Origin of the sequence: Cobetia sp. MMG027 (assembly GCF_027947415.1) — a bacterium.
Classification (GTDB): domain Bacteria; phylum Pseudomonadota; class Gammaproteobacteria; order Pseudomonadales; family Halomonadaceae; genus Cobetia; species Cobetia marina.
This window is the reverse complement of the sequence record NZ_JAQJIO010000014.1, coordinates 1-56,885: the sequence shown is the minus strand read 5'-3', so window position 1 is coordinate 56,885 and position 56,885 is coordinate 1. Positions and strand designations below refer to the sequence as shown.

General features: G+C 60.5%; 51 protein-coding genes and 1 pseudogene (1 of these 52 running past the window's edge). 26 read left to right on the top strand and 26 right to left on the bottom strand.

What is annotated here, in order from left to right:
- From urtB to zigA, 13 genes are all read left to right on the top strand, one after another.
- Positions 1 to 1,415, top strand: the 3' portion of a protein-coding gene (gene urtB / locus PJK54_RS16945) for an urea ABC transporter permease subunit UrtB (protein ID WP_442870691.1). It extends 238 nt beyond the left edge of the window; only the last 1,415 of its 1,653 coding nucleotides appear in the window; the start codon falls outside the window, past its left edge; the stop codon is at positions 1,413 to 1,415.
- Between the two features lie 3 nt (positions 1,416 to 1,418).
- Positions 1,419 to 2,588: an urea ABC transporter permease subunit UrtC gene (gene urtC / locus PJK54_RS16940; RefSeq protein WP_271303422.1), complete on the top strand. Its 1,170-nt coding sequence runs from the start codon at positions 1,419 to 1,421 to the stop codon at positions 2,586 to 2,588.
- Positions 2,585 to 3,412: an urea ABC transporter ATP-binding protein UrtD gene (gene urtD, locus PJK54_RS16935; protein ID WP_271303421.1), complete on the top strand. Its 828-nt coding sequence runs from the start codon at positions 2,585 to 2,587 to the stop codon at positions 3,410 to 3,412. Before urtC ends, urtD begins: the two co-directional genes overlap by 4 nt.
- Positions 3,413 to 3,504: 92 nt before the next feature.
- Positions 3,505 to 4,257, top strand: a complete 753-nt coding sequence (gene urtE, locus PJK54_RS16930; protein WP_200020000.1) for an urea ABC transporter ATP-binding subunit UrtE — start codon at positions 3,505 to 3,507, stop codon at positions 4,255 to 4,257.
- 11 nt (positions 4,258 to 4,268) lie between these two features.
- The gene (locus PJK54_RS16925) at positions 4,269 to 5,165 is read left to right on the top strand and encodes an urease accessory protein UreD (protein WP_271303420.1); all 897 of its coding nucleotides are present in this window, start codon (positions 4,269 to 4,271) and stop codon (positions 5,163 to 5,165) included.
- Positions 5,166 to 5,207: 42 nt separating this feature from the next.
- The gene (ureA, locus tag PJK54_RS16920) at positions 5,208 to 5,510 is read left to right on the top strand and encodes an urease subunit gamma (RefSeq protein ID WP_024952521.1); all 303 of its coding nucleotides are present in this window, start codon (positions 5,208 to 5,210) and stop codon (positions 5,508 to 5,510) included.
- Positions 5,511 to 5,521: 11 nt separating this feature from the next.
- Positions 5,522 to 5,851 carry an urease subunit beta gene (locus PJK54_RS16915; protein WP_054556303.1) on the top strand — a complete coding sequence of 110 codons (330 nt, stop codon included), beginning with the start codon at positions 5,522 to 5,524 and terminating at the stop codon, positions 5,849 to 5,851.
- A 102-nt stretch (positions 5,852 to 5,953) separates the two neighbouring features.
- Positions 5,954 to 7,657 carry an urease subunit alpha gene (ureC, locus tag PJK54_RS16910; RefSeq protein WP_141391992.1) on the top strand — a complete coding sequence of 568 codons (1,704 nt, stop codon included), beginning with the start codon at positions 5,954 to 5,956 and terminating at the stop codon, positions 7,655 to 7,657.
- A 61-nt stretch (positions 7,658 to 7,718) separates the two neighbouring features.
- The gene (locus PJK54_RS16905; protein ID WP_271303419.1) at positions 7,719 to 8,342 is read left to right on the top strand and encodes an urease accessory protein UreE; all 624 of its coding nucleotides are present in this window, start codon (positions 7,719 to 7,721) and stop codon (positions 8,340 to 8,342) included.
- Complete coding sequence (locus tag PJK54_RS16900; protein ID WP_271303418.1) at positions 8,332 to 9,033, top strand: urease accessory protein UreF; 702 nt, start codon at positions 8,332 to 8,334, stop codon at positions 9,031 to 9,033. Before PJK54_RS16905 ends, PJK54_RS16900 begins: the two co-directional genes overlap by 11 nt.
- An 81-nt stretch (positions 9,034 to 9,114) precedes the next feature.
- The gene (gene ureG, locus PJK54_RS16895; RefSeq protein WP_054556181.1) at positions 9,115 to 9,753 is read left to right on the top strand and encodes an urease accessory protein UreG; all 639 of its coding nucleotides are present in this window, start codon (positions 9,115 to 9,117) and stop codon (positions 9,751 to 9,753) included.
- Between the two features lie 104 nt (positions 9,754 to 9,857).
- The gene (locus PJK54_RS16890; protein ID WP_271303417.1) at positions 9,858 to 10,442 is read left to right on the top strand and encodes a HupE/UreJ family protein; all 585 of its coding nucleotides are present in this window, start codon (positions 9,858 to 9,860) and stop codon (positions 10,440 to 10,442) included.
- Between the two features lie 287 nt (positions 10,443 to 10,729).
- Positions 10,730 to 11,998: a zinc metallochaperone GTPase ZigA gene (gene zigA, locus PJK54_RS16885; RefSeq protein ID WP_271303416.1), complete on the top strand. Its 1,269-nt coding sequence runs from the start codon at positions 10,730 to 10,732 to the stop codon at positions 11,996 to 11,998.
- Positions 11,999 to 12,176: 178 nt separating this feature from the next.
- Here zigA and PJK54_RS16880 read toward each other — a convergent pair whose 3' ends face one another.
- Positions 12,177 to 13,076, bottom strand: a complete 900-nt coding sequence (locus tag PJK54_RS16880) for an EamA family transporter (RefSeq protein ID WP_271303415.1) — start codon at positions 13,074 to 13,076, stop codon at positions 12,177 to 12,179.
- A 103-nt stretch (positions 13,077 to 13,179) separates the two neighbouring features.
- On the opposite strand from PJK54_RS16880, the gene PJK54_RS16875 reads away from it, so the two are divergent.
- Entirely contained in the window at positions 13,180 to 13,665 is a 486-nt protein-coding gene (locus tag PJK54_RS16875) for a MarR family winged helix-turn-helix transcriptional regulator (protein WP_271303414.1), read from the top strand.
- 45 nt (positions 13,666 to 13,710) lie between these two features.
- Here the strand turns inward: PJK54_RS16875 and PJK54_RS16870 are convergent, their stop codons facing one another.
- Together PJK54_RS16870 and PJK54_RS16865 are read right to left on the bottom strand one after the other, a co-directional pair.
- A complete protein-coding gene (locus PJK54_RS16870) occupies positions 13,711 to 14,550 on the bottom strand; it encodes a metal ABC transporter permease (protein ID WP_271303413.1) in 840 nt (279 codons plus the stop codon).
- Positions 14,550 to 15,362, bottom strand: coding sequence for an ATP-binding cassette domain-containing protein (locus PJK54_RS16865; protein ID WP_271303412.1), 813 nt, complete (start codon positions 15,360 to 15,362; stop codon positions 14,550 to 14,552). The genes PJK54_RS16870 and PJK54_RS16865 overlap by 1 nt, the downstream gene beginning before the upstream one ends.
- 132 nt (positions 15,363 to 15,494) lie before the next feature.
- Between PJK54_RS16865 and PJK54_RS16860 the strand changes: the two genes are divergently transcribed.
- The 7 genes from PJK54_RS16860 to PJK54_RS16830 all read left to right on the top strand — a co-directional run bounded on the left by PJK54_RS16860 (position 15,495) and on the right by PJK54_RS16830 (position 23,145).
- Positions 15,495 to 16,568 (top strand): zinc ABC transporter substrate-binding protein, encoded by a 1,074-nt coding sequence (locus tag PJK54_RS16860; protein ID WP_271303411.1) that lies wholly within the window; start codon positions 15,495 to 15,497, stop codon positions 16,566 to 16,568.
- Between the two features lie 92 nt (positions 16,569 to 16,660).
- Positions 16,661 to 17,089, top strand: coding sequence for a DUF4440 domain-containing protein (locus tag PJK54_RS16855; protein ID WP_136938543.1), 429 nt, complete (start codon positions 16,661 to 16,663; stop codon positions 17,087 to 17,089).
- Positions 17,090 to 17,229: 140 nt separating this feature from the next.
- The gene (gene folE2 / locus PJK54_RS16850) at positions 17,230 to 18,129 is read left to right on the top strand and encodes a GTP cyclohydrolase FolE2 (RefSeq protein ID WP_271303410.1); all 900 of its coding nucleotides are present in this window, start codon (positions 17,230 to 17,232) and stop codon (positions 18,127 to 18,129) included.
- A 414-nt stretch (positions 18,130 to 18,543) separates the two neighbouring features.
- A complete protein-coding gene (locus tag PJK54_RS16845) occupies positions 18,544 to 19,518 on the top strand; it encodes a TRAP transporter substrate-binding protein (protein ID WP_200017207.1) in 975 nt (324 codons plus the stop codon).
- Between the two features lie 3 nt (positions 19,519 to 19,521).
- Positions 19,522 to 20,151: a TRAP transporter small permease gene (locus tag PJK54_RS16840; protein ID WP_144727211.1), complete on the top strand. Its 630-nt coding sequence runs from the start codon at positions 19,522 to 19,524 to the stop codon at positions 20,149 to 20,151.
- Complete coding sequence (locus PJK54_RS16835; protein WP_084208291.1) at positions 20,148 to 21,431, top strand: TRAP transporter large permease; 1,284 nt, start codon at positions 20,148 to 20,150, stop codon at positions 21,429 to 21,431. The genes PJK54_RS16840 and PJK54_RS16835 overlap by 4 nt, the downstream gene beginning before the upstream one ends.
- A 382-nt stretch (positions 21,432 to 21,813) precedes the next feature.
- Positions 21,814 to 23,145, top strand: a complete 1,332-nt coding sequence (locus tag PJK54_RS16830; protein WP_271303425.1) for an O-antigen ligase family protein — start codon at positions 21,814 to 21,816, stop codon at positions 23,143 to 23,145.
- Between the two features lie 255 nt (positions 23,146 to 23,400).
- On the opposite strand, the gene PJK54_RS16825 is transcribed toward PJK54_RS16830, so the two are convergent.
- The 12 genes from PJK54_RS16825 to PJK54_RS16770 all read right to left on the bottom strand — a co-directional run bounded on the left by PJK54_RS16825 (position 23,401) and on the right by PJK54_RS16770 (position 36,989).
- On the bottom strand, positions 23,401 to 24,987 hold the full coding sequence (locus tag PJK54_RS16825) for an aldehyde dehydrogenase (NADP(+)) (protein WP_271303409.1): 1,587 nt from the start codon (positions 24,985 to 24,987) through the stop codon (positions 23,401 to 23,403).
- Positions 24,984 to 25,982: an amidohydrolase family protein gene (locus tag PJK54_RS16820; protein WP_271303408.1), complete on the bottom strand. Its 999-nt coding sequence runs from the start codon at positions 25,980 to 25,982 to the stop codon at positions 24,984 to 24,986. The genes PJK54_RS16825 and PJK54_RS16820 overlap by 4 nt, the downstream gene beginning before the upstream one ends.
- A 43-nt stretch (positions 25,983 to 26,025) precedes the next feature.
- Positions 26,026 to 26,961, bottom strand: a complete 936-nt coding sequence (locus PJK54_RS16815) for a YncE family protein (protein WP_271303407.1) — start codon at positions 26,959 to 26,961, stop codon at positions 26,026 to 26,028.
- 118 nt (positions 26,962 to 27,079) lie between these two features.
- Positions 27,080 to 28,126, bottom strand: a complete 1,047-nt coding sequence (locus PJK54_RS16810) for a TRAP transporter substrate-binding protein (RefSeq protein WP_271303406.1) — start codon at positions 28,124 to 28,126, stop codon at positions 27,080 to 27,082.
- 95 nt (positions 28,127 to 28,221) lie between these two features.
- Positions 28,222 to 29,502, bottom strand: a complete 1,281-nt coding sequence (locus PJK54_RS16805; protein WP_084208304.1) for a TRAP transporter large permease subunit — start codon at positions 29,500 to 29,502, stop codon at positions 28,222 to 28,224.
- A complete protein-coding gene (locus tag PJK54_RS16800) occupies positions 29,499 to 30,149 on the bottom strand; it encodes a TRAP transporter small permease (RefSeq protein WP_271303405.1) in 651 nt (216 codons plus the stop codon). The genes PJK54_RS16805 and PJK54_RS16800 overlap by 4 nt, the downstream gene beginning before the upstream one ends.
- A gap of 158 nt (positions 30,150 to 30,307) precedes the next feature.
- Positions 30,308 to 31,351 carry a DctP family TRAP transporter solute-binding subunit gene (locus PJK54_RS16795; RefSeq protein WP_271303404.1) on the bottom strand — a complete coding sequence of 348 codons (1,044 nt, stop codon included), beginning with the start codon at positions 31,349 to 31,351 and terminating at the stop codon, positions 30,308 to 30,310.
- A gap of 111 nt (positions 31,352 to 31,462) precedes the next feature.
- Positions 31,463 to 32,476 carry an amidohydrolase family protein gene (locus tag PJK54_RS16790; RefSeq protein ID WP_271303403.1) on the bottom strand — a complete coding sequence of 338 codons (1,014 nt, stop codon included), beginning with the start codon at positions 32,474 to 32,476 and terminating at the stop codon, positions 31,463 to 31,465.
- A gap of 38 nt (positions 32,477 to 32,514) precedes the next feature.
- On the bottom strand, positions 32,515 to 33,513 hold the full coding sequence (locus tag PJK54_RS16785) for a TRAP transporter substrate-binding protein (protein WP_271303402.1): 999 nt from the start codon (positions 33,511 to 33,513) through the stop codon (positions 32,515 to 32,517).
- Between the two features lie 197 nt (positions 33,514 to 33,710).
- The gene (gene araD1 / locus PJK54_RS16780) at positions 33,711 to 34,718 is read right to left on the bottom strand and encodes an AraD1 family protein (protein ID WP_271303401.1); all 1,008 of its coding nucleotides are present in this window, start codon (positions 34,716 to 34,718) and stop codon (positions 33,711 to 33,713) included.
- A 10-nt stretch (positions 34,719 to 34,728) separates the two neighbouring features.
- Entirely contained in the window at positions 34,729 to 35,901 is a 1,173-nt protein-coding gene (locus PJK54_RS16775; protein ID WP_271303400.1) for an L-rhamnonate dehydratase, read from the bottom strand.
- 59 nt (positions 35,902 to 35,960) lie between these two features.
- Entirely contained in the window at positions 35,961 to 36,989 is a 1,029-nt protein-coding gene (locus tag PJK54_RS16770) for a 4-hydroxythreonine-4-phosphate dehydrogenase PdxA (protein ID WP_271303399.1), read from the bottom strand.
- A 319-nt stretch (positions 36,990 to 37,308) separates the two neighbouring features.
- Between PJK54_RS16770 and PJK54_RS16765 the strand changes: the two genes are divergently transcribed.
- Positions 37,309 to 38,037 carry a FadR/GntR family transcriptional regulator gene (locus PJK54_RS16765; RefSeq protein ID WP_077373794.1) on the top strand — a complete coding sequence of 243 codons (729 nt, stop codon included), beginning with the start codon at positions 37,309 to 37,311 and terminating at the stop codon, positions 38,035 to 38,037.
- Positions 38,038 to 38,281: 244 nt separating this feature from the next.
- Here the strand turns inward: PJK54_RS16765 and PJK54_RS16760 are convergent, their stop codons facing one another.
- The 6 genes from PJK54_RS16760 to PJK54_RS16735 all read right to left on the bottom strand — a co-directional run bounded on the left by PJK54_RS16760 (position 38,282) and on the right by PJK54_RS16735 (position 43,578).
- Positions 38,282 to 38,947 carry a GntR family transcriptional regulator gene (locus PJK54_RS16760; protein WP_166018296.1) on the bottom strand — a complete coding sequence of 222 codons (666 nt, stop codon included), beginning with the start codon at positions 38,945 to 38,947 and terminating at the stop codon, positions 38,282 to 38,284.
- 174 nt (positions 38,948 to 39,121) lie between these two features.
- A complete protein-coding gene (locus PJK54_RS16755; protein ID WP_271303398.1) occupies positions 39,122 to 40,270 on the bottom strand; it encodes a mandelate racemase/muconate lactonizing enzyme family protein in 1,149 nt (382 codons plus the stop codon).
- Positions 40,271 to 40,317: 47 nt separating this feature from the next.
- Positions 40,318 to 40,959, bottom strand: coding sequence for a 2-dehydro-3-deoxy-6-phosphogalactonate aldolase (locus PJK54_RS16750; protein WP_271303397.1), 642 nt, complete (start codon positions 40,957 to 40,959; stop codon positions 40,318 to 40,320).
- Positions 40,953 to 41,873, bottom strand: coding sequence for a 2-dehydro-3-deoxygalactonokinase (locus tag PJK54_RS16745; protein ID WP_271303396.1), 921 nt, complete (start codon positions 41,871 to 41,873; stop codon positions 40,953 to 40,955). The genes PJK54_RS16750 and PJK54_RS16745 overlap by 7 nt, the downstream gene beginning before the upstream one ends.
- Before the next feature lies 1 nt (position 41,874).
- The gene (locus PJK54_RS16740; protein ID WP_271303395.1) at positions 41,875 to 42,546 is read right to left on the bottom strand and encodes an RraA family protein; all 672 of its coding nucleotides are present in this window, start codon (positions 42,544 to 42,546) and stop codon (positions 41,875 to 41,877) included.
- 42 nt (positions 42,547 to 42,588) lie between these two features.
- On the bottom strand, positions 42,589 to 43,578 hold the full coding sequence (locus PJK54_RS16735) for a C-terminal binding protein (RefSeq protein ID WP_271303394.1): 990 nt from the start codon (positions 43,576 to 43,578) through the stop codon (positions 42,589 to 42,591).
- Between the two features lie 436 nt (positions 43,579 to 44,014).
- On the opposite strand from PJK54_RS16735, the gene PJK54_RS16730 reads away from it, so the two are divergent.
- The 3 genes from PJK54_RS16730 (at position 44,015) to PJK54_RS16720 (ending at position 46,864) form a co-directional block, all read left to right on the top strand.
- Positions 44,015 to 45,001 carry a TRAP transporter substrate-binding protein gene (locus PJK54_RS16730; protein WP_271303393.1) on the top strand — a complete coding sequence of 329 codons (987 nt, stop codon included), beginning with the start codon at positions 44,015 to 44,017 and terminating at the stop codon, positions 44,999 to 45,001.
- Between the two features lie 94 nt (positions 45,002 to 45,095).
- Positions 45,096 to 45,587, top strand: a complete 492-nt coding sequence (locus tag PJK54_RS16725) for a TRAP transporter small permease (protein ID WP_271303392.1) — start codon at positions 45,096 to 45,098, stop codon at positions 45,585 to 45,587.
- The gene (locus tag PJK54_RS16720; RefSeq protein ID WP_271303391.1) at positions 45,584 to 46,864 is read left to right on the top strand and encodes a TRAP transporter large permease; all 1,281 of its coding nucleotides are present in this window, start codon (positions 45,584 to 45,586) and stop codon (positions 46,862 to 46,864) included. The genes PJK54_RS16725 and PJK54_RS16720 overlap by 4 nt, the downstream gene beginning before the upstream one ends.
- 266 nt (positions 46,865 to 47,130) lie before the next feature.
- Here the strand turns inward: PJK54_RS16720 and PJK54_RS16715 are convergent, their stop codons facing one another.
- The 5 genes and pseudogenes from PJK54_RS16715 to PJK54_RS17900 all read right to left on the bottom strand — a co-directional run bounded on the left by PJK54_RS16715 (position 47,131) and on the right by PJK54_RS17900 (position 53,373).
- Positions 47,131 to 47,757: a helix-turn-helix domain-containing protein gene (locus PJK54_RS16715; protein WP_136938521.1), complete on the bottom strand. Its 627-nt coding sequence runs from the start codon at positions 47,755 to 47,757 to the stop codon at positions 47,131 to 47,133.
- Between the two features lie 281 nt (positions 47,758 to 48,038).
- On the bottom strand, positions 48,039 to 48,419 hold the full coding sequence (locus tag PJK54_RS16710) for a nuclear transport factor 2 family protein (protein ID WP_157109445.1): 381 nt from the start codon (positions 48,417 to 48,419) through the stop codon (positions 48,039 to 48,041).
- A 134-nt stretch (positions 48,420 to 48,553) separates the two neighbouring features.
- The gene (locus tag PJK54_RS16705; RefSeq protein ID WP_271303390.1) at positions 48,554 to 49,930 is read right to left on the bottom strand and encodes an NAD(P)/FAD-dependent oxidoreductase; all 1,377 of its coding nucleotides are present in this window, start codon (positions 49,928 to 49,930) and stop codon (positions 48,554 to 48,556) included.
- Positions 49,931 to 50,056: 126 nt separating this feature from the next.
- Entirely contained in the window at positions 50,057 to 51,838 is a 1,782-nt protein-coding gene (locus tag PJK54_RS16700; RefSeq protein WP_271303389.1) for a BCCT family transporter, read from the bottom strand.
- A 567-nt stretch (positions 51,839 to 52,405) separates the two neighbouring features.
- Positions 52,406 to 53,373: pseudogene (locus tag PJK54_RS17900) on the bottom strand (IS30 family transposase).
- A 621-nt stretch (positions 53,374 to 53,994) separates the two neighbouring features.
- Here PJK54_RS17900 and PJK54_RS16690 point away from each other — a divergent pair.
- The coding region (locus PJK54_RS16690) for a DUF4347 domain-containing protein (RefSeq protein ID WP_271303387.1) at positions 53,995 to 56,885 on the top strand (2,891 nt) is incomplete at its 3' end.

Below are 56,885 nucleotides of genomic sequence, written 5' to 3'. Positions count from 1 at the left end.
GGCTGGAAGCCTTCTCCTCAAGCAAGCTGGCTCGCCTCAAGAGCGGCGAGCGTTTCCTGATCATCGACAACAATCGCGGCCGCGAATGGGCCGTTTCCGACGCCCTGTCCGGCGACTCCGCCGGCAAGGTCTCGCGACGTGAACTCGAGACACTGCGCAGCAACAACTCGCTGCGCGGTCACATCGATGGCGTGCTGTCGATGATCGACCTGTCGTCCCCGGAGGCCGAGGTCCGGCTCACGGCGGCGCGCGGCCTGCGCGGCAGTGTCGATGAGACCATGGCCGAGCGGCTGCCGAGCCTGATCGAGCAGGAAGCCGATGCTGATATCCGCGCCACCCTGGCGGAGGCGCTCGCCATCCAGCAGCTGGAAGCCGATGGCGACCCTGCGGCGCTGGAGACGCTGTCCGGCAGCCTGAATGCCGCCGCGATCGCCGCCATCAATGGTGCCGCGGCCAGTGATGACCCGCAGCTGGCCAAGGCCGCCCGGGTAGCACTGGCCGGTATCGAGCAGAAGCTCAAGCTCAACAGCGGGCTCGAGACGCTCTACTTCGGCCTCTCGCTGGGCTCGGTACTGGTGCTGGCTGCCATCGGGCTTGCCATCACCTTCGGTGTCATGGGCGTGATCAACATGGCGCATGGCGAACTGATCATGCTGGGCGCCTACACCACCTGGGGCATGCAGCAGCTGCTGCCCGGGCAGCCGGGACTGGCACTGCTGCTTTCCATTCCCGCAGGCTTTCTGGTCGCGGCGGCGGTGGGCGTCATCATCGAGCGCAGCGTCATCCAGCACCTCAAGGGGCGTCCGCTGGAGACCTTGCTGGCCACCTTCGGCATCAGCCTGATCCTGCAGCAGCTGGTGCGTACCACCATCTCACCCCTGAATCGCATCGTGGTCACGCCGGAGTGGATGAGCGGCTCGCTGATGATCAATGAGGCGCTGTCATTGACGCTCAATCGCCTCTACATCATCGGCTTCGCGCTGTTCGTGTTCGCCGGGCTAATGCTGATCATGCGCCGCACCCGTCTCGGGCTCGAGGTGCGGGCGGTGACCCAAAACCGTGCCATGGCGCGCTCGATGGGCATCAAGGCGACGCGTGTCGACATCATGACCTTCGCACTCGGCTCCGGCGTTGCCGGCCTTGCCGGTGTCGCGCTCTCGCAGATCACCAACGTCGGGCCGAACCTGGGCCAGAACTACATTATCGACTCCTTCATGGTGGTGGTGTTCGGCGGGGTCGGCAATCTGTGGGGCACGCTGGTGGCCGGCATGTCGCTGGGACTGCTCAATCAGTTCCTCGAGCCCTGGGCGGGTGCGGTCCTCGCCAAGATCGTGGTGCTGGTGTTCATCATCCTGTTCATTCAAAAGCGCCCGCGGGGACTCTTCCCGCAGAAGGGCCGCGCCGCGGAGGGTTGATCCATGCCTGATTCACGTTCCTGGCTGGCGCGCCCCTTCACGGAGCGCTCCACCCAGATATTCCTGGCAGTCCTGACACTGTCGGTACTCGCGGTCACGCTGCTGCATGTGCTGCTGCCCGAGAGTAATCCGCTGCATGTCAGCACCTTCACCGTCACCTTGCTGGGCAAGTACCTGTGCTATGCGCTGCTGGCGGTGGCGGTGGATCTCGTCTGGGGCTACCTGGGCATCCTCAGCCTGGGCCACGGCGCCTTCTTCGCGCTGGGCGGTTACGCCATGGGCATGTACCTGATGCGCCAGGTGGGCGACCGCGGCGTGTATGGCAATCCGGAACTGCCGGACTTCATGGTCTTCCTCAACTGGCAGGAGCTGCCGTGGTTCTGGCAGGGCTTTGACATGCCGGCCTTCGCCTTCCTGATGGTGCTGCTGGCACCGGGGCTGCTGGCGCTGGTGTTCGGCTTCCTGGCTTTCCGCTCCCGCGTCACCGGTGTCTATCTCTCCATCATTACCCAGGCGCTGACCTTCGCCTTGATGCTGGCGTTCTTCCGCAACGAGATGGGCTTTGGCGGCAACAACGGCCTGACTGACTTCAAGGACATGCTGGGCTTCGATCTGCGCACGGATGCCATGCGCGTCGCGCTGTTCATCGCCAGTGGTGTGGCGCTGGGACTCGGTTATCTGCTGTGTCGCGGCATCGTCGGCTCCAAGCTCGGGCGCGTGAGCATCGCCTGTCGCGACGCCGAGGCACGCACGCGCTTTCTGGGCTATCGCGTCGAACGTGTCCAGCTGTTCATCTTCGTGGTCTCAGCGATGCTGGCCGGAGTGGCGGGAGCGCTGTATGTGCCGCAGGTCGGCATCATCAATCCCGGCGAGTTCTCGCCGCTGTTCTCCATCGAGGTGGTGGTGTGGGTGGCGCTCGGCGGCCGCGCGACGCTCTACGGCGCCGTGCTGGGCGCGCTGATCGTCAATTACGCCAAGACGGTGTTCACCGGCATCATGCCGGACGCCTGGCTGTTCGCTCTCGGCGGTCTGTTCGTGCTGGTCACCGTGCTGTTGCCCAAGGGCATCGCCGGCCTGTTCGCCCAGCGTGGCTGGGGTAGGCGCTCGTCGTCCAGGGCGAAGATTGATCCGACGAACGCGACTCGTCCCACCGAGCAGGAGGCCACTGCATGAGCCTGTTGAAAGAGATGGCCACGCGGGATCGCGTGTTCGACTTCCTGACCCCACGCGTCTCGCCGGTGGATGTGACCCACGGGCCGATCCTCTATCTGGAGGATGTCAGTGTCAGCTTCGATGGCTTCAAGGCGATCAACGACCTCAATCTGACCATCGACGATGGCGAGCTGCGCTGCATCATCGGCCCCAACGGCGCGGGCAAGACCACGATGATGGACATCATCACCGGCAAGACGCGCCCCGACAGTGGCTCGGTGTGGTTCGGCAGCCGACACGATCTGCTGCACATGAGTGAGCCCGAGATCGCCACCCTGGGCATCGGTCGCAAGTTCCAGAAGCCCACCGTCTTCGAGGCGCTCAGCGTGTTCGAGAATCTCGAACTCGCGATGGCCACCGACAAGCGCATCTTCCCGACCCTGACCGCGCGCATGACCGGCGAGACTCGGGATCGGATCGAGGAAGTGCTGCAGACGATTCATCTCAAGGATTGGCATGCGCGCGAGGCGGGCATCCTGTCCCACGGCCAGAAGCAGTGGCTGGAGATCGGCATGCTGTTGATGCAGAAACCGCGTCTGCTGCTGGTCGATGAGCCGGTGGCCGGCATGACCGAGCAGGAGATGGAACGCACCGCGGAGCTGCTGACCAGCCTGGCGGGACGCCAGTCGGTGGTGGTGGTCGAGCATGACATGGGCTTCGTGCGCTCCATCGCGCGCAAGGTCACGGTGCTGCATCAGGGCTCGGTACTGGCGGAAGGCAGCATGGATGAGGTATCGAGCGACCCCAAGGTCGTCGAGGTCTACCTGGGAGAGAGTGACGGATGACGCAAGCGCAGATGACCGATACCCCGATGTCCCCCGCATCGCCGACCCGTGACGCGGAGACGAATGATGCGGCGACGAATGACGTGGCGCCGCTGCTGAGCATCGAGTCGCTCAATCAGTTCTACGGCGAGAGTCATACGCTGTGGGATCTCACGCTGGAGATTCCCGCCGGCCAATGCACCTGCGTGATGGGCCGCAACGGTGTCGGCAAGACCACCTTGATGAAATGCATCATGGGCGAGGAGAGTGTCCGTGACGGCAAGCTCCTGTACCGCGCCGAGGGCGAGGGCGGTAGTGGTGAGAACATCAGTGGCGATGCCAGTGGCCACGAGCCCCTTGATCTGACACGCCGCAAGCTCGAGGAGCGTGCCCGCCTGGGCGTCGGCTATGTCCCCCAGGGGCGTCAGATCTTCCCGATGATGACGGTGGAAGAGAACCTGCGCACCGGGCTGGCCGTACGTCGTGATGGACTGCGCCAGATTCCCGAGCGCATCTATGAGTTGTTTCCCGTGCTCAAGGAGATGCGTCACCGGCGCGGGGGCGACCTGTCCGGCGGCCAGCAGCAACAGCTCGCCATCGGCCGCGCGCTGGTGATCGAGCCGCGGCTGCTGATCCTCGATGAGCCCGGCGAAGGCATCCAGCCCAATATCGTCGCCCAGATAGGCGAGGTCATTCGGCGCCTGATCAAGGAAGACGGCCTGACGGTGCTGCTGGTCGAGCAGAAGCTGCCCTTCGCGCGCAAGTACGCCGATCGCTTCGTGATCATGGATCGCGGCCGGCGGGTGGCCGAAGGCGAGATCGCGGCGCTGTCCGATGAACTGATCAAGCAGCACCTGACCGTATGACCATCCAGCGCATGATTTCCGCAGACGGCGCGACGGATGTCGCGTCCGGCCATCGCTTCGATGATCAGCGTCAGTGGCAGGCCTCGCTGGCGCTGCGCTTCGAGACCGACACCCGCGATGGCGCAGGCCCCATCACGCGTCTGACGCGTCGTCGCCACCACGGCCCGCTGCGCGTGCAGCGCCCCTTCTACCCTGAGGGCCGCCACGGCTGCTGCCATGTCTATCTGCTGCACCCTCCCGGCGGGCTGGTCAGTGGTGATGCGCTGCATATCACGGCAGAGGTCGAGCAGGGCGCGCAGGTGCTGTTGACCACGCCGGCGGCGGCCAAGCTCTACAAGGCGGATCGCAATGGCGTGGCCTGGGGCCAGCATACGCACCTCAAGGTCGCCGACGGCGCCACCCTGGAATGGCTGCCTCAGGAAACGCTGGCCTTCAATGGCTCGCGCGGCGAGCAGACCACCACTCTCGAGCTTGAGGGCAATGCTCGCTGTCTGGGCTGGGAAGTGCTGGCACTCGGCCGGCCCGTCGGTGAGCTGCCCTTCGTCAGCGGCCATCTGGAACAACGCTTCCGCCTGACGCGTGACGGCAAGCCAGTGTGGATCGAGCGCCAGTCGCTGGACCCGCTGCATCCGCGCTTCACGGGGCGCTGGGGACAGGGCGGCTGCAGTGTCCAGGCCACGCTGTGGGCGGTCGGGCTTGCAGATGAGGCGGCGGCCATCGAGGCCCTGCGCGAGGCGATGCCTGCCTCTCCGCGATGGGCGGTGACACGCCGCGAGGGCGTGCTGCTGCTGCGCTATCTCGGCCATGAACGCAACGAGGCCTGGGCACTGTGCCAGCAGGCATGGCAGATCCTGCGCCCGATGATGACGGGGCTTGAGGCACAGGTGCCGCGTATCTGGCTGACCTGACCTCGAGAGCCCCCACGCAATGACAACCACAAGAGCCACGACATGGAACTGACGCCAAGAGACAAGGACAAGCTGTTGCTGTTTACCGCAGCGCTGCTGGCCGAGCGCCGCAAGGCCAAGGGCCTCAAGCTCAACTATCCGGAATCCATCGCGTTGATCAGCGCCGAGATTCTGGAAGGCGCACGCGAAGGATTGAGTGTGGCTGAGCTGATGGGGCGCGGGGCAGAGGTGCTGACCCGTGATGACGTGATGGAAGGCATCGCCGAGATGATTCCCGAGGTGCAGGTCGAGGCGACCTTCCCGGATGGCACCAAGCTGGTGACCGTTCACAACCCCATCGTGTGAGGTGAGCAATGATGATTCCCGGTGAATATCAGGTGGCGGACGGCGAGATCTCTCTCTGCGAGGACCGCCTGCGCACCACGCTCTCGGTCGGCAATCGCGGCGACCGACCGATCCAGATCGGCTCGCACTATCACTTTGCCGAGGCCAATCCGGCGTTGGTGTTCGATCGCGAGGCCGCCCTCGGACAGCGCCTGGACATCGCCGCCGGAACGGCGATTCGCTTCGAGCCCGGGCAGACGCGTGACGTCACGCTGATTCCCTTCGCCGGCAGTCGCCACATCTATGGCTTCCGTGGCGAGGTGATGGGACAGCTCAAGGATGACGGCAGTGTCGAGCGCTGAGCGAGTGACAACCTTTCCGTCAAGGCGTCAGGCAATGGCGCCGACAGGCATTTACCTTGGAGCTCATTCAGAGACTGCGGCTCAGGGATCAAGAGGCAACCCATGAAGATAACGCGACAGGCCTATGCCGACATGTACGGCCCGACCACCGGTGACCGCGTACGTCTGGGCGACACGGCACTGTGGATCGAGGTGGAAAAGGACTTCACCCACTATGGCGAAGAGGTGAAGTTCGGCGGTGGCAAGGTGATTCGCGATGGCATGGGCCAGAGCCAGCGCGCTGATGAGAGCGTGATGGATACCGTGATCACCAATGCGCTGATTCTGGACTGGTGGGGCATCGTCAAGGCGGATGTCGGTCTCAAGGCCGGGCGCATCGCGGCCATCGGCAAGGCCGGCAATCCCGACACCCAGCCTGACGTGGATATCGTGATCGGCCCGGGCACCGAGATCATCGCCGGCGAGGGCAAGATCCTGACTGCCGGCGGTGTCGACCCGCATATCCACTTCATCTGCCCCCAGCAGGTGGAAGAGGCGCTGATGAGCGGCATCACCACCATGCTCGGCGGTGGGACGGGGCCGGCCACCGGCACCAATGCCACCACCTGTACGCCGGGGCCCTGGCATATCGGCAAGATGCTGCAGGCGGTGGACAGCCTGCCGATGAACATCGGCTTTCTCGGCAAGGGCAATGCCTCGTTGCCCGAGGGGCTGGAGCAGCAGATAGAGGCCGGCGTGATCGGCCTCAAGCTGCATGAGGACTGGGGCACATCGCCGGCCTCCATCGACAACTGTCTGACAGTCGCCGATGCCTACGACGTGCAGGTGGCGATCCATACCGACACCCTGAATGAATCAGGCTTCGTCGAGGATACGCTGGCGGCCTTCAAGGACCGTTGCATCCACACCTTCCACACCGAAGGCGCCGGGGGCGGCCATGCGCCGGACATCATCACCGCGTGTTCGCGGCCCAACGTGCTGCCGTCCTCCACCAACCCGACGCGTCCCTACACCGTAAACACGGTGGATGAGCATCTCGACATGCTGATGGTCTGCCACCACCTGGACCCGAGCATCCCCGAGGATGTGGCCTTCGCCGATTCGCGCATTCGCCGCGAGACCATCGCCGCCGAGGACATCCTGCATGATCTGGGTGTCATCTCGATGATGTCCTCGGATTCCCAGGCGATGGGCCGTGTGGGCGAGGTGATCTGCCGCACCTGGCAGACCGCGCACAAGATGCGCGAGCAGCGCGGCCTGCTGGCGGAGGATGCCGAGCGTGGCACCGACAACTTCCGTGCCCGCCGCTATATCGCCAAGTACACCATCAACTCGGCCATTACCCACGGTATCGCCCATGAGGTCGGCTCCATCGAGGTCGGCAAGCTGGCGGATCTGGTGCTGTGGTCACCGGCGTTCTTCGGCGTCAAACCGGCCTGCATTCTCAAGGGCGGCATGATCGCCGCCGCGCCGATGGGCGACCCGAATGCCTCGATTCCCACGCCGCAGCCAGTGCATTACCGCCCGATGTTCGGCGCCTTCGGCAAGGCGGCCAGCGCCACGCGCCTGACCTTCGTCTCTCAGGCGGCACTCAAGGCCGGTGTCGGCGAGGCCCTCGGACTCGACAGCCCGTTGTCCGCCTGTCGCGACGTACGCCAGGTGCGCAAGCGTGACATGAAACTCAACGATGCCTGCCCGGAGCTCAAGGTCGACCCCGAGACCTACGAAGTCTTCGCCGACGGTGAGCTTCTGACCTGTGAGCCTGCCACCGAGCTGCCCCTGGCCCAGCGCTATCACCTGTTCTGAAGACCTGTTCTGAGGGCCTGTTTCAAGTGCCTGTTCTGATTCCCTATTCGAGATTGACGCCATGATGGAACTGATACATCGCCTGCCAGACGCCAGTGGCTCAGGCGACCCAGCGAGCGCTCACACCGAGGCGGAGCCTCTGGATACCTTGACTCTGCCGCTGGAGCTGCGCATCCGCGGGCGGCTGCGTGCCACCACGGACGGCGGGCGCGAGGTCGGCCTGTTTCTGGATCGCGGACCGGTGCTGCGTGACGGCGATCGGCTGGCCTCGCGCGAGGGCGAGGTGATCTGCATCCGCGCCGCGGATGAGCCGGTAGTGACTGCCCACATCGCCGCCGGGCGTCCGATGGCGGCGCTCTGCTATCACCTGGGCAATCGCCATGTGCAGCTGGCGATCGGCATGCATACGCCTGACGCTGATGCTGAAGCCAAGGGCGAAACCGGCTGGGTGCGCTTCCCGCCGGACCACGTGCTGGAAGCGCTGGCCGAGCGCCTTGGCGCGACCCTCACTCATCACGAGGCGCCCTTTGATCCTGAGTCGGGCGCCTATGCCCAGGCGGGACAGGGGTCTCATTCTCACGATCATGGGCATGGGCATGGGCATGGGCATGGGCATGGGCATGGGCATGAGCACAGCCACGGTCATTCTCACAGCCACGCCCATGAGCACACGCATGAGCACTGATGCCATGGCGGGCCTGCCGGCTCAGGAGGACCTTGCACTGCTGGGGCTCCTGCAGCTGGTGAGTCCGGCCTTGCCCATCGGTGCCTTTGCCTGGTCCCAGGGGCTGGAAAGTGCCTTCGAACTGGGGTGGGTCACTCAGGAGCAGGAGCTTGGCGAGTGGATCGACGGCGTGCTGGAAGACGGGCTCGGCCGTTGCGAACTGCCGTTGCTGGTGCGCCTGCAGCAGGCATGGGCCGAGGAGGATGCGGCGGCGCTCAATGAGTGGGATGGCTGGCTCAAGGCGACACGCGAAACCGCCGAACTCAGCGATGAGGACGCGCGTCTCGGGGCGGCGTTGCTGCGCCTGCTCAGAAGCCTCGCGCTTGAACCACCAGCGGCGCTGATGCCCGAGACACCGGGCTACGTCACGGTGTTCGCCTGGGTGGCGCACCAGCGTGGGGTGCCACTGCGCCAGACCTTGATCGGCTTCGCCTGGGCCTGGCTGGAAAACCAGCTGGCGGTGGCCTGCAAGGCCATGCCGCTTGGGCACACCGCCGCGCAGCGCCTGACCGAGCAGTTGCGACCCCGCGTAGTGGAGGTCGTCGCACAGGCGCTTGAGCGCCCGGATGCAGCGCTTGGCCCGATACTGCCGGGGCTGGCACTCGCCTCCGCCCAGCACGAAACCCAATATTCCCGTCTGTTCAGGAGTTGAGTGAACGCCGCCTGTCCTGAGGCGGCGGCGCCTGAACCGACCGACACGAACGCCTGATATCTCACGAGAAAGGAAGCTGTCATGAAGCATTGTCTACGCGTAGGAGTGGGTGGGCCGGTAGGCTCCGGCAAGACGGCGCTGTTGCGTCAGCTGTGTCTGGCCCTGCGCGATCACTACGACATCGGGGTGGTCACCAATGACATCTACACCCGCGAAGATGCCGATTTCCTGCTGCGCCATGAAGCACTGGAGGCGGACCGCATTCTCGGCGTCGAGACCGGCGGCTGTCCGCATACCGCGATCCGCGAAGACGCCTCGATGAATCTGGCGGCCATCGATGATCTCCAGGCCCGCCATCCGAACATGGAGCTGGTGCTGGTGGAATCCGGCGGTGACAACCTGTCCGCGACCTTCAGCCCCGAACTTTCCGATCTCACGCTCTATGTGATCGACGTCTCGGCAGGCGACAAGATTCCGCGCAAGGGCGGGCCGGGCATCACCAAGTCCGACCTTCTGATCATCAACAAGATCGACATCGCCGAGCAGGTGCATGCCTCGCTTGAGGTGATGGACCGCGACTCGCGCAAGATGCGTGGCGAGCGGCCCTTCGTGTTCGCCAACCTGTATGACGGCGTCGGCCTGGAAGAGATCATCGCCTTCATACTGGATCGCGGCATGCTGCCTGAGCGCCGCCCGGAAAAGCTGGCCGCACAGGCCTGACGGCGCAGCGTTTTCTGCCGCTTGCCAGGAATCCATTGTCTCCCGGTAGTCGACACATGACGGATATCGGGTGAATTTATCATCATCTTGTTCAGGAATGACACATGAAGCGTTCTCACTCCGCACTGCTGGCCACCTCACTGTTGCTGGTGGCGACCTCGGCCTCCGCACACCCCGGCCATGATGCCCAGGGACTGATGGCCGGCCTGACGCATCCCTTCACCGGGCTGGATCACCTGCTGGCCATGCTGGCCATCGGCATCTGGAGTGCACGCCAGTCACGGGCCTTGAGAGTCGGTACGCCGCTGCTGATGGCCTTCGGCATGCTGGCGGGGGCCGGTATTGCGCTTCTAAGCGGTGGACAGGCGCTGCATGCGCTGATCGCGGAGCAGGGCATCCTGCTCTCGGTGCTGGTGTCCGGTGCTCTGGTGGCATTGCTGCTGCGTCTGCCGACTTTGGCTGGCGCCGTCATGGTGGCCGGCTTCATGGCCTTCCACGGCTTCGCCCACGCGCTGGAAATGCCGGCGGCTGGCAGTGCCATGGGTTACATGGCGGGCTTCGTGGTCGCGACACTGGCCCTGGCGTTGCTGGGCCGTGCAGTGGGTCAGCGCCTGATGAGCGTGCCAACCATCGCGTCTCGTTTGGTGGGCGGGGCAGTGATGGCCTCTGCCGTGATGATGGCAGTCTGATCGTCACCTGACATTCTGCTCACGACGAGAAACGCCCCGCTGGCTTGCCAGCGGGGCGTTTTCTTTCTTTCTGATGCTGATGAGACAAGGAGGTGGGGCGCTTCATCAGAAAATGGCTGACGGAAGATTATGTTATAACGTATCATTTACCGCATCTGATGATCGAGAAACCAGCGGTCCCCCACGTCCAGGCACTCACCTGTCCCTCGCCCTGACCCTGCGCCGGCAAGAATGCCTCCAGGCGAAAGCGACGTGGCCAAGACCCTATCCTATCGAGGTACCGCCTGATGACTTCCCCCCGAGTGTCTCCAACGCAATCCCCGTCTCAAGCCCTGTCGCGGCCCCTGCCACAATCCCTGCCAGTCACTGTGCTGTCCGGTTTTCTGGGCGCCGGCAAGACGACGCTGCTCAATCACATCCTGGCCAACCGCGAAGGGCGGCGGGTGGCGGTGATCGTGAATGACATGAGCGAGGTCAATATCGACGCCGCCATGGTGCGTGGCGCGCCCGGCACAGGCAGCGAGGTAGCGCTCAATCGCGCCGAGGAGCAGCTGGTGGAGATGAGCAATGGCTGCATCTGCTGCACGCTGCGCGAGGACCTGCTCATCGAGGTCCGCCGGCTGGCCGAGGAGGGGCGCTTCGACTGCCTGGTGATCGAGTCCACCGGCATTTCCGAGCCACTGCCGGTGGCGGAAACCTTCACCTTCGAGGATGAGGATGGCCAGTGCCTCTCCGATGTCGCGCGCCTCGACACCATGGTCACCGTCGTGGATGGCGCCAATTTCCTTGCTCAGTATCGCGAGGCGCAGTCACTGGCCGACGCCGGGGAAAGCCTCGGCGAGGACGATGAGCGCAATGTCGCCGACCTGCTGGTTGACCAGATCGAGTTCTGCGATGTGCTGCTGATCAGCAAGACGGACATGATCGAGGCAACCCAGCTGGATGAGCTGTCGGCCGTGCTGCGCTCGCTCAACCCGGAGGCCGAGATTCTGCCCATGGCGCAGGGCGCCGTGCCGCTTTCCAAGGTGCTGGATACCGGTCGCTTCAGTTTCGATCGAGCGCAGCAGGCACCGGGCTGGCTGAAGGAGATGCGCGGCGAGCACGTGCCGGAGACCGAGGAGTACGGCATCTCGAGCTTCTCCTACCATGCGCGCGTACCGTTCCATCCCGAGAAATTCCACCAGCTGCTCCACGGTGACTGGTTCGGTGGCAAGCTGCTGCGCTCCAAGGGCTTCTTCTGGCTGGCCACGCGCCCGCAGTTCGCGGGGCAGTGGAACCAGGCCGGTGGCATCGCCCACTATGGGTTCGGTGGCATGTTCTGGAAGGCGGTACCGAAGGTCGAATGGCCCGAAGACCCCGAGTACCTGGCGTCGATCCAGGAAAAATGGCAAGAGCCCTTCGGCGACATGCGCCAGGAGCTGGTGTTCATCGGTCAGAACCTGGAGGAAGACCGTATCCGCCAGGCGCTGGATGAGTGTCTGCTCGATGACGCCACGCTGCTGGCAGGCAAGGAAGCCTGGCGTATTCTGCCGGACCCGTTTCCCGCCTGGGAATGAGCGATAGCACCTGAGTCCCTGATCTGCTGGCACTCACCAAACCACCCCACTGATCCGCGATCAGTGGGGTGTTCTTTTTCTACGTTCATTGCTTGATGCACCTGCTCTTCGTTCCTTGAAGAGATGACTTTCCCGTTCAAGACAGACTGTCTATGCACGTGGGATTTTCCCTGTTGTGTCATCGAGTCAATTCATGACGGCTTGGCTGAGTGCTACGTCGCTTGAGCGATACCCAGAGGGGGCATGTCAGGGCAGAAGCGATGCAGAGAGTGCCAAGCCATTGAAGGGAGCCGAATGACTCGCCCATCAATAGAAAACCCAACACAGTTGCCGTCAGCGGGCTGAGCATTCCCAGCAGTGATGCGGAAAAGGCGGGCAGTCGCTGGACGCCGGCAAACCAGAGGCCATAGCCGAGCACGCCACCCGGCAGGATCAGGTAGCCATAGCCCAGCAGATGTTGCGGCTCGAGGGTGGTCGGAATACCTTCCGACCAGGCGGCCAAAGGCAGCAACAACAGTCCACCGAAGATCAATTGCCAGCCCGTCAGGCTCAATTGACTGACGTCGGGCGGACGTTGCCAGCGCTTGCTGAGTACGATGCCGGCGGCCATCGACACAGCACCGAGCATTGCGACTCCGACCCCTGTCATGTCCAGTCCACCTTGGCCGGGATTGAGCAGCATCACCACTCCGACCATGCCCAGTCCACACTGCATTGCGGCTGTCATGTTGAAGTCTGTCCCTAGCCACCAGCGACTCAACAGTAGAACCCACACCGACTGACTTGCCAGCAGCAAGGCGGCCATGCTGCCGGGGATGCGGTATGCCGCGGCAAATAGGCAGGTAAAGAAGAGTCCGATATTGAGGGTGCCCAGTACCATGGCCCTCACCCACCACCCTCCCGACAAGGTCTGTCGAGTCCAGAGCAGAATCAGTATTCCCGCGGGAAGGGCGCGAATGGTGGCTGCGGTGAATGGCGTGTCGGCAGGGAGAAGGGTCTGTGTCACCAGGTAAGTACTCCCCCATATGATCGGGGCTGTAGCGGTCATGGCGAGAACCTTCAGGTGTGAAGATGGCATGCTTGTCTCTCCTAGAAGTATCTTTTTAAAAAGATAAATGTAAGAGTACTCGCAAAACCGCCGACGTCAAAGTATCTTTTGGGAAAGATAACTGGGAGGTTTCATGATGTTGGATACCGTGGATCGCATTCTTGCGCAGTGGGAGGAAGCTCGTCCCGATCTGGATTGCCGGCCGATGGGCATTTTCGGGCGTATCAGCCGGGCAGGTCGTGTGTTTGGCTCGAGGATGGAGCAGGTATTCGAGAAGGAGGGCCTATCGACTATCGAGTTTGACATCCTGGCGACGCTGCGACGTTCACAGGTGCCCTTGACCCCGACTCAGCTGTATCAGACGTTGATGCTCTCTTCCGGTGCCATGAGCACGCGGATAGATCAGCTGGTGAAGCGAGGGTTGTTGCAACGCCAGGCCAGTGATGAGGATCGGCGCAGCAATCGCGTCGCGCTGACGGAAGCAGGGCGTCGTCTGATCGACACCACTCTGGAAGCGCATGTCGAGAATCAGCACCGGATGGCGAGTGCGCTGGACAGCGATGAGCAACATCAGCTTGCCTGTCTGCTGCGCAAGCTAATGACTGATGAAGAACGCTAGCTATCATGCCGCACTCATCGGGCCTCTGTAGGGGCATGCACCAGGTCAACCTCGAGTAGAAGTCTCGCTGCCGGTCTGAGAAACGAGGCGTGAGATGCGTGCCGCTGCAGTGCTCAGGGCAAACAGCAGGGTCGCGAGGCACACGATGGTGGGGCCGGTGGGCGTATCCAGCCAGTAGGCTGCCTGCAGACCGCCCGTGGTGGAAATCCCGCCGATGATGGCAGCGGTAACCGCCATGAGTTCTGGGGTGTGGCAGAAGCGGCGTGCCGTGGCCGCTGGAATGATCAGCAGCGCGGTGATCAGAAGCGCCCCGACCACCTTCAGGGCGACCGCGACCACCACGGCCAGCGACAGTGTCAGCACCAGCTGCTCGCGTCGCGGGTTGATGCCGCTGGCGCGCGCCAGGTCTTCATTGAGTGTCGCAGTGAGCAGGGCTGACCAGCGCCAGCGAAGCAGCCCGAGGACCAGCAGGCCGCCAGTGGCGATGATCGCAAGATCCGTCTTGCTGACGGCCAGGATATCGCCGAACAGATAGGCCATCAGGTCGATCCGTACGCCAGGCAGGAAGGACACGGCGACCAACCCGAAGGCGAGCGCGGAGTGCGCCATGACGCCAAGAAGGGTGTCCATGGCATAGCCGCGTCCGCTCAGCAGGGTCACCAATGTTGCCATAATCAGTGAGACGGCGAGCACGCCTGCCAGTATCGAGGTGGACATCAACAGTGACAGCGCCACCCCGAGAATCGCGGCGTGGGCCGTGGCATCACCGAAATAGGCCATGCGCCGCCAGACGACGAAACAGCCCAGGGGCGCTGCCGCAAGCGCCACGGCAATGCCTGCCAGAGCGGCGCGGACCATGAAGTCGTCCATGAGGGCGTCAAGCATCAGTACAATCTCTCGGTGATCGGTGTCGCGGGTGTCGTGAGGGGCTGTGCAGGCGGCACCCTGTCATCCATCGGCGGCGCCGTGTGGCTGTGGTGATGACTGTGTCGATGGCTGTGTCGATGGTCATGTCGGTAGAAGGCGAGGGCGTCAGCGGTATCGAGTCCGAACAGATCCTGATAGGCCGGTGAGGCCATGACGCGCTCTGGCGTGCCCTGGCAGCAGACGTGCCCATGCAGGCAGACGACGCGGTCGGAGGCGCGCATCACCACATGCAGTTCGTGGCTGACCATCAGCACTCCGCAGCCGAGGGTGTGACGGACACGGTCGATCTGACGATAGAAATCCGCGATGCCACGATGATCCAGGCCTTGGGTCGCCTCATCCAGCAGCAGGAGATCAGGCGAATCCAGCAGTGCACGAGCCAGCAGAATTCGCTGGAACTGACCACCGGAGAGACTGGCGATCTGCTGAACCTCGGCACCGGGAATGCCGGCCTGCAGGAGGGCATGCGCCACGGCATCCAGCGAGTGTCGATTTGGCAGGTTCAGGAAGCGTTCCACCGTCATCGGCAGCGTCGGGTCAAGGCTCAGACGTTGAGGGACATAGCCGATCTTGAGTCCCGGCTCTCGTTGTATCCGACCGTGCGACGGAGCAATGGACCCGATGATGCTGCGAAGCAGCGTGGACTTGCCCGACCCATTGGGGCCTACGAGGGTGACGATTTCACCGCGTTCCACCTGTAGCTCGATCTCCTCGAGAATGCGGTGCTTGCCGAGGGTGACGCAGAGGTTCTCGATCGATAACAGCGGCATGGGGAGCGGGCCCTTGAAGAATGACAACGTTGACGGTTCAGTGATCGTAAGTGTTATGTTATAACATATTGAGTCGAGACGGTAGCGTCTCCGAACTTCCTTCCGTGTCATCGCATCTTCTGGAGAACCGTCATGCGCAATCGGTTGCTGCCTTTCCTCTCGCTGCCAGTGTTGATGCTGCCCGCCGTGGCCATGGCGGAAGTGCCATCCGTCGCAGTAGACATCCCGCCGGTGCATTCACTGGTCTCGCGCGTCATGGGGGAGCTGGGAAGTCCCGAGCTTGTCATCCAGCCCGGCGCCTCGCCGCATGGCTATTCCATGCGGATCTCGGAGGCCAGGTCACTGGCCGACGCGGATATCGTGTTCTTCGTCAGTGATGAGCTGACGCCCTGGCTTGCCAAGGCGCGTGCGTCGCTGGCCGCGGATGCCGACACCCTCGAGCTGATGGAAGTGCCCGGCACCCTTCATCTGCGCTATCGCGAGGGCGCCACCTTCGAAGCGCATCATCATGATGACGAGGCATCTTCCGAACATGATGAAGTGCATGGCGATCACGAAGAGCATCACAATGGTGATCATGAAGAGCACGGTGACCATGACGAGCATCATGATGGCGGTCACGAAGCCCATGCGGAGCACGACGAGCATCACGACGGCCATGACGAGCACCATGAGCATGCCCACGCTGGCATGAACCCGCATGGCTGGCTGGACCCGATGAATGCGCGTCTCTGGCTGGCGGCGATCGCGGAATCGCTGGCAGCGCAGGACCCGGAGCATGCTGCGACCTATCGCAGGAATGCCCAGACGGGCCAGCGGGAGCTCGACGCCATGACAGAGTCACTGTCAGCGCGTCTGGCACAGGTGCAGGGCACTCGCTACATCGTCTTCCATGATGCCTACCAGTACTTCGAGCACCGCTTCGATGCTCCCGCGTCCGGTGCCATCTCACTGGGCGATGCCTCCACGCCCAGCCCGGCGCGCGTCAAGGAGATCCAGGCGCGCGTGGCGCGGGACAACATCCAGTGCGTCTTCCGTGAGCCACAGTACAACCCGGCGTTGATCGAGAGTGTCTTCGAGGGGACCGGCGTCAAGACCTCCATCGTCTTCGAGCCGCTGGGGGTCGGGCTGCCGCTGGGCGAGACACTCTATCCGCAGCTGATCGAGCGTTTGGGGCAGGGCATCCTGCAGTGTGCCGACGCCTGAGCGATCACGTGACACCAGGACAGGGAGGCCGGCAGATTCCCGTCTTTCCTTCCATATCCTCAAGAGCACCATCCTCAAGGGAGAGCCACTGCATGCCCCATCCGACGTCCCCTCCATTGACGGAACGTGACGCTGAATTCTGCATCAATGCCGCAACGCGCACGCTCGAACGCTGGGCGATCGCCGTCACGCGTGGGGAAAAGGAAACGCTTCTCTCGCTGTATGCCGAGGACGCGATTCTGGTGCCGACGGTCGCCGATGATGTGCGTGAGAATCGCCAGCAACGGCAGGCCTATTTCGATGGTTTTCTCGCCAATGAGGCGCTGGCCTGCGAGCTGGGTGAGTACTCGCCACGAGTCAGTCGCAAGCTGGGCACCGTGGTGATCGGCGGGCATTACACCTTCGAGTATCGCGTCGCTGACGAGACGGTCACGATTCCGGCCCGCTTTCTGTTCACCTTCGAGGAGATCCTCGGCGAGTGGAAGATCACCGGTCATCACTCCTCGCGACTGGCGGGATGATCCTGCGCTGACGGCGAGCCGTCAGCGCTCTGTTCTTCACCTCTCCTGACACTCCCCCACACTTCGGCTGAGCTCAGTGTCTGCCTCCCACCGGCGTGAGGGAGGCGGCACTGATGAGAGCCGCTCTGGATATCTGACGAATGACCGCAATACTCCCCGACGTTTCCCTGACCGAGCGCTCCCGTTCCCTGAGCCCCCTTGAGTGGGTGGGCATGCAGGGGATCGATCTGCCCGTGCTCATCGAGGAGGGCGATTACCGCCGTGAATTGCATGCCCGCGTGGATGCGCAGGTCGACCTCCCGATGCCGCACACCAAGGGCATTCACATGTCGCGCCTCTACCGTCTGCTGGATGGGCTGGCGGAGGGCAAGGCGCTGACCCCCGGCAGTCTGCGGGATGTGCTCGCTGCAATGGTCGAAAGTCATCATGACTGCGCCTCGCGCAATGCCCGCGTGAAGATGGCGTTCGCACTGCTGGTGAAGCGTCCGGCGCTAGTCACGCCGGCACTCTACGGATGGAAGTCGTATCCCGTCACGCTGGAGGCCAGTCTGCACGAGGGCAGGTTCACGCTGCAGGCCAGTGTCACGGTGGGCTATTCCTCCACCTGTCCCTGCTCGGCGGCCCTGTCGCGTCAGCTGATCGAGCAGGCGTTTCTGGAGGCTCACCGCAATGATGCCGCGCTGACGCCTGAGCAGGTCGCCGAGTGGCTCACCCACCATGCCACCCTGGCCACACCCCACAGCCAGCGCAGTGAAGCGATTGTCCGGGTCACCCTCAAGCCTGAGGCCGAGGATCTGGGACTGATCGCGCTGATCGATGCCATCGAGCAGGCCGTAGCGACGCCCGTCCAGACGGCCGTGAAACGTGCCGATGAGCAGGCGTTTGCGGCACTCAATGGTCAGAATCTGATGTTCGTCGAAGACGCGGCGCGCCGCTTGATCAATGGCCTGGCGGTCTCACAGGGTGAGGCGCATGTCCATGTGCGGCATATCGAGAGCCTTCACCCCCATGATGCCGTGGCCTGGGGAGGCGGTGCGTAAGCCCCCCCCTGCGCCATGGTGAGTGCCAGCTCATGGCCCCGCTGAAGAGACATCGAGGTTGATGTCCTGATCTGTCCAGGCCCTGCCGGCGATGCCGGTGGGGCCTTCGCGTCTGGAGCACCGCCATCAGGCATCATGTGGTTTGCAAAGCAGGCCAGATGTTATGGTGTAGAGCGATATATTGCGTATTTGTCTAGACAAAGGTCTATTTCTGCGCCAATTGGATTGACCCTTGAGTCGGAAGGCGTCTAAGTTCTGCTCTATCTGGTATGGTTTGCAGTCCACTTGAGGAAGGCGGCTCTTGCGCGTGAAGCGCTCGAAGCTCCGTCGCCAGCACACGCTCACCGTCCTCAAGCGTCATGCCAGACGCGATACGTCCATACCCATAATCAGAACAATCAAAGGGATTCGACAATGAAGCGAGTCATGCTTGCCGCCACGCTGTTAGCCGCCGCCTTGGGTACCACGACCGCGCATGCCGAGAAGATCGTGTTTGCCATCGGGGGAAGTCCCAACAGTCTGCAGGGCCAGACCGCGCAGTACTTCGCCGATAGCCTGCAAGCCCGGCTCGGCGATGAGCATCAGGTCGAGTACTACCACAGTGGGCAGCTGGGGGATGAGCGTCAGCTGATCCAGAAGCTGCGCCTGGGTACGGTCGACCTGGCCGCGATTTCCTCGGTGATGTCGTCCGTGTCACCAAGCTTCGCCCTGTTCGACATGCCGTTCATGGTCAAGGACCGTGAACACCTCAAGCGCATCGATGATGCGATCGTGATGACGGATCTGGCCGAGGATGCCAAGTCCAAGGGCCTCAAGCTGGTCTCCACCTGGGAGAACGGCTTCCGTCAGATCACCAACAACGAGCATCCGATCGTTGCGCCAGAAGACCTGGACGGGCTGAAGCTGCGTACCCCACAGAGCGAATGGCGGACCGGCATGTTCAACGCCTGGGGCGCCAACCCGACGCCGATGGCCTTCTCGGAAGTCTTCGTGGCGCTGCAGACCGGGGTCGTCGATGGTCAGGAGAACCCGCTGTCCAACATCGATGGCGCCAAGTTCCAGGAGGTGCAGAAGTACCTGTCACTCTCCAATCATGTCTATTCGCCCATCTGGTTGACCAGCAGTCAGGCTGGCTGGCACAAGATGCCCGAGGACGTGAAGGCAGCGATTGCCGAAGTCTCCGCCGAGACCCAGAGCTGGGCCTTCGCCAAGGGTGCGGAGCTTGATGACAAGCTTCTGGCAAGCCTCAAGGCGGGTGGCATGGCCGTCAACGAGGTGGACCGGGATGCCTTCGTCACTTCAAGTGCGCCGGTCTATCAGGCGTTCTCCGACAAGGTCGATGGCGGCCAGGCGCTGGTTGACCGGGCCATGGCACTGGCCGAGGAGTAAGTCATGAGCTCGCATTCCCATGCGGCCAAGGCAACCTTCCCCACCGAGAGTGGGGAAGGACTGACGGCCAAGGCTGACTTGACAGTGCTGGACAGGATCAACCGTGTGGTAGAACGCTGCCTTGAGGTATTTACCGTCGGCCTGCTGTTGTCGCTGACGGTGATCGTGCTGGCGGCAGTGGCCTTGCGTACCTTCGGTGGCTCCTTGCCGTGGTATGACGAGGTCGCCTCGATCAATCTGGCCTGGCTCAGCTTCTATGGCGCTTGTCTCGCGGCCTTGAAGCGTTCGCACATGGGCTTTCCCGGCTTGATCACCAAGGCGCCCATCGCACTGCGCAGCACGCTGTTCATTACCTCTGAGCTAATCGTGATCGGATTCTTTGCCGTGGTGGGCTGGTTCGGGTATCAGGTGCTGGACGTGCTGGCCTGGGATGCCTTGATCGCCTTGCCGAGCATCGGCCTGGATGTCACCCAGTCGGTGATCCCGCTCAGTGCGGCACTCTTCATCGTGTGTGAGCTGCTGAGCCTGCCCCACGCATGGCGCAAGATGTGTGAAGGCGTCAACAGCGAAGAGGAAGAGATCGCGGAAGCCATCCGCCTGGCCGAGGAAGACCTCAAGGAGCACCGCTCATGACGCTACTGATCATTATCGCGGCCCTGTTCGCACTGGTGCTGATCAACGTGCCCATCGCGGTTGCCATCGGCACGGTGGGGGTCGTGGGGGTGGTGATCTTCATGGGTGTGGACGCGCTGGTGAACGTGCCGCTGACGCTCTTCAATGGCGCGACCAAGTTTCCGCTGATCGCGATTCCGCTGTTCATCCTCGCCGGTGCGCTGATGAACACGTCAGGCATCTCCATGCGGCTGATCAATCTCGTCACGGCGATGGTGGGGTTCGTGCGCGGTGGCCTGGCCATGGTCAATGTCGGGGTGTCACTGTTCTTTGCCGAGATTTCCGGCTCAGCTGTCGCGGACGTGGCAGCCACGGGGTCGGTGTTGATTCCCGAGATGAAGAAGCGCAAGTACACGCCAGAGTTCTCGGCGGCCATCACGTCATCCTCCGCGTCATTGGCGATCATCATTCCGCCGTCGCTGTCGATGATCCTGTATGGCGCCATCGCGGATACCTCCATCGTCAAACTGTTCGTGGCGGGAATCATTCCGGGCCTGTTGGGGGGATTCGGCCTGGCAGTGCTTTGCTACTACTATGCCCGCAAGTACGACATGCCGCGTGAGGCTGCCTTCTCGCTGTCGGCGCTTGGCAAGGCGTTCCGGGAAGCCTTCTGGGCGCTGACGTTGCCGGTCATCATCCTGGGCGGAATCTTCGGCGGCTTCGTGACCGCTACGGAAGGGGCGGGCATCGCCGTGCTGGCGGCGCTGGTCATCGGTGGACTGGTCTATCGCGAGTTGAATCTGCAGGTGCTGTATCGGGCGGTGATCGATGGCGTGATCCAGACGTCCGTCGTCATGCTGCTGGTCGCGACCTCAGCCGTCCTGGGGCTCTTTCTGACCGAGATGCAGCTGCCGCAGCAACTGGCGCAGGAAATCACCTCACTGACCACGGACCCGGTGGCGGTGCTGGCGTTGCTCAATATCCTGCTGCTGTTGCTGGGGATGTTCCTGCATGGTGCAGCGGCCATCATCCTGGTCGTGCCGATCGTGATGCCGCTGATCCAGCAGATCGGGATCGACCCGATCCACTTCGGCCTGATTCTGACGCTAAACCTCGCCATCGGTCAGCAGACACCCCCCGTTGCCTCGGTGCTGGCGACCTCCTGCTCGATTGCCAGAACGGACATGTGGGAAACCACCAAGGTCAATCTGCCGATGATCTTCGTGCTCTTCCTGGTGCTGATGCTGGTCACCTACGTGCCGGCGATTCCCATGAGCCTTGTCGAGCACTTCTATGGGTGAGTGTTTGATTGATAGGTAGAGAGGTAGGTAGATAAGTAGGGCAGTGATGGAGACTGCTCACCAGACACGCCAAGGCCGCCCTTTGAGGCGGCCTTGGCGTGTCTGAAGCAGACGAGTGGTGGATCTAGTGATGTCTCCCGTGCCTCGAAGTTAGATGATTACGATTTCAGAGGTCTCCTACCTATTGGGTCTCTGGCTTGAAGTGCTTGTGGGCCAAGCCTACTTGGCGTATCTGGGGAAGGCTTCATGCTAGCGCTGGCTCTTGAATCTCTTTATCTTCGCATAAATCGTGTCGCTGAATGGTTACGCAGGGGAAGCAAAAAAATTCTTATTGTTGTAACATTTCACTTTTCATCCTGTCTGGAGATGGTGAGTGAGTATTATGGTTATAAATAAGTGGGATGAAGGGGCTGGCTGGCATAGTCCAACATGGTTGCGGTACATCGGCGTAGCCGCCCTGATGATATATACATTTTGTAATATACCGGCAGGCAATATTGCCAAGCCAGCAGAAACCTTGCTGGCCTTCTCTGGCTTGATCGCCTTCTGTCTCTGGGGGAAAGGATTTCGACGTCCAGTACTTCTATTGCTCGGGGCAGTCGTGGCGGTGCAGTTGATCTCCTGGTGGGCAGGATTGTCTCATCATCCGCAATGGATGGACTCGTCGCCAAGATTGGCACTGCTTGCCAAGCTGTTCATATTCATCAGCGTCGCCTGGTGGCTACGCGGCAGTACGCGAAATACACTGCTCCTATGGGGAGTAGCGGCGACGGGTTTTTTATTGACAACCTTTTTTCTGGCTCCGTCGAATGATGAAAACTGGATAACAGGACTTTCCGGTGAGAGAGCTGATTTTGGCATACGCAATGCGCAACATTCCGCAATGTTCTTTGGTACTTTATTATTGGGGCTGGTAGCATTTTCTAAACGTATCTGCCAGCCAGGGAGTCGCCAAGGAGCGCGCATTACCTTATGGGGAATGGCAGTGATTATCGCGCTGGCAGGTATAGTCGTTGGTCAAACGCGGGCAGTCTGGATTGGTACGATAGTATCACTGGGTTTGGGGCTGTCGGTCTGGGGCGGCTTTGTCGTAATGCGTCGTGGTGTCCGCCAATTCTTAAAATACCTATCAATATTTGTGGCTGTATTAGCCTTATTGGTGGTAGTGTTTGGAGTAGGTTTGGGGGATTCACTAGAAAAGCGTGTCAATAAAGAAAGTGATGTAATATCCCATGTGTTGCAAGGTGAGTTTTCCCAGGTCTCTTATTCGAGTGTAGGCCTTCGGGTCAATAGTTGGATTGAGGCAAGCAAGTGGATTGCGGAGCGCCCACTAGTGGGATGGGGAGCAGAAGGCAAAAAGCTCGTGATGCGTGAGACAGCCAGATTTCCGGATTGGGTGAGGGAAAATTATGGTCATCTACATAATTTCTTCATGGAGACGTGGGTAGCTTATGGCCTATTGGGTGTGCTGGCCATAGGTGCATTAATGATATGGATCGGTCGTGCGACCTGGTTGGCTTGGCGAGCAGGAGTCATGCCAAGTGATATGGCTTTCTTTGGAATGATATTCTTTGTCTACTGGATGATCATCAATCAGTTTGAGTCGTACGACTCTTTCTGGACAGGATTGTATATCCATAACATTATCGTAGGTGGGTTGGTCACTCATTACTGGCGTTGGCGTCATGAGCAGCAGAGACAGATTGAAGATTAGCCTGATATCCCTTTCATGCCTCAGTGATATTGAGGGGCTCATGTTTTAGTAAGGCATTGAACATCCAAGCCCCACACAGTTTTCTCTGTGTGGGGCTTTTTTCATGCTGGAACATCTCTGGAGCGAAAGTGTCTCTTCATTTCGGTAGCTGCTGTCTCGCGCTATCGGGAATGCGGTAGTCCCTGATATCGGCAAGAGTGGCTGGCATATCATCTCCCGCCGCTCGCTGACATCAGACGTTATGCTTCATTGATCTCATCGCATGACCTGGCGCTCCCCACCCACCAAGCGGCTGATGTCTGAGGGCGCATCGTGCTTGAGCTCCGGCGGGAGCAGGGCATCCGGCAGGTCCTGATAGCAGACCGGACGCAGGAAGCGGTGAATGGCGGCGGTGCCCACCGAGGTGGTGCGGCTGTCGGAGGTGGCGGGCCAGGGGCCGCCATGCACCATGGCGTCACAGACTTCGACCCCTGTCGGCCAGCCATTCACCAGGATGCGGCCTGCACGACGCTCCAGCACTGGTAGCAAGTGGCAGGCCGCGGTGTGATCTGCCTCATCGAGATGCAGCGTGGCGGTCAGCTGGCCTTCGAGTGCACTGCAGACCTGCTTGAGCTGAGCGAGATCCTCGCATTCGACGATCAGCGAACTTGAGCCGAACACTTCCGCCTGCATGGCCTCATTGGCAAGAAAGTCACTCGCCTGGGTGCTGAACAGCTGTGTCTGACACGGGCTGGCGATGGGAGAGTCGCTTTCGCCACTGGCCAGACAGGTGATGCCTGGCTGTTCGGACAGGCTCGCGACGCCTTGGGCATAGGCCTTGTGGATGCCGGGTGTCAGCATGGTCTGCACCGGGCTTGCCTGGATGGCAGGGATGGCCGCCTGCTTGAAGCGTTCCAGCGCTGCGCCTTTCACTGCCAATACCAGCCCCGGGTTGGTGCAGAACTGCCCGGCGCCCATGTTGAGCGAGCCGACGAAGGCCTCACCCAGCAATTCGGCGCGGGCTTCCAGGGCCGCTGGCATCAGGATGACCGGATTGATGCTGCTCATCTCGGCGTAGACCGGAATCGGCTGCGGACGCGATTGGGCGAGCGTCAGCAGGGCGGTGCCACCACTGCGCGAGCCGGTAAAGCCGACTGCCTGAATCTCGGGATGCTTGACCAGTGCCTGACCGACCTCATTGCCGGGTCCGAACAGCAACGAGAAGACGCCTCCCGGCATCTGACAACGCCTGGCGGCGCGGGCCACGGCCTGACCGACCAGTTCCGAGGTGCCCGGGTGGGCCGAGTGTCCCTTGACCACGACCGGACAGCCTGCGGCGAGTGCGGAGGCGGTATCGCCGCCGGCCACCGAGAAGGCCAGCGGGAAGTTGCTGGCACCGAAGACGGCGACCGGGCCAAGCGGGATCTGACGCTGGCGAAGGTCTGCCCGCGGCAGGGGAGTGCGCTCCGGCAGTGCAGGATCGACGCGCACATCCTGCCACTCACCGCGACGCAGCACCTTGGCGAACAGCTTGAGCTGGCCGCAGGTGCGACCGCGTTCACCGTTCAGGCGTGCCTCAGGCAGGCCGGTTTCCTGCATTCCGCGCTGGGTCAGGGTCTCACCGAGTGCCTCGATCTCCTCGGCGATGGTCTCGAGGAAGAGGGCTCTTTCTTCAGGCGTCGTGGCGCGATAGGCATCAAAGGCCTGGCCGGCCAGTCGGCAGGCGTCTTCCACATCCCCTGCATTGGCCCCCGGGTAGCCGGGCGCCAGGCGCTCTCCGGTGGCCGGATTGATGGCGTGGATCGCCTCGCCCTTGGCGGCAAAGCTGCGCTGTCCGATGAGCTGATGGCCGTTGAGTGTCATGGTGCCTCCTGTCTGGCATGTTGGGTGATAGCGGCAATCGGCAGCCGATACCAGTGAATGGCGTTGTCGTGCAGAACCTGGTCGAACGCGATCTGGCGTTGGTCGCGAGACGCCGTCTGCGCGATGGCACCCGTCACCAGCGATAGCCAGTCGCCATAGCTGACCTTGAGGCCGGAGACCGGGAAGTTGCTGGCGAACAGGCAACGACGGGGGCCGAAGATGTCCAGTACCTCGCAGAGCAGTTCGTGATTGGCGCTGGTATCCCAGGCATGCCAAGGCGTGCCCAGTTCCGAGAGCTTGACGGCGACATTCGGGTTCTCGGAAAGCGCCCGCATGCCTGCGCGCCACTGGGCGAGGCCTTCCGGCGTGCGATCCCACGGCAGGCCGCTGTGATTGAGAATGACGCGCAAGCCGGGGTAGTCCTGAAGCGTCGTGGCTGCCTCTTCGAGATGCCAGGCGGGCACGCGCAGGTCCCAGCTCAGGTCACGCGCTTTGAGCAGCGCCAGTCCCTCGCACCAGCGTGGGTCCTGCAGACTGCCGCTGGCTCCCGTTACCGACTGGCGGGTCTGAGGTGTGGCGGCGGTGACCGGCTTGGCACGCACGCCACGAAACAGCGCTGAGTCACATTGCGCGTCCAGCTGTGCGGCGCACGCCTCAGTGCCGAAGGCCGCCCAGCCGACATGCGCACTCGGCAGGCCATGAATGGCTGCTTGCTCGGTAATCCATCGCGTCTCTTTCTCAGCCTGTGGGCGTGACGCTTCGGCTTCACAGTGCACGCTGCCCACCAGCCGGAAGCCCTCAGGCACCAGGCGCTTCAAGTCCGCGGCCACAAAGGGCCGGCGGATCGCGGCGTAATCGCCGAGAAAGAAGTTCTCCACCGGCGAGTCTTCCAGCCAGGGATACGCCACCTGGCCATCCAGCGCCCAGAGATGGTGGTGCGCATCGATCAGCGGCTGGCTTTGTGAAGGTTCGCGCTGTATTGGGGTATCCGTCATGACTGGCTCGTGTCCTGGCAAGAAGTATCAAGTGCCAACTGATTCAGTGGTCACGCACCAGCAAGCAAGACACGTCCGGCTCGGCGCGCGTCGCGAAGCTTCGACGTACCTGACCGCTCTCCAGATCCAGCACCGCGATGCGATCCCCCTTGAGCGAGACAAAGGCCTGCTCGCCATCCGGATGGAAGCTCATCGCGATGGGAATCGCCTCGAGCTGGATGGTGCCCAGCGGTGCCAGCGTTTCATCGAACAGCGATAGCGAGCTTTCGCCGTAATTGGTGGTGATCAGGCGGCCCCTGGGGTCACGGTAGATGCGATTGGGGTCACGTCCGGTGGTCGCCGAGGCGCGCACGGTCATCGATTCGGTATCCACCGCCACGATGCTGTCGTCATCGCGATTGCTGATGAACAGGGTGCGGCCATCGGCGGACAGGCTGTTGCCTTCCGGCTTGCGGCCCGGAATCATCGCGATGGGCGCGAAGGTGGCATCGTGCGGCTTGAACTTGGTGATGGTGTTGCTGAGCAGGTTGATGCCGTAGGCCCAGTCGCCTGCCTTGGTGAGCGCGAACAGGTGAGTCTTGTAGCCACCGGAGGACACGGCCAGGTCTGGCGTGGACTGGGTCAGGGGCGTGTTGAACAGCAAGAGGGTGTTGTGGCCCTCGCTCATCGCATACAGACGATCCTGCTCATCGATGCCCAGCCCATGGATTCGGTAGTACGGCCAGGTGCTGAGCGTGTTGACCAGCGTGAAGGTCTCGAGATCGACCACGAACACCGAGCAGCCGCCCTGATCGCCGATGCAGTCGGCGCCGAGGATGCCGTAGTGGCCCACGAAGGCATAGCGGCCAGTGGAATCCACCACGAACTCATGCGGGTAATCCGGCAGGCGCAGATGGTTGAGCTCCTCGCCGCTGGTGGCATCGTAAAGGCTCAGGGTGTGTGCGCATTTCTGGTTGAGCAGCAGAGCATCTCGGGACATGACATTTCTCCAATCAGCGAGGGCCTGTTTGTCAGGGCCTGGATATCAGGCTCTGGTTATCAAAGGCCTGTGCCCTCGCTGGAGTGACAGATAGGGAAAACGAAAAAGCGCTTGTGCGTTACTGAGTCACGGCGGCCGTGGTCTTCTGCGTGCCTTGCGGCTGGGCGTTGGTCGCGACATCGGCACTGGCCTGACTGGCGCCCTGGATGGCATCGATCCAGTCGCGACCATTGGCGGCGATATAGCTGTCCCAGGTGGGCAGCACGACCTTCTGGAAGGCGGCGGTATCGACATCGGTCTCGATCTTCATGCCCTTGGCGGCCAGTTCAGCCAGAATCTTCTGCTCGTTCTTCGCGTTCAGTTCACGCTGATAATCACCGGCCTCACGTGCTGCGCTCACCAGCACCTGCTGATACTCCGGTGACAGGCTCTCGAAGGTGTCGTCGTTCATCACCATCAGCAGCGAGGTGTAGGCCTGGTTGGTCAGTGACAGGTAGTCCTGGACCTCATAGAAGCCCGCCGACCAGACGATGCTGATCGGGTGGTCCTGCGCGTCGACCGTGCCGGTTTCCATCGCGGTGTAGAGCTCGCCCAGCGGCATCGGCACCGGATTCGCACCCAGCAACGAGAAGGCCTCGATCAGCGACTTGTTGGAGTTGGTGCGCATCACCAGGCCGTCGACATCGGCGGGCGTCTTGATTGGATGTTTCGAGTTGGTCATCGCACGGAAGCCGACTTCCCAGAAGGCCAGGCCCTTGAGGTTGTCTTCCTTGAGCAGAGCCAGGGCATCGTCGCCGACCTTGCCGTCCAGCACCTGATAGGCCGTCTTGCGGTCCGGGAAGATGTAGGGCAGATCGAAGGCGCCCAGCGCCGGCTTAAGGCCCGCGAAGTTGGGGTTGCCGGACATCTCGATATCGATGGTGCCGCTGCGCACGCCGGCGATCATCTGCTGGTCGCCCCCGAGCACACCATTGCCGAAGATGTTGACGGTGATCTCGCCATCCGTGCCTTCCTTGACCAGCTCGGCGAAGCGCTCGGCCGCCTGTTGCTGGGTATCGGTGGTCGGGGCCGCGTGGGCCAGCTTGAGCACGGTGGCTGCATGCGCGGCGCTCATTGGCGCAAGGAGAAGCAGGCTGGCGAGGGAGGTCTTGAGCATGGGTGTCATGGAAAGGCTCTCTTGTCGTTGTTGTCGTGAGTGGCGCTGTTGTCGTGAATGGCTCGGTTGTCGTGAGTGGCGCTGGCGACCTGCAGTACTGAGGGTCAGTCGGTCATCCAGTACAGGGGAACGGTGATGATCTGCGGGAAGGCCACGAACAGCAGCAGGATCACCACATAGGCGAGGGCGAAGGGCGCGACACCGCTGACCGCCTTCTCGAACTTGAGGTTGCCGACGCTGGTGATCACGTTGAGCACGTTGCCGACCGGCGGGGTGATCAGGCCGATGGCGCAGTTGAGGACGAACATGATCCCGAAGTAGACGGGATCGATACCGGCCAGCTTGACGATGGGCATCAGGATCGGCGTGAGCACCAGAATGGTCGGCGTCAGGTCCATCACCATGCCGACCACCAGCACGATGCCCATGATGGCAAGCATCAGGATGCGCGGATCATCGGCCAGCGGCTGCAGCAGACCGGCGACCATCAGCGGCAGCTGGGCGATGCTGATCAGCCAGGAGGCGACCATCGCGGCGGCCACCAGGAACATCACGATGGCGGTGCTGCGCGCGGCCTGGGCGAGGACGGCGTAGAGCTGGCTCAAGTCCAGTTCGCGGTAGACCACGGTGGCGACGAAGATGGCGTAGACCGCGGCGACCACGCCGGCTTCGGTCGGGGTGAAGATGCCGCTCTTGATGCCCCCGATGATGATGACCGGCAGCATGATGGCCCAGAAGCTGTCCTTGAGTGCCTTGAGGCGCTCACGTCCGCTGGCCTTCTTGGTGACGACCAGATCTTCCTTGCGGGTCATGAACAGCCACATCACCACCAGGGTCACGCCCATGATCAGCCCCGGCACGATCCCGGCGAGGAACAGCTTGCCGATCGAGATGCCACCGGCGACCCCGATGATGATCAGCGGAATCGAGGGCGGGATGATCGGCGCGATGATCCCGCCGGCGGCCATCAGGCCGGAGGAGCGGCCCAGCGGATAGCCTGCCTTGCGCATCATCGGCAGCAGCATGCTGGCCAGCGCAGCGGTATCCGCGACGGCAGAACCGGACAGACTGGCCATGACGATGGCGGCGAAGATGGCCACGAAACCCAGTCCGCCCTTGCGGTGACCCACCAGCGACATCGCCAGCGTGACGATGCGTTGGGAGAGCCCGCCACGCGACATCACTTCCCCGGCGGTCAGGAAGAAGGGAATGGCCAGCAGGGTGTAGCTGTCGGCGCCGTTGACGAGGTTCTGGGCCAGGATCTGCGAGTTGAACAGATCCAGGTGCAGCATCAGCACGATGGCACTGACCAGCAGCGCAAAGGCGATGGGGAGGCTCAGGCCGATGGCGGCCAGCAGGGAGCCGAGGAAGAGCCCGATGGTCATGGCGTGTCTCCTTGCTGATCAGATGAGGGGCTGGCGGCATTCGGTGGCGTGATGCCATGCAGGGCAAGGGGCGTCAGCAGTCGCCAGAGCAGGATCAGCGACATCAATACGCCTGCCATCAGGCCGGCGAGATAGAAGACGCCGACGGGAATGCCGCTGATGGGGGAGAGATTGCGCCAGTTGAGCACCGTCTGATCGAAGCTGCCCTTGAGCAGCATCAGGCAGCAGCCGAGCATCACCAGGGTGACGACGCGATCCAGCACCCTGCGACATGCCGCCGGCAGCTTGTCGGCGAAGGTGTTGACGCTCAGGTGCTCCTGACGGATCAATGCCGTCACGGCGCCCATGAAGGTGACCCAGACGAACAGGAAGCGGGACAGCTCGACGCTGATCGAGATGCCGCTGTTGAAGCCGTAGCGCAGCACGACATTGACGAAGACCAGCGCGATCATCGCCACCAGTGCCAGCACCATCAGCAGGGTGAGGGCCTTCTCCAGTCCCTTGAAGATCGTCGTGATGCCGGCGGCAGTGCGGGTAGGCGCCGCTGACGCCAGCGGGGTGGCGTGGCTTCCCCGTGACTCGGAGGAGGGCGCGATGGGCGGTTTGATCGACATGGATAACGGCATCTCTTGGGTCAGTTTGTTCATGGTGTTATCCCCGAAGGAAGCATCTCGATGACGGCGCGGCAGTGCGACGCTGTGGCGGGGCGTGGCAGCACTGCCGCGGGTCGTTTTCTGAGACTGGTCACCGGAACTGGTCACCGGGACTGGTTGCTCAGACTGGTCGCCGGGACTGGTTATGTTGACTAACGGGCGTCGGCCAGCGCTGCCTGGAATTGCGTCACCACCGCCGGGTCCAGCGCCTGGGTGTGCTGCTGGATCACCGGTGCCAGTGCCTCACGCATGCGCTGACGTTCACTGTCCGCCACCACGTTGACGGTCATCTTGTCCTGCAGCTCGCTCAGCAGTTCCTCGTTCATGGCGCGGCTCTGCGCACGCTGATACAGCGTGGCTTCACGAGCGGCCTCGCGGACCAGCTGGCGTTGGGCGTCATCGAGTGACTGCATGAAGCCTGCCGAGGCGACCAGTACCTGGGCGTCATAGGCATGCGCGGTACGCGACAGGTACGTCTGGACCTCGAAGAAGCGCTTGGCGTCGATCACGGTGTAAGGGTTTTCCTGACCATCCACCGTGCGGGTTTCCATGGCGGTGAACAGTTCATTGACCGACATGGGCACAGCGTTGGCATTCAGTCCGTTGAAGAGGTCGATGTAGAGGGCGTTCTGCATGGTGCGAATCTTGAGGCCCTCGATGTCCTCGAGCGTCTCGATGGGACGGCGGCTGTTGGTCATGTGACGGAAGCCGTTCTCCCAGTACTCGAGTGCCACCAGCTTCTTGTCATCGAGGCTTACGAGCAGGGCACGGCCGGCCTCGCCATCCAGCACCGCATCGGCGTGTTCACTGTCATCGAACTGGAAGGGCAGGCTGACGATGTTGAAGTCAGGGTTGAGGCTGCTCAGCGTGGCGGTGGAGGGCGCGGTGAAGTCCAGGGTGTTGGACTGCAGCATCGAGGTCATGTTGACGTCATTGCCCAGAATGCCGTTGGAGAACACCGTGATGGTGATCTCGCCGTCCGACTTCTCCTCGACGAGCTCCGCAAACTTCTTGGCGCCCAATGTCTGGGGATGCGCCTCCGGCAGGCTGGTGCCCATGCGCGCGGTGATCTCGGCGTGGGCGGTGGTCGCGAAGGTCAACATCAGCCCCAGGGTGGAGACCGTCTTGAGCAGAGCGTTCGTGTGCTGGGCTTTGTTGAGCAGCGTTTTGTTGAGCAGAGCGTGGCGGATGGACATGGCGAATTCCTTGCGAGTTGTTGTTATGGCAATCGTTGTTATGGCAATCGTGGTGATGGCGATCGTTGCTGAGTAGATCGTTGCTGAGGTGTCCGCTGCGGTGTCGATCGGTCACTGGACGCTGGTGTCCAGCGAGTAGCAGCGCACGGCGTTGTCGCAGAACAGCGCGAGTCGCTGCTCGGGACTGAGCGAACGACTGAGTGTCTTGAAGCCCTGAAACAGCGTATCGAGAGAGGTCACCAGCCCATCGACCGGGAAGTTGCTGGCGAACATCACGCGCTGGGCCCCGAAGTGATGCAGCACGCTGTCGAAGACCTCGCGGTTGTCTTCCAGACGCCAGGCCTGACCCGCAATCCCGAGACCCGAGAACTTGATCATCACCTGCGGCCAGACGGCGACCCTGGCGAGGGCATGTGACCATTCCCGCAGGGTGTCGGGATCACGATCCCCGGGCACGCCGGCGTGATTGATCACCACCGGCATCTCGGGATGGCGCTCCAGCAGCGGCAGCAGTTCCGCCAGGTGCCACCAGGGCACCTGCAGCTCGAAGATCAGCCCGTGGCGGGCGACGTCACTGACGCCGGACTGATAACGCGGGCAGCGCAGCGAGCCGGGCAAGGTGTGGGTGGCAAGCGCCGGATCGTGGCGCTCCAGTGCGGCCGGCTTGTGACGGACACCCTTGACCCTTCTTGATGTGCAAAGGCTCTCGAGCTGCTCGCCGATGTCATCCTGATCCAGCCAGGCCTGGGCGATCATGGCATCGGGCCAGCCGCTCTCGCGGGCAGTCTCCTCGATCCAGCGCACTTCCTTGAGCGCATCGCCCCGCACCCATTCCGCCTCCATGTAGACGCACCCCAGCACCCGGTGCGCCTCGCCCGCCGCCTGGAGATGCTCTGCGGGGAGGTAGGGGCGACGGATCGCGGAGTAGTCGCCGTAGCGGAAGGGGATCATCGGCTCATCACACAGCCAGGGGTGGTAGTTCTGCGTCGGGTCCCAGACATGCATGTGGGCATCGATGATCGGCAGATCTTCCTCCTGGCGGCTGGCCAGATAACGTGCGCGCTGCTCGTCCAGTTCCGCCAGAGGCACAGGCATCACCGGAGCTTGGAGTGAGTCAGAGAGCATGGCGTGCCTCCTTGCATGGGCGAGTCAGGCGAGCGTGATCAGCGCGCAAGCGCGGTGTCGATGCGATCCAGCAGCTCGCTGCCGTGCTTCTCGGTGAACTCGGCGCGTACCGACTCGGCGACCTTGGCACGCATGCTGGCGGTATCAGGCTCACGCACGACCTGCATGCCTTGCTCCTCGAGGAAGGCCAGATCGCCCTGCTCATTGTCATGATTGAGCTGACGCTGATAGCGGGCCGCTTCCTGAGCTTCTTCCTTGATCAGGGTCTGCAGTTCGGGCGCGAGGCTGTCGAATGTCTGCTTGTTCATGATCAAGGGGGCGGCGGTGTAGGCGTGTGCGGTGAGCGACAGGTGCTCCTGCACGGAGTACAGGTTGGCGGAGCGGATCAGGCTGACCGGATTCTCCTGGCCATCCACGGTGCGGGTTTCCAGCGCGGTATAGAGCTCCGCGAAGGGCATCGGGGTCGGATTGGCGCCGAGTGCCTGGAAGGCGGCGATATGCGCCGGATTCGGGGTGGTGCGCAGGGTCAGGCCGCTGACGTCATCGGCGTTCTCGACCGCGCGTCGCGAGTTGGTCAGGTTGCGAAAGCCGATTTCCCAGAAGGCCAGTCCTTCGATCTGTTGCGGCTGCATGGCGGTCAGCAGCTCCTGGCCGATATCGCCATCCAGCACCTGATAGGCCTGCTCACGGGTGTCGAACAGGAAGGGCAGGTCGAGAACGTTCAGCTCGCCGACCAGCCCGCTGAAGTAGGGGTTGCCTGAGAGCTCGATATCGATGGTGCCGCTGCGCACGCCCGAGATCATGGCCTGGTCATTGCCCAGCTGACCGTTGGGGAAGATCTTGACGGTCAGTTCACCGTCACTGCGTTCTGCCAGACGTTCAGCGAAGAGTTCGGCGGCCAGGTGCTGTGAGTCGGTGACCGGATGTGCATGCGCGAAGGTCAGCGAGGTGGCGGCATGTGCGGGTCCTGCCATTGCCAGACTGAGCAGGGCGGTGGACAGGAGGGTGGCGGTGGTGTGGCGGGTCGAGAGTGTCATGGCGAAGCCCTTTTCTCGTTATTGTCGTGATGCTTCTGATGCGTACAGGCGTTATTGAGGTCGGTGTTGCTGGTGCTGTTGGTGTTGCTGGTGCTGTTGGTGTTACCGGTGCTGGTGCTGACGGGATCAGGGCCGGGTGGTGGCGAAACCCTCCAGGCCCTGATCCCTCCTCTATGGCTCGTACTGATCAAGCGTGCTCACAGCACCGCCATGGCGGATGGCTGCTCAGCGTCGTTGGCGTGGCTCTCGAACGCGACGGGATTGCGCAGTGCACGCCCGAAGGCGGGCAGTTCGATCTCGAAGCGATCGCCTTCCTGCACCTTGATCTGATCGGCGAAGCTCAGGGTGGCGGTGCCGAAGAAGTGCACGTGCAGATCCCCCGGCGCGCGGAACTGGGCGTACTTGAAGTGGTGGTGCTCCAGATTAGCCAGGCTGTGGGCCATGTTGGCCTCACCGGTCAGGAAGGGCTTCTCCCACAGGGTCTGGCCGTCGCGGGTGATGCGGCTGGTGCCTTCCAGGTGCTGGGGCAGCTCGCCGATCAGCAGTTCAGGGCCGTAGCTGCAGGCGCGCAGCTTGGAGTGGGCCAGCCACAGGTAGTTGGCGCGCTCGGTGATGTGGTCGGAGAACTCGTTGCCTACCGCGTAGCCGATGCGATGCGGCTGACCGTTGGCATCGTTCAAGTACAGGCCGACCAGCTCGGGCTCTTCACCGGCGTCTTCGGCAAAGGCCGGCACGCTGATCGCGGTTTCCGGTGCCACCACGATGCTGCCGTCACCCTTGTAGAACCACTCCGGCTGCGCGCCGACCTGCCCCTCGGCAGGCTTGCCGCCCTCGAGCCCCAGGCGGAACATGCGCATCGAGTCGGTGAGACTCGCGTCATCCTGCGCCTGAGCGGCGGCATGCATGGCGTCGCGGGTATCGGCGCTGCCCAGGTGAGTCAGGCCGGTACCGGTGACGGTGCAGCGCGCGCGATCCGGGTGGGTGACCGGCGGCAGCAGTTCGCGGCGATCGATCGCCTGCTTGTAGTCGACCAGGGTGTGCGAGTAGTGCTGTTCGATCAGCGCGCTGAGCCCGATGCCCAGCTCGATGGCGCGAGAGGCCAGCTCATAGGTGCCACCCGGGAAGTCGAGCAGGCGCAGCTGGTCGCGGCTTTCGACCACGGCGACCCGTGGGCCGTTGGCGGTGCGAAGTTGGACGAGTCTCATGATGGCTTCCTCACTCGATGATGTTGAACTGATCGAAGTAGTCGCTGTTCAGCTCAAGGCCCAGCCCCGGGGTCTCTTCGTCGAGGTCGATGAAGCCGTTCACCGGCTCCGGGTCGCCCTTGAAGATGTAGTAGAAGAGCTCGTTGCCGATCTCGACGTCATGCACCGGGAAGTATTCGCTCATCGGGGAGGCCAGTGAGGCCATGGTCAGGTGGTAGTTGTGCATCTGGCCGGCATGCGGGATGACCGGCACGCTGAAGGATTCGGCCAGGGCGTTGATCTTGCGCGCCGCGGTGATGCCACCGACCCGGTTGGTGTCGTACTGGATGACGGAGACGGCACGCTTTTCCAGCAGCTGGCGGAAGCCGTAGTGGGTGAATTCGTGCTCGCCACCGGAGATGGGAATGCTGGTCAGCTGATTGAGTTCGGCGTAACCATCGATGTCATCGGCGATCACCGGCTCTTCCAGCCAGCGCGGCTGGAAGCGCTCGAGCTTCGGCAACATGCGCTTGGCGTAGTCCAGGTTCCAGCCCATGTAGCACTCGAGCATCAGGTCGACATCCTCGCCGATGACTTCGCGCACGGCGGCGACGCTATCCAGGTTGGCACGCACGCCCTCGACGCCGTCACGCGGACCGTAGCCGAAGCGCATCTTCATGGCGGTGAAGCCTTGATCCAGATAGGACTGTGCCTCTTCCTGCATGCCCTTGAGGTCGGTGCGGTAGAGCTTGGAGGCGTAGCAGGGAATCTTCTCCTTGGTGCGCCCGCCCAGTAGCTTGAAGACCGGCTTGCCGACCGCCTTGCCCATGATGTCCCAGATGGCGATATCCACGCCGGAAATGGCGGCCATGCCGATGCCCTTGCGGCCCCAGGCGTGGGTGGAGCGGTACATGCGCTGCCACAGGTATTCGTAGTCGAAGGGGTCCTGACCGATGATCAGCGGCGCGAGGTACTGATCGATGATCGCCTTGGCGATGCGCGGGGCGAGTGCCACGTTGCCAAGCCCCACCAGTCCGTTGTCGGTCTCGATTTCCACCACCGTCCAACCGTGGAAGCGGAAGGTGCCCATCGAGTCGCCCTTGTCCCACAGCTCGTCCATGGCGTTGGAGCAGAAGTGGGCCGTGGGGGGGACGGTGTGGCCTTTCCATTCGAAGACGCGAGTTCTGACCTTGGTGATTTTCATCGGATTATCCTTGTTGTGGATGACGTTGGCGCAGATAGGTGAGCAAGAGTGACAAGGCGTCAGGCCGACGCGGTCTCGAGGCGCAGCGCGCGCAGGTTGGTGCCCATGCGCTTGGCAATCGCGAAGGCATTGCGGGTCGGGTTCACGTCCGCCTTGCCCTGGCCGGCGATATCGAAGGCGGTGCCGTGGGCCGGCGTGGTGATGGGGATCGGCAGGCCGCCCTGGACGGTGACGCCGGACTTGAAGCCCAGCAGCTTGATCGCGATCTGCCCCTGGTCGTGGTACATGGTCACGATGGCGTCGTACTCGCCATCGCGTGCCTTGAGGAAGATGGTGTCAGCCGGGAAGGGGCCTTCCACGGGATAGCCCTGGGCGCGGCACTCGGCGACGGCCGGCGCGATGACATCGATCTCCTCACGCCCGCAGGTGCCGCCCTCGCCACCATGCGGATTGAAGGCGGCCACGGCGATGCGCGGCTGCTCGACGCCGGCCAGTGTCAGCGAGTCATGAATCAGCTGGCTGGCGGCGATGATGCGCTCCTGAGTGACGTACTCGGCAGCATCCTTGAGCGGGATATGCGAGGAGATGCGCGAGGTCCACAGCGTCCCCAGGGTGTTGAACTCGCAGAAGTAGCCCTTGACGCCCAGCGTCTCGGCGAAGAAGTGCAATTCATCTTCATGGCCCAGGCCGCCTTTCTTCATCGACAGCTTGTTGAGGGGCGCGAAGCAGATGGCGTCGACTTCCTCGTTCTGGGCCGCTTCCAGGCAACGAGACAGCACCGCGAGGGTCGAGGCGCCACAGGCGGCACTTTCCTCGGCCAGCGTCACCTTCTGCTGTGCCACGCTCTCCACCAGCATCAATGACAGGCCTTCATGTTCACGGGCTTCCGCGAAGCTTGTGACGCGTGGCAGCTCGGTGAAGAGCCCGGCCTGGCGTTGGCCCTGCTCCCAAAGCCACTGATCCCCGACCAGCACGCTGTGGGTCTCGGCGAACTGCTCGGGTTCCGCGATCAGGCGAGCGATCAGCTCCGGGCCGATACCGGCGGGATCACCGAGGGTCAGGGCAATGACAGGGCGTGTTGCGGACATGGGGTCAGCCTCTTGGTGGTGTCGTCGTTGTTGTCGTTGTCGATCGATGTGGTAGATCGTGTCGATGTCAGGCGTGCTCAGCAGTTCGGCCTCTGGCGTGAGGGCCTTCTCAAGACAGTTCAAGACAGTTCAGGACTGTGAAATATCACGACTTGATTGGACTGCTGGTTGGTTTACCGGACCAGTTGAGATGAAAACTAGCCGAGCGCACGATGATTGGTCAAGGAATTCTCGAAAATTGCGACCATGGTCGGTTTTCTGGTGCGTCTGATTCGGTTGTCAGTTATTCTGGTATGAAATCTATACCAGTGGGGGCCGCATGAACCAGACGCCTTTCGCCTTCGAGAAAGCGCTGAAGAATCAGACCAAGAAGGAAATTCTCGCCGACAAGCTCATCGAGATGATCCTGACCGGCCTGCTGCGCGATGGGGATGAGCTGCCCAGCGAGCGTGAGCTGGCGCAGCTGTTTGAAGTGAGTCGTGAGACCGTGCGCGGGGGGCTGGCGCTGTTGACGGGCTATGGCCTGCTCAATGTCTCGCATGGCAGCAAGTCACGGGTGTGTGCCAGTGAGGCGGTGATCGACAGCTTCCGCAATCATCCCGCACGTCAGCAGGGCGACGAGCTCAACAATCTGGACATCGAGAGCGTCTTCGAGAGTCGTATCGTGGTGGAGTCGGCCATCGCCCGCCGCGCTGCTCGGCACATCGATGCCGCGGGCCTCAAGAAGCTGGATGCCTTGCTGGACGCCCAGTCCCAGCATTTCGACTCGCCGGTGAACTTCCAGCTCTCGGATCAGAACTTCCATCAGGTGATCGCGGAGTATTCGCGCAACGAGATCCTGATCCGCTACGCCCACGAGCTCTATACCTATGCGCTCAACATTCGTCGCCAGGTCATGGCCGAGCATGGCTCGATCAAGCGCAGCTATGAAGAGCACGTACGTATCGTCGAAGCGCTGCGCGCCGGCGACCCTGACGCCGCCGAACGCGCCATGCTCTCGCATATCGACAGCGTCTATTACACGACGCGGGACAAGATGAAGCGCTGATTGATAACGGCTAATCCTGGCAGGCGGAATCGACTGACATAACGCAGTGCTAACTCGCTCACTGGCTATTGCTGAGGTGCCAGGCTCGCATGATTTCTTCTGGGGATATGGCGGTCGCATTGAGTAATGTTTAAAGCTAAAGCCTCACTAGGCACTCAGATGATGTTCAGACCTTTTCAAGGGAGAGCTCACATGAGTTGGGAGTCAGCGAGACAGGTCGATGACTTCCCTGTGGGTGCTGATTTCACAGTTGGGTAATGTCTTCCACACCAACTTCGTAAGTCTCTTGGGTGCGGCCAATGTGTGCATCCAGTAGCGCGCGCAGGGCGGTGATGTCCTTGGCTTGAACAGCGTCGACTATCTCGGTGTGTTCTCTGAGCGAAAGACGGGTATGGTCCGGCCGGGTTGCCAGGTGAGTGCGTAGGGCGGCGATCTTTCCAGCGTATTGCTCGTAGGAACTCTTTAAGTAGGCGTTTCCACAATGGTTGAAGAAGGCCATGTGGAAGGCCGAATCCAGGTCCAGATAATCGGTTATGCGCCCAGATCCGTGTGCCACCTGCATCTGGCTTTCTACCTGTCGGAGCTCGTGATAGAGGCCAGGCTGATCAAACTCGATTGCCAGTGCCAGCGCGGCTGGCTCCAGCGTACGGCGAAAGGTACAGATGTTACCGACTTCGCGGGCGCTCAGGGTGAAGACCTGAGCACCAGATTGCGGTTTTATGATCACCAGGCCCTCGTGCTTGAGCCGAGCCAAAGCTTCACGCACCGGTGTCTTGGATACGTTCAGCAATGCCGATATACCGCGTTCAGAGATAGCTTCGCCCAAGGCGAGTTCGCCGCGTACGATCATGTTACGTACGTGATCGGTGACGAGGGTTCCTAGGGAGGGGGGGCGTTCAAAGTCCTGCATCTCGGTCCTTGTAGGCTGTGGTTCAGGCCCGAGACGGGCCTTGGGATTTTGCCACAGAGTAGCACAGGCGACTGGAATACCAGATGCCTATGTCATTGGGAAGATTGATCAAAGATTTTAGACCTATGGCAGCAGGGCCGAGCAAGCATGTGAACTTGTTATCCAACCCGTGTGTCAGTATGGACGGGCGTATTCACGCAGGAAATCACGATCGATGGTAAACCCGAGGCCATCACCTGTGGGGACGGTGACCCAGCCTTCACTTTGAGTGATCGCTGCGGTGACCAGGTTGGAGCGGAAAGGATGGCTCGAGGTGTCGTATTCGAAGATCGGACCGCTGGCCGCCAAGGTGGGATTGACTAACGGCATCGCGGCGATGGCATGCAGCGATGCATATTGACCGATCGCGGTCCCCCAGACATGGGGGTTCACCTGGATACCGTTGGCGAGGGCCAAGGCAGTGATATGCGTCATCGCGGTCAAGCCGCCGGCCATGGCCACATCTGGCTGGGCGATATCGATACAGCGTCCGGCCAGTAGGTCGCGGAATCCGAAGAGGGTGAATTCTGCTTCGCCACCTGCCAGGGGTATCAGCGTCTTCTGCTTCAACAGACGATAGCCCTCCTTATCATCAGGATTCACCGGTTCCTCGAACCATCGTAACCCGTATGCCTTGAGGCCATCTGCCAGCTGCGCTGCTTCGCTGACGGTATAGGCGTGATTGGCGTCAATCATCAGTTCGACATCATCGCCCACAGCATCACGTATATCGGTCATGACTTTGATGTCATTGGCCACCCCGAAGCCCAGTTTTATTTTCATGCTGGCAAAGCCTGCGTCACGGTGGCGACGCGCTTCTTCGACAAGACTGGCGGTGTCTGTACCAAGTTCGATGCGAAAGAAGCCGGTAGCGTAGGCTTGCACCTGTTTGCGAAAACCACCGCCAAGTAGCTCAAAGACAGGTCGTTGCGTGATCTTGCCCTTGAGATCCCAGAGAGCGATATCGAGAGCACTGATGGCGGCAATCACGACTCCCTTGCGTCCGTAGTCTCGAGTGTGATTGTAGAGCTCGTGCCAAATGACCTCGCTTTCGAACACTGAACGGCCGATCACCAATGGCGTGATTATGTGCTTGAGGACTGAAGCGGACAGTTCCGGTTCCAGCAGCCCTGCGCATAGCGCTTCACCCCAGCCGCTTTGTCCATCCTGAGTTACTACTTCCACCAGCGTTGCGGATCGACGGGTGATCCATTGCTGGGAGAAGGCGAAGGGGCGTGGCAGCTCGGATGTCATTGTGTAGATGTTGACTTGCTTGATGATCATGGAAGTACTCCAGCGGAGGTAAGGAGCTTGCAAGCACGTTGTGCTACCTATGGCTTGGCTGTCGCAGCCCAGCTGGCGTGGGCTGCGATAAATGCTCTTGCTCGCCTGGCGACCTCTGTATTGGCGATGCCAGATTGATAGAGCGCGCCACCGAGGCCGAACCCCCGTGCTCCTGCCTCGAGGTAACCTGCCATGGTGGCTGGCGTGATGCCTCCCACCGGCAACAACGGCGTTGTCTCGGGTAGCACAGCACGCATGGCCCTGACTGCGGCAGGCGAGATCGCCTCGGCAGGGAATAGTTTGAGAAAGTCGGCACCGGACTCGATGGCAGTGAAAGCCTCACTGACAGTGCCTACGCCGGGGCCGTAGATCAGCCCTCTGACCGAGGCTTCGCTTGCGATCCGGGGATCCAGGTTAGGGGCAATGATCAGGCGGCCCCCTGCCTGCTCAACATCGGCTACGCTATCTGGCGCGGTGACTGTTCCTGCCCCCACTAAGGCATCGTCCCCGACATGGGCTGCCAAGCGGCGAATGCTTTCCAGTGGGTCGGGAGAATTGAGCGGGACCTCGATCAGACGGAATCCTGCCTCAAGCAGGGCATCGGCTACCGGTATGACTTCCTGGGGTTTGATGCCGCGCAGGATGGCGATGAGAGGGCAGGCGTCGAAGGCCTGATGCCAGTTCAGCATGTAATCAGCTCCGCGGCTCTTGCGATGGCCAGCTGCCCGTGACGTGACAGGCCGGGCGTCGCCATAGTGGAAGGTAGTGACAGAAAGTCGGTGGCAATACGGTATCGTTCCGCAAGATCATGGCGGCCGATGATGGTGACCTTGCCAGGGGCTGCCCCCTGTTGTAACTGGCCGAGGCATTCCTCGCCGATCAGCAAGCCGGAGAGGTAGTCAGCGCTTTGCTCTGGGGATAGCTGGTCGAATAGGTGAAGCGCGCGAGTGGTGAACAGGGTCGCTAGAAGTTGTCCAGGATGCTGGCGGGCGGTCTGTAACCCACGCTGAAAGGCTTCTGGTGAGAACTCGCCTTGGCGTATGGTGCGGCCAAGTAGTGAGTGCTCACGAAGAATCGCATAGAGTTCGCCGGTCATGCAGGTGACAAAACGGGTGATCTTATCGTTCTCGACCGTCAACCATTTGTTGTGGGTTCCGGGCAGCAGGAAGGTGCCATCACTGACACCTTGGGTAGACAGATACCCGACTATCTCGGTTTCTTCGCCACGTATGACATCGGGGCGCTCGCCATCGGGCGATTGCACCGCGCCAGTGACGAAGTGCACCTGACCGAGGTCGGGAACGGTTTCACAGACCAAAGCATTGGCCAGCTCATTGATCCCCAGAGGGAGAGGTTGGTAGGGCGTCTCAATCCAGCCATTACGGCTGGTGATCATGCCCGAGGCAAGAATCGGTATGCCGGGGAAGTCGGTCAACCAGCTTTTGATGCTGTAACGAAGGAAACCTGCAAAGTCCCTGTCGGATACCGCGAGAATCCCATTGGGACTCTCGCGGGTATCGAGGGCCTCGCCGTGACGATCGACGAGGCTTGCACGAAACGATGAGGTTCCCCAGTCGATGCCAATCATGAGGGGATGCGACATCCTAGATTCTCCCGAACTCGGCCAGCAGGTCCTCGACGGTCTTGCCTTGCTGAACCCATGCGCGGGTAGCTTCCTCACGCTCGGCCTGCTCCAATGCCAGTTCGACTACCTCGGCTGCTCGGGCCAGCGGAATGACGGTCACACCCATCACATCGGCCACGATGAAATCACTAGGATTGACCGGAACGCCGCCACAGGCGATAGGCACGTTGATCGACAGCTCCTCCTTGCGATCGGAGAACATGGTGTGGGTACCACGCGGAGTGATGGCGCGTGTCCAGATCGGCCATTGGATATCTTCGAGTTCATCGGTATCACGCCCCGCGCCGTCCACTACCATGGCTCGAATGCCACGATTCTGGGCCAACGCGCCCATCAGGCCACCACACACCGAAGTGTTGGGATCCCCACCGGCATCGACAACGATGATGTCACCTGGCTGACCCATCTCCAGTGCCTTGAGGGGATCGACCAAGTCACCTTTTGATAGCTGCACGGTAATTGCCTGGCCACAGACCTTGGCGCGGAAAGCCGGCTTGATGCCGCTGTCCATCACGCCAGTTCGGTACTGGGAGTCGGCGAAGACAGCCGTGGCGGAGTAGTAGGACAACACCTTGTCGAATTTCTCGAGCAGTGCCGAGTCACGCTTGAAATCATTGAATTGCTTGAGCATGGGATAGTTCCTCTGATCGTTGTGTTTTCGTGTTTTCGTGTTTCAGTGAGCCGGCTTGTTGACCGGATTAAGTGGTGCCTGACCGGTCAGCACCCGGGCTACTTCCTGGGCAGCGATAGTGCGGGCCGCACGCAGTGATTCCTCCGAGTAGTAGGCGGCATGAGGGGTCACGATGACGTTGGGGAGTGAGAACAGAGGATTGTCGTTGGGGGACCAGTGTTTACGTTTGGCTGGCTCCTCCTCGGGATCATCGAGTCCCGCCCCAGCTATCCATCCCTCTGACAACGCCTTGTAGAGCGCGCGGTTATCGATGGTGGGTCCACGGCCAGTGCAGACCACCAATGCGTTGGGTTTCATTGAGCGAAATTCCTTCTCGCTCAAGAAGTGACGAGTTTCCGTTGTCATTGGCACCTGCATCATGACCACGTCGGACTCTGCCAGCAGTGCACCCTTGTCCACTGCCGCAACCTGATGGGCCGCGATGGTGGCGCTATCGACGTAGGGGTCGTGAATGATTACCTGGGCGCCGAATGCCTTGGCACGTTGCGCTATGGCCTGGCCGATGGCGCCAAAGGAAACGATGCCAACAGTCTGGCCACGAAGACGATTTAGAGGAGCCGCGCTCTGCCAGCGCCACTCACCACGATGGGTGGCCCGGTCGTAGGCGAACAGCCCGCGCGCCAAGGCCAGCCAGAGACTGATGGCGTGGTCAGCAACTTCCTCGGTGCAGTAATTGCGCACGTTGGTGACCTGGATCCCCTTGGCGGTGGCTGCCGCCACGTCAACGATGTCCGTACCGACGCCGTAACGGGCGATGACCTGGCAGCGCTGCATGGCGGCGATGGTGCTGGCACCGATGTAGGCATATTGGTTGATCATGGCAGCGCAGTCGGCAGCGTGTTCTAGCAGGTCCTGCTCCGATTTGGCTTGCAGGGCTATTACTTGGGCTCCCGCCTTCTCGAGAATTTCGCGCTCCAACTCGATATCGGCGAAGTCGTGATCAGTGATGATCACCTTCGGTCTGGTGGGCATGGCACTACCTCGTAATTGTTCGTTGCTGTCTTTTGTTCAACTGGTGTACCAGGCACCAGATGAGCTGAAATATACAAGCTAGAGGTGAGCTGTCAAAGAGGATTGGTCGATAGTGTCATTAGACATTGGTCATGTGAACTAAAGTAACCACGGTGCCGAACTCGCTATCTTGAGGTGTTGGAAATCGATGCTTTATGCGCTTTCTAATATAATAATTATTCATAAAAAACAATATATTAGGTGTGTTTTTTAAAAGGCGTGACGCTACCGGTTTGGCGGGGAAGTAAGGCAATGCAAAACAGAGGTAGATCAGAAGAGGGGCGGTAGCGCCATGGCGCTTTCTTGACAGATCCTTTTGGTATCAATCAATCTTCATTTCGGAATCTGGAATACCAGTTTCGGATTGACTACTCAATAACAATAGTGAGAGTTCGCCATGATCAAGAAATGGATGCTTATCAGCCTGCTGGTCGCCGCCACGCCGGCTCAGGCCACCACCATCATCAAGCTGGGACACGGGACCAATGAAAAATTCCATATGGCGCGAGCGATGATGGAGTTCGAGCGCCTGGTGGAAGAGGGTTCCAATGGCGAGATTGACGTACAGATCTTCCCGTCGTCCCAGCTGGGGGGGGATCGATCCATGATTGAAGGGGTGCAGACAGGCATTCTTGAAATGGCGGTGTCGCCGTCATCGTTTTTCACCAACTGGGACCCGGCTTTTGGCGTGGTCGAGCTGGCCTATATCTACCCGGACAAAGACACTGCGCTTGAGGTACTCGACGGCCCAGAAGGCGATGCCTTGTTGGGACGACTCGATCGGATCGGTCTGAAGGGACTTGGCTGGGTCGAGAGTGGCATGCGCCACCTAACCAATAATGTTCGTCCGATCAAGACTCCGCAGGATCTGGAGGGCATCAAGCTGCGTACCATGAAGGTGCCTGCCCATGTCGATACCTTCAAGGCGCTGGGGGCCAATCCGACGCCGATGAACTTCGGTGAAGTTTATTCCGCTCTACAGCAGGGAGTCATCGATGGTCAGGAAAACCCGCTTTCGTTGATCGACACGCAGCGCTTCTATGAGGTGCAGAAGTACCTGACACTTACGGGGCATATCTTTACGGCCTATACGCCGGTCATCTCCCAGACATTCTTTGACTCTCTGCCTGAAGGTCAGCAGCACTTGATTGAGCAGTCGATGGATCAGGCCATCGCCTACGATCGTGAGCTGGTAGCTGAGGAGGACGCCGATCACTTGGCGCATATCCAGAGCTCTGGTGTTGAGGTAAACAACCTGTCCGATGAGCAGCATCAGGCCTTTGCTGATATCGCCGCAAGCGTCAACGCCCAATATCGGGAACGTATTGGAGTTGACGTCTTTGATGGATGGATGGCTGCCATCGATCGCGCCTCTGAACAGTGATTAAGCACAGAGCCGGCACGCCAACCGCGAGAGGCCCCCAATTGGAAGAGGTCTTTCACTCAATGTGCGAAGCCGGAAATTCGAGGACATGCCGATGATTCGTTGGCTGAATGAAAGCTTGGAAGAGTGTTTGTCAGTTGTGCTGCTAGCACTGATCGTCGCACTGGTATCTGCCAATGTGCTGGCGCGCTACGTGTTCAACGCGTCCCTGTCCTGGGGGGAGGAGCTGGTGGGTTGGCTCTTTATCTGGTTTATCTGGATAGCGGTAAGCTACGTCTTTCGTCAGGACAAGCATATCGAGATTACCTTTTTGAAGGAGCAGCTGCCTGAAGCGATCCAGCGTTACTTGACACTGGTGGTTAGGCTGATCGTGGTGGCATTTCTAGTCACCATCAGCCTCTACTGCATCCAGCTGATGCTCAACCCCATGGTGCGGTATCAGGTATCGGTGGTGCTCCAGATGCCGATGCCCCTTTACTACGCCTCGGCACCCGCCGGTGCGCTATTGTCGGCGTTTCGCATTCTGCAACATTGTTGGCTGGCGTGGAGATTGCCTCGCACCGGCCTTGAAGGAGGTGCCCTATGATCGCTGTTTCACTGATCGGCATGTTATTCGCCTTTATCGCTGTGGGCATGCCGGTGGCCATGGGGATGGGGCTTGCTACGCTACTGGTGATATTGCTGATCGATGGTGCGCCACCAGTGGTGCTTCTAGCGCGTTCGCTGGTGACGGCAGCGGACTCCTTTCCGCTGATTGCCGTTCCCCTTTTTGTACTGGCCGGCGATCTGATGCAAATGGGGGGCATGTCACGACGTATCGTCGGTTTTGCTCATTCGCTGGTAGGGCACGTCAAAGGCGGGTTGGCCTATGTCAACGTGCTAGCTTGCTGCTTCTTTGCCGCCATTTCCGGCTCGTCACCGGCTACCGTGGCAGCGATTGGGTCGAACATGGTGCCGGAGATGGAAAAGGTCGGTTACTCACGCCGCTTCTCGTCTGCTCTGACGGCAGCCGGAGGCATGGTGGGGGTGATGATTCCACCGTCCATCCCCTTCATCATCTATGGCGTATCCGCGGAGGTCTCGATTGGCAAGTTATTCATGGCGGGGATCGTCCCTGGCATCATGTTTGGTATTGCCTATATGCTGACCGCGCGTCTGATGCTCAGGCACAATCGTAAGTTGTTGGAGGAGAGCACCAGCTTCTCGAGAAAGACGATGACCACTTCGCTGCGCGATTCGATCTGGGCGCTGCTGGTCCCAGTCATTATCCTGGGTGGGATTTATGGTGGGATATTCACGCCTACCGAAGCGGGTGGGGTAGCCGTCATTTACTCGATCATCATCGGCGTCTTCGTCTACGGTGATATTCGCTTGTCGGAGTTGCCCAAGGTGTTTGCGCGTAGTGCCTCGACTAGCGGACAGATCCTGATCCTGGTAGTGGTGGCCGGTGGCTTTGGCCAGTTACTGACCATTGCCCAGGTGCCGAAAGATCTGGCAGCTGCCATTACCGGGTTTTCGACCAATCCTTTGGTACTACTACTGATGATCAACCTATTGCTACTGATCGTCGGCATGTTCATGGAGACCATTGCAGCAATCATTATCCTGACACCACTTTTACTACCGGTAGCGATTGCCGCGGGAGTCGACCCGCTCCACTTCGGTGTGATCATGACCGTTAATCTTGCCATCGGCTTCTGTACGCCACCTTTGGGGGTCAACCTGTTCGTCGCCTCATCCGTATCCGGCGTCAAGATCATGGATGTATCGGCGGCAATCATTCCCTACTTTGTCGCAATGATAGCGCTGCTGCTGGCCATTACCTATCTGCCGGGCATCTCGATGTTCCTTGCAGGCGGCTAGCTGTACCAGCGGATATTTCATACCGTTGCTTGTACTCTTCAACCGGCGCTTCGATTCTGTATCGTGTGCCGGTTTTTTGTATATGGCCGTATATCGGTACTTTGTTTCTCCTCGATGTAGCTTGTGGAATCAGTATGTTGGATCAGTAAGAGCTTGCTGTGTGCAGGACTTTCGTAAAGGAGTGACGTTTGTACGGGGTACAGCGTCGGGCCTAGCGAGGCGACCCCCAGCTCCTTTTTTTAGAACTAGCCTGTTACCCCATTGCATCAGTACTCCACGCCCGTCATCACCCAGACGATGCGGGTCTCGGTCTCGCCGGGGTTGCGAATCCAGTGGGGTTCCTCCCCGGTCAGCGAGAAGCTGTCGCCCGGGTTGAGCAGGAAGACCTGCTCGCCGATGGTCAGCTCCAATTGGCCACTTTCCACATAGCCCGCTTCCTCACCGCGCCGCTCACGAGGCGTCTCACCGCCGCTGCCGCCGGGCTGCAGGCGGGTCATGATCAGGATGAGCTGACCGCTCAGGCGGGGGGAGAGCAGTTCTTCCCGTGCACCGATGGCGCTGAGGTTCATGGCGCGGCGTTGGTCCGCGCGCACGATAGTTTCCTGCTCGGCTGCCGAGTCACTCCCGCCCGGCTGGAAGAACCAGCTGACGCGCACACCGAGGGCGTCACTCAGGGCCTGTAGTACCCCGATGGGGAGGGAGGAGACGCCGCGCTCCACCTGGCTCAGATAGCCGACGGATTTTCCGACGCGCTTCGCCAGTTGGCTAAGTGTCATCTGACGGGACTTGCGCAGGTCGCGCAGCTGTCTGCCGATGCGACGGTCTTCCTGTTCTGCATTGCTGAGTGCGGTGCTGCCGGCTGATGCCTGTGAGGAGTCTGTCTCCGTGATCATCCGGTTTCCTCTTGGCAATGGGGGCTGTCAGGCAATGAGGGCCATTTCATGTAGATGAAATGCGTGAAGTGGTTTTCATCAGCAAGATTATCAGCATGCGGCGTGGAGAGATAAGTCAGTGCCGTTATCAAATCGTCGTGTCGGGACTGGTGTTGGTTCAGGGCTTGAGATAGCGGTTTATGAGATAACGGCTTCTGAGATAGCGGCTTTAGAGATAACGCTTGAGACGCAAAAGGCCAGTCATGATGACTGGCCTTTTGCGTGTGCGCCGGGCGTGAAAATCACCCAGCTGGGGCAAAGGCCGGTCGCTGCTTGCGGAAGGCCTGTTTGCGGGTGATCTTGCCCTTCTCGATGGTGAAGAGATCCACGCTATCGGCCTCGACACGCAGGCCATCGGGCTGGGTCGCCATGAAGGTGCATTCGGAGACGACGCGCTGATCGGCGAAGAAGAACTCGCCCTTGGCCCACTGCACATCAGGCATGGTCGTCCAGGTATTCACGAAGGCATCGCGCACGGCGGCCTTGCCGACGATACGCGTGCCGTGCGCCTCATCGCCGGACACGGTGTCGAAGACCACATCATCGGCGAAGTACTCCATGACGTCATCGATGGCGTGGCGATTGAAGGCATCGAACATGGCGGTCATCTGTTCACGGTTCATGGTACGGGTCTCTGGTGCATGCATGCCGCGAGTGGCATGCCAGTGGGAGGTGCCGCGACGTCATTCGGGAGCGCCGTGGCGTGTTGAGCAACATGAAAGACGGTGGTCGGTGAGCGTAGAGAGCGAGTCGTGGCTCAGCTCACCTTGTCCAGCACCTGGAAATACTTGTAGAGCAGATGCTGCCCCATGCGTCGGATCGGCCTGAGCGGATGGGCGGGCAGTGGGGAGTTGAAGATCGGCAGGTGGCGCTCGGGCAGTGAATGACCGGCGATCAGCGCGGCGAGTTGTCTGGAGGCATAGGCCGAGAACGACACGCCGTTGCCGCTGTAACCCTGGGAGTAGAAGATCTGCTGCTTGGGGTCCGGCTGCACGATGCGCGGCATCATGTCGTGGGAGATATCCATCCAGCCATGCGAGAACCACGGTGTCTCGATGCCGGCCAGCGCCGGGAACTTGCGTGCAATGGCGGCGTGCACCACATCCAGATGACGAGCATTCTGCGCATCCGCGCCGCTGATGGCGCTGCGCGTGCCGATCTGCAGGCGTTTCTCGGGCAGCAGCCGATAGTAATAGCGCAGCTTGCGGGTGTCCGTGGTCAGGATGGTCGAACGCAGGCCGCAAGCCTCGATCTCATCGTCGGTCAGTGTGCGCGTCCACACCGAATTGGCCATGATCGGCATGTTGCGATAGGCGGTCAGTGAGTGGAGGTTGGGGCTGGTATAGCCCGCCGTGGCGATGCCTACCGCGCGTGCCTTTACCGTGCCTCCCGGTGTCTGCAGATAGTGGATGCCGTTCTCTGTCGTCCAGTGTTGCACCGGGCTGCTGGTGTGGATTCTGGCGCCATGGCGGCGCGCGATACGCGCATAGCTGTAGGCCAGCTTGAGCGGCTGCACGGCGATGCCCTCGGGCTCCAGCATCGCGCCGTGACTTTCCTGATCGCCCATGAAGTCCCGATGGACCGTCGCACGGTCCAGTGTCCGGGTCCGGTAACCGAGGATGTTGTTGCACAGGCGTGATTCGGCCTCGAGATGCTGCATGGCCTGTGGGCTATGGGCGATCAGCAGATTGCCCAGCGGTTGAGGCTCGCAATCCACTTCCGGGTCCTGGGTCAGAGACTTGAAGACCTCGAAACCCTCGAGACTATTGGCGTGCAGCTGGCGCGCCATGTCGACCCCCCATTTCCTGACCCACTGGCTGCGGCTCAGGCGTCCCCAGGCCAGATGGCCCTGGCCGCCATTGCGGCTGGTGCAGCCCCAGCCGATCTGATTGGCCTCCAGCACCACCGCCTTGATGCCGTGCTCGCGCGCCAGGAACATCGCCGTGGCAAGGCCGGTAAAGCCGGCGCCGATCAGCACCACGTCTGCCTCCATGTCGTCAGTGATGGGGCCATCATCCTCGGGAGGCGGGCCGGCGTGGTAGCGCCAGTAGCTCGGCGCATAATCCACTCCTTCACCCGGTGATGTGTCCTTGAGAGGGTCGTAGTGAGGGTTGTAAGGCTGCTTGACAGTCATCGTGGGTCACCATCCGTGTTGTTGTTGGCGATCGTTGTCATTGGCGATCAATGGCGGTGCTTGTCCAGGCGCGTTGCGCTCTGGGGTCTCTGCCTGCCCGAGTCGACGTGAGGCGCATCATGCCGCTCAGGTCGCGCCCGGGATGGGTTGGCTTCCCGATCCCGGGAGGGCGTGCGGGGTTGGCGTGGCAGTGGTGCCTGGCGTGGTAATTGGCGAGGTACTGGACGTGGTAGCTGGCGTGGCGGGTGTGGCAGCGCTCGGGGCTTCAGGCTCAGCGGCTTCGGCAGGCATCGGTCTGGCCTGAGGGGCCGGCTGCATGGCCGTCGCGGGCTGCTCGTGGGTCGCCTTGAGCATGCGATAGACCGAGAACATGTAGGCGATGCTGACGAGGAAGAAGGGCGCACCGACCACGATCGCCAGGCTCTTGATGGCGTTGAAGCCTCCGGCAAGCTGGAAGACGATGCCGGTGACACCGATGATCACGCCCCACAGCAGACGCATCAGGATCTTTGGATTCTCGTTGCCATTGGAGACCTGCATGGCCGAGAAGAACGAGGCCGAATCCGAGGTGGTGACGGCGAAGACGATGATGTTGAACAGCACCGCGAGGCACAGCCACCAGCCGCCGGGCATGCTCTGCAGCAACAGGTAGATGCCGGATTCCGGATTGCCCTGCACGCTCTCCCACAGCGGCACGATCTGATTGACCTCGGCATAGCCGGCCGAGCCACCCCAGATGCTGAACCACACGATCGACAGCAGCATCGGCACCACCACCACGCCGAACACGAATTCGCGCAGGGTGCGGCCGCGGGAGATGCGCGCGATGAAACCGCCGCAGAAGGGGATGTAGGAGATGTACCAGAGCCAGTAGAAGATCATCCACCAGCCCACCCATTCGCGCTGTTCGAAGCTGCCCGCGTCGGTCCAGAACTGAGTGACGAACACCGAGCCGAAGTAGTCACCGAACTGCTGGGTGATCATGTTCAGCAGGTATTGCGCCGGGGCATGACCGAAGGCCAGCAGCGCCAGCAATATGGCACCGGCCATGACCATGTTGAGCAGGCTGAGGTACTTGATGCCGCGCTCGATGCCGGTCGCCGCCGATGCCACGTAGGCGATGATGATCACCAGCATCACCATGGCCTGACCGAAGGCACCGAACTCGAGCCCGAACAGCACCTTCAAGGCATAGCTGATGGAGGTGACGCCCAGGCCGATCATGGTGGCATTGCCGCCGATGGTGCCGATCACCCCCAGCCCGTTGGCAAGCTTGCCCCACAGGCTGCTGTTGCAGCGCTCCCCCAGAAGTCCGTAGAGGCCGGTGGCGACGGTCAGCGGCTGCCCCAGACGATAGGCCGGAAAGGCAATGGCCCAAGCGGCCACGGCAAACAGTGCCCAGCCATGCATGCCCCAGTCCATGAGCGTGTCCAGGATGGCGGTGCTTACCCCTGCCTGCTGGCCGACTTCATTGAGGTCCTGCACATGTGAGGAGGTGTAGAGGTGCGTCAGGGGCTCGGCGATGCTGAAGAACACGAAACCGATGCCCAGCCCGCAACTGAAGATCATCGAGATCCACGCCACGTAGCTGAATTCGGGGCGCGAATCATCCGGCCCGAGACGGATACCGCCGAAGGGGCTGAGCAGCAGATAGAAGCTGAAGATCAGTGTCGCGGCGACACCGAGCACGAAGCTCCAGCCGAAATTGAAGATCAGGAAGTCGCGTATGCCGGAAAGCGCTGCGCCGGTCTGTTCCGGTGCCGCCAGGGCATAGATCATGATCAGGGTGTAGATGCTGAGGACGGGCCAGAACAGCCCCTTGTCGTAGTTGCCTAGCAGACCGGACGAGCGCGGAACGCCGTTGTTACCAGCACGCTCAGCCGCTGCGGGATTGCGTATTGCTGTCACTGGGGTACCTCCAGGAAGGGGTCCTGATGCTCCATGCCAGATCTCGTCAGACACCTGACAAGCCGACAGGAATATCGAGAGCAGATTTTATTGTTGTCATGGGAGCGGGGCAGGAACGCCGCCTTTCGTCGCGCCGGCAAGGTCCCCATCCATCGTCAGTGAATGCGCTGTAGCTGATACAGCACTCGATGAATCTTCTCGCGTCACAAATGAAAATAGACGGCAGATAAAGTCACGCAAGTGAAATTTTTAATTATTTTTTCATTTGCATGCAGGTCGATTGACTGACGGCTTCAACTCATTGAAATGCAGAGGAAATAACGCCGATGCGCAGCTCGGTTCGATGGGGGTAGGACAGCGAACAGAGGCGGGAGGGGGGATAGAGAGCGGAGTAGAGAGGGGAGTAGGGAGGCCTGTCTGCAGTTTTGATGACTATGTCTTGAATTCTTGAATCCTCAGCAGGCATGCAGAGTGGCGTTCTATGAGCGGGTCAACGACGAGGTGAAGCTTTGAGATGCGCCAGAATGATGGCCATGACGAAGCTTACGGCCGATTTGATACCTGAATTCAAGCAATAAACACAGCACCTGCGGTATCTAGGCTTCCCGAGTATTCCCTAGAAACACCTGCACCGGTGTCCGGAAGCCGAGACGTTTTCGAGGGCGGTCATTCAGCTTTTCGACCACCTTGCGTAGCTCTTAATTGCTGACTTGGCGGTAATCCGTTTCACTAGGATAGTACAGCCGTATAAAACCATTCGTGTTCTCGTTGGTCCCACGCTGTCAAGAGCAGTAGAGATCGCAGAAGTACATCGCCGCAGTCACGGCCTTGATCACCGTTTGTGGCCAGCGAATTCCGGGCCATTGTCAAGTTTGATGGTCTGAACCGCTGCCTGACGCGGCTTCAACAAACGGATCATCGCTTCTTGAGTCAACTCGACTGAGATCCTGGGCAGTCGTACCGCCAGTAAATAGCCACTGCGACGCTCTGACAGCGTGACCAGGCCCGATTGCCCGTGGTCCTGTATCACGGTGCCGCCTTCCCAGTGGCCCAATGAACCGCCGGTCATTAATCTCATCTGGGCGGTGCTCGATATCGACTCGGTTTGGGAGGGTTGCCCAATCCGACGCTCATGGCGTGTGTGCAATGCTTATTGCGGCGTTTGGGCTGACTGAGATGCCGCCAAGGGCTACCTCCTCGTATCTTGTCGTCCCAGATCAAGGAGTAGATCCATTGATAATTGACACTGGCGCCGGCCAAGGGCGCCATGGAGCCACTGATTTGCTGTGGGTTCCACTCCTCACTTAGTAGACCGGCAACGGCAGCCATCAGGCTTGGGTGCGGCGCCGATGAACACTGAATGTCTGAGCCTGCTAAGGATCACATCCATCAGCGGCGACGTTGCGGCGAATTTCACGGTTGATCGCGCTACTGCAGATGTTCAGCTCCCCGCCGATCTGGCGCCGGATTATGTCCGAGTCATGCTGGGCGTGGACCCGGTATCGTTGGGTCTCGGTCAGCTGCCGATATTCCATACTCTGCTTCACTTTGCTCTGTGAGCCGATAAGGGTGCCGGCACTGGCTCTCCTACCCCTATCGTGCGGTCCAAAGTGCTGCGGTTATTCTATGAATTTAGGATAACTAATCTGCGGCATTGTCTTCATTTATCTCACTGCCGGATGAAGGTGAGCGGGCATTGATTGTTATGGCTGTTATCGAGCAATTGCGAGCATATCCATCGTAGAACCCGCACCATGCGGTGAGCGTAAAAGGTCTCGTTTGGAATATTCAGTCATAATGAATTGGTCATTGTTGTAACAACATCGGTGAAAGCTTTAGCCTATTTTGGTTGTGATTCTTAGCGAGTTATTAGTGGGTGATATTGAGTTGTCTGTTGACTTTTTGATCAGATGTGATATGGCATCCTCGTGGATCTCGCGGAAGCTCTCTCGGTACTCCCACGATTGACGCGAAGGGAGTCGGCTCTCTTTTGTTTATCAGCTCTATCTTATATCATCGAAATAATGATTTTGTGGGAGGCCTTGATCTGGATGCTGGTTTTCATCGTATGATTGAGCTAGCCCAGAATACTGATACATCGAAGTGTCAGCCCCCCCCCCTTGACGAGCATGGACCGCGAGGTTAGGAGCGATAGGATGAGTGATAACAAGACCCCCAAGAATCTACGCCCAGCATTGATTCGCTCCCTGGAGCCTCGGTTCCTGTTCGACGGTGCTGCGGTCGGTACTGCCGCTGATACTGCAACGGATCAGGATTACTCGTCCGATCACGGAACAGCTGAACATGCCCAGCAAGGCAGCATGACGGCAGAAGCCGTGGCAGCTCAATCCCAATCTCCTGCTACCAAGGCATTGCAAGCCAGTCAGGCGGCTCGGCAGCAGGATGACGCCACCAGTGATCGACAGTCTTCTGCCAGTGATACTGCTGATGACACTGAGAAGTCTGATGCAGCATCACAAGCCTCTCGCGCAGTCATCTTCGTCGATAGTAATGTCACCAATTATCAGTCATTGGTTGATGAGTTGGATCCCGAGGCTGAGGTTGTGGTGCTCAATGGAGAGACTGACGGTGTCGAGCAGATGGCCAGGTACCTGGATGGTCAGCAGGATATTTCAGCCGTTCACATTCTGTCTCATGGGGAAGAAGGTGAGCTGAGCCTCGGTACCGCAACGCTCGACGCGGAAAGTATGGCTGATGAATATAGCGACGAGCTGGCAGCTATCGGCAGCGCCTTGACGAAAGAAGGTGACATCCTTCTTTATGCTTGTGATTTCAGTTCTGGGGATGCAGGCTTGGAGGCAGCGACTCAGCTTGCCAATCTCACGGGAGCAGATATTGCTTCATCGTCTGATGACACGGGTAGCCAGGCTCTTGGAGGGGATTGGGACCTGGAAAACCAGACGGGTGATATTGAAGCCGCTTCAATTGCCGCGACGGCTTGGGGCGGTAAGCTGGCAGATACTGTAGAGCTTAACTTCTCAAATGACCGAGATTTTGTCAGTGGTAACGAAGACGCTTTCATAGCTGGAAATGTTTATCGTTACAATGATGTTGCAGAAGGTCTCGATGCTATAGTTACAATCGATGAAGTATCGTCGGGTGTAACGATAGATGAAATCGACGTTGGTGGTGGTATTGATTCGGCATTTGTAAGCCAGTTCAACTCTGCAAATCCATCTGGATATGTTCAGTTTACTATTGATTTCGTGTCAGCGGATACCGACACTGCTCAGTATATCAGTTTTACGGCTACAGCGGTTGATCTGGATAAAAACACGGAATCGGTACTTTTTTATAATGCCAATAATTTTACCACGGAAGAATTTACCGATGTTTCGGCAGAAATAAATAGTGCCGATAGCTCTCTTAGCGCCGTTGGTGGAGGTGATACCGTACCATTGTCACGCGATGAGACGCAGAATATGGTGTCTGCGGGCTATGAAAATGTCTCATCATTCACTTACCGCGCTGGAATATCGAATGACTATCGTCAGGTAGGTTTGTTGTTCGAAGATATTAATACTGGCAACGGTGAGGATGTCAATTATACCAATGATGGCGTGACAATAAACCTCCCAGCTGCACGTGACGACTTTGCTACAACCGAAGCCAATACTCCGGTTATCTTCGACCCCTTGGCCAACGACGGTCAAGGGGGTGGAGATCTGACGGTTTCAAAAGTCAATGGAGCCGCAATTCAAGCAGGTGGTGATAGTGTCGGCGTGGAAGGCGGTAGTGTTGCCTTGTCAGTGGACGGCGAGTTGATATTTACGCCTGATGACGATTATGTCGGCACATCTGATTTTCAATATACCGTGATTGATACCAATGGTAATCAGTCTTCTGGGCAGTCTAGTGTGGCTGTCATCATGCCTTATGCAAATCAAAGTGCCTCCGATGGTGATTCATTTGCCTTGGGGACGGCCGATGTCTTTGGTGATTTGGATAATTACGATGACTTGACGTATACGGTCTCAGGTCTACCAGAAGGGCTTTCGATAGATGCCGAAACCGGGGAGATTACAGGAACTCTCACTGCTGATAGTTCCGCGAATGGTCCATACGCCATTACTGTAGTGGGCACTGATTCTCAGGGGAATCAGGTTTCGGACACTTTTGACTTGGCGGTCAATAATCCAGCACCCGTAGCCGGTGCAGATGCCGTGTCTGTGGATGAGAAAGCACCGGCCTCCGGTAATGTGCTAGCCAATGACAATGATGGGCTCAATGACACTGATGCCTTGGTTGTCAGTCGAGTGGGCGAAGATGCTGCCAATGTCGGTCAGCCGACTGCCGGTGACAACGGTGGCCAGTTCACCGTCAATGCCGATGGCAGCTATGACTTCGCGCCGGGCGCGGACTTCGATGACCTCGCGGCTGATGAGACTCGAACTACCACCATCAGTTATCAGGTCAGCGATGGCCAGGGGGGCTTCGATACCTCGACTGTGAGCGTTACTGTCAACGGTGCCAACGATGCGCCAGTGGTCAGTGCCCCGACAGATGACCTTTCAGCCAATGATGCGGATGAGATTGATATTCCTGCGGGTGATGCCTTCAGCGATGTGGATGCCAGTGATGTGCTGTCATTTACCGCTACGGGTTTGCCTGCTGGCCTAAGCATCAACCAGACGACCGGCCGTATCACGGGGACACTGGCATCGGATGCTTCGCAGAATGGTCCCTTCAATATTGTCGTCACAGCTGACGATGGTAATGGCGGCACTGTGACGGATACCATTCTGCTGGAGGTATCCAATATTTCCCCGGAGGCCAATCCGGATCAGAAAACGACAGATGAGAATACTCTCGCCGTTGGTAATGTGCTTCTGAACGATACCAGTGGTGATAATGATGCCTTGGTGGTGAGCCAGGTGAATGGCGACTCGGCAGGTGTCGGGCAGGCTATCGCTGGCACGCAAGGCGGGGAGTTCACTGTTTCTGAAGATGGCAGTTACGCCTTCATTCCAGGAGCGGACTTCGATGACCTTGCGGTCGATGAAACCCGTACCACCACCATCAGCTA

Excerpts from the sequence above, each read along its gene's own strand:
- PJK54_RS16890 (WP_271303417.1), top strand. The coding sequence starts at position 9,858 with ATGAAGCGTTCTCACTCCGCACTGCTGGCCACCTCACTGTTGCTGGTG.
- PJK54_RS16830 (WP_271303425.1), top strand. The coding sequence starts at position 21,814 with ATGGTTATAAATAAGTGGGATGAAGGGGCTGGCTGGCATAGTCCAACA.
- zigA (WP_271303416.1), top strand. The coding sequence starts at position 10,730 with ATGACTTCCCCCCGAGTGTCTCCAACGCAATCCCCGTCTCAAGCCCTG.
- ureC (WP_141391992.1), top strand. The coding sequence starts at position 5,954 with ATGAAGATAACGCGACAGGCCTATGCCGACATGTACGGCCCGACCACC.
- PJK54_RS16725 (WP_271303392.1), top strand. The coding sequence starts at position 45,096 with ATGATTCGTTGGCTGAATGAAAGCTTGGAAGAGTGTTTGTCAGTTGTG.
- PJK54_RS16750 (WP_271303397.1), bottom strand. The coding sequence starts at position 40,959 with ATGCTGAACTGGCATCAGGCCTTCGACGCCTGCCCTCTCATCGCCATC.
- PJK54_RS16765 (WP_077373794.1), top strand. The coding sequence starts at position 37,309 with ATGAACCAGACGCCTTTCGCCTTCGAGAAAGCGCTGAAGAATCAGACC.
- PJK54_RS16745 (WP_271303396.1), bottom strand. The coding sequence starts at position 41,873 with ATGTCGCATCCCCTCATGATTGGCATCGACTGGGGAACCTCATCGTTT.
- PJK54_RS16870 (WP_271303413.1), bottom strand. The coding sequence starts at position 14,550 with ATGCTTGACGCCCTCATGGACGACTTCATGGTCCGCGCCGCTCTGGCA.
- PJK54_RS16925 (WP_271303420.1), top strand. The coding sequence starts at position 4,269 with ATGATTTCCGCAGACGGCGCGACGGATGTCGCGTCCGGCCATCGCTTC.
- PJK54_RS16740 (WP_271303395.1), bottom strand. The coding sequence starts at position 42,546 with ATGCTCAAGCAATTCAATGATTTCAAGCGTGACTCGGCACTGCTCGAG.
- PJK54_RS16820 (WP_271303408.1), bottom strand. The coding sequence starts at position 25,982 with ATGACGGATACCCCAATACAGCGCGAACCTTCACAAAGCCAGCCGCTG.
- PJK54_RS16730 (WP_271303393.1), top strand. The coding sequence starts at position 44,015 with ATGATCAAGAAATGGATGCTTATCAGCCTGCTGGTCGCCGCCACGCCG.
- PJK54_RS16905 (WP_271303419.1), top strand. The coding sequence starts at position 7,719 with ATGATGGAACTGATACATCGCCTGCCAGACGCCAGTGGCTCAGGCGAC.
- PJK54_RS16790 (WP_271303403.1), bottom strand. The coding sequence starts at position 32,476 with ATGCTCTCTGACTCACTCCAAGCTCCGGTGATGCCTGTGCCTCTGGCG.
- PJK54_RS16795 (WP_271303404.1), bottom strand. The coding sequence starts at position 31,351 with ATGTCCATCCGCCACGCTCTGCTCAACAAAACGCTGCTCAACAAAGCC.
- PJK54_RS16865 (WP_271303412.1), bottom strand. The coding sequence starts at position 15,362 with ATGCCGCTGTTATCGATCGAGAACCTCTGCGTCACCCTCGGCAAGCAC.
- PJK54_RS16815 (WP_271303407.1), bottom strand. The coding sequence starts at position 26,961 with ATGTCCCGAGATGCTCTGCTGCTCAACCAGAAATGCGCACACACCCTG.
- PJK54_RS16720 (WP_271303391.1), top strand. The coding sequence starts at position 45,584 with ATGATCGCTGTTTCACTGATCGGCATGTTATTCGCCTTTATCGCTGTG.
- PJK54_RS16755 (WP_271303398.1), bottom strand. The coding sequence starts at position 40,270 with ATGATCATCAAGCAAGTCAACATCTACACAATGACATCCGAGCTGCCA.
- PJK54_RS16735 (WP_271303394.1), bottom strand. The coding sequence starts at position 43,578 with ATGCCCACCAGACCGAAGGTGATCATCACTGATCACGACTTCGCCGAT.
- PJK54_RS16860 (WP_271303411.1), top strand. The coding sequence starts at position 15,495 with ATGCGCAATCGGTTGCTGCCTTTCCTCTCGCTGCCAGTGTTGATGCTG.
- PJK54_RS16770 (WP_271303399.1), bottom strand. The coding sequence starts at position 36,989 with ATGTCCGCAACACGCCCTGTCATTGCCCTGACCCTCGGTGATCCCGCC.
- PJK54_RS16705 (WP_271303390.1), bottom strand. The coding sequence starts at position 49,930 with ATGACTGTCAAGCAGCCTTACAACCCTCACTACGACCCTCTCAAGGAC.
- PJK54_RS16825 (WP_271303409.1), bottom strand. The coding sequence starts at position 24,987 with ATGACACTCAACGGCCATCAGCTCATCGGACAGCGCAGCTTTGCCGCC.
- PJK54_RS16855 (WP_136938543.1), top strand. The coding sequence starts at position 16,661 with ATGCCCCATCCGACGTCCCCTCCATTGACGGAACGTGACGCTGAATTC.
- PJK54_RS16845 (WP_200017207.1), top strand. The coding sequence starts at position 18,544 with ATGAAGCGAGTCATGCTTGCCGCCACGCTGTTAGCCGCCGCCTTGGGT.
- PJK54_RS16805 (WP_084208304.1), bottom strand. The coding sequence starts at position 29,502 with ATGACCATCGGGCTCTTCCTCGGCTCCCTGCTGGCCGCCATCGGCCTG.
- PJK54_RS16880 (WP_271303415.1), bottom strand. The coding sequence starts at position 13,076 with ATGCCATCTTCACACCTGAAGGTTCTCGCCATGACCGCTACAGCCCCG.
- PJK54_RS16785 (WP_271303402.1), bottom strand. The coding sequence starts at position 33,513 with ATGACACTCTCGACCCGCCACACCACCGCCACCCTCCTGTCCACCGCC.
- PJK54_RS16800 (WP_271303405.1), bottom strand. The coding sequence starts at position 30,149 with ATGAACAAACTGACCCAAGAGATGCCGTTATCCATGTCGATCAAACCG.
- folE2 (WP_271303410.1), top strand. The coding sequence starts at position 17,230 with ATGACCGCAATACTCCCCGACGTTTCCCTGACCGAGCGCTCCCGTTCC.
- PJK54_RS16810 (WP_271303406.1), bottom strand. The coding sequence starts at position 28,126 with ATGACACCCATGCTCAAGACCTCCCTCGCCAGCCTGCTTCTCCTTGCG.
- ureA (WP_024952521.1), top strand. The coding sequence starts at position 5,208 with ATGGAACTGACGCCAAGAGACAAGGACAAGCTGTTGCTGTTTACCGCA.
- ureG (WP_054556181.1), top strand. The coding sequence starts at position 9,115 with ATGAAGCATTGTCTACGCGTAGGAGTGGGTGGGCCGGTAGGCTCCGGC.
- araD1 (WP_271303401.1), bottom strand. The coding sequence starts at position 34,718 with ATGAGACTCGTCCAACTTCGCACCGCCAACGGCCCACGGGTCGCCGTG.
- PJK54_RS16900 (WP_271303418.1), top strand. The coding sequence starts at position 8,332 with ATGAGCACTGATGCCATGGCGGGCCTGCCGGCTCAGGAGGACCTTGCA.
- urtC (WP_271303422.1), top strand. The coding sequence starts at position 1,419 with ATGCCTGATTCACGTTCCTGGCTGGCGCGCCCCTTCACGGAGCGCTCC.
- PJK54_RS16875 (WP_271303414.1), top strand. The coding sequence starts at position 13,180 with ATGATGTTGGATACCGTGGATCGCATTCTTGCGCAGTGGGAGGAAGCT.
- PJK54_RS16715 (WP_136938521.1), bottom strand. The coding sequence starts at position 47,757 with ATGATCACGGAGACAGACTCCTCACAGGCATCAGCCGGCAGCACCGCA.
- PJK54_RS16835 (WP_084208291.1), top strand. The coding sequence starts at position 20,148 with ATGACGCTACTGATCATTATCGCGGCCCTGTTCGCACTGGTGCTGATC.
- PJK54_RS16840 (WP_144727211.1), top strand. The coding sequence starts at position 19,522 with ATGAGCTCGCATTCCCATGCGGCCAAGGCAACCTTCCCCACCGAGAGT.
- PJK54_RS16710 (WP_157109445.1), bottom strand. The coding sequence starts at position 48,419 with ATGAACCGTGAACAGATGACCGCCATGTTCGATGCCTTCAATCGCCAC.
- PJK54_RS16775 (WP_271303400.1), bottom strand. The coding sequence starts at position 35,901 with ATGAAAATCACCAAGGTCAGAACTCGCGTCTTCGAATGGAAAGGCCAC.
- PJK54_RS16915 (WP_054556303.1), top strand. The coding sequence starts at position 5,522 with ATGATTCCCGGTGAATATCAGGTGGCGGACGGCGAGATCTCTCTCTGC.
- PJK54_RS16760 (WP_166018296.1), bottom strand. The coding sequence starts at position 38,947 with ATGCAGGACTTTGAACGCCCCCCCTCCCTAGGAACCCTCGTCACCGAT.
- urtD (WP_271303421.1), top strand. The coding sequence starts at position 2,585 with ATGAGCCTGTTGAAAGAGATGGCCACGCGGGATCGCGTGTTCGACTTC.